Below are 57,671 nucleotides of genomic sequence, written 5' to 3' on the forward strand. Positions count from 1 at the left end.
GAATCATCCTGCGGTTGTATTTGTGCATGGTGCGGGTTATCTGCAGAATGTTCATTATTGGTGGAGCCAGTATTCCAGGGAATATATGTTCCATAACCTGCTTGCAGATAATGGGTATACAGTAATTGATATCGATTATACAGCAAGTTCCGGATATGGCAGAAACCATCGTACAGGGATTTACCGTCATATGGGTGGTAAAGATTTAACGGATCAGGTAGATGGCGTAAAAATGCTGGTAGAGAAGTACCAGGTAAATCCGCAGCATGTAGGTATTTATGGCGGTTCTTATGGTGGGTTTATTACTTTAATGGCTTTATTCAATGAGCCTGGTGTTTTCGCTTCTGGTGCAGCACTGCGTTCGGTAACGGACTGGGCACATTACAACCATGGTTATACTTCTAATATCCTGAACGAGCCAGCTAATGATTCACTGGCTTACAGGCGCAGTTCTCCAATCTATTTTGCCGAAGGTCTGAAAGGGGATTTACTGATGTGCCATGGGATGGTGGATGAGAATGTGCAGTTTCAGGATATAGTCCGTTTGAGTCAGCGCCTGATTGAATTAGGCAAAAACAAATGGGATCTGGCTGTTTATCCTGTTGAAGACCATGGATTTGTACAGCCTTCGAGCTGGACGGATGAATACAAAAGAATCTTTAAGCTGTTTGAAAGGACGTTAAAGAATTAAAATAGAGCGGGCTGATTCTTTGGTTTATGCGTATAGCTTTTGTCTATGGGGTCATCAATATTAAGTATCTGTTATCTTTCAAATAGGGTTGATAAAGAGGCAATATTGATGTATTTTTGCACAACGAAAAAAAGAACATTATGATTAATATAGGTGAACAATTTCCAGCTTACTCAAAACCAGCTGTAGTTAGTATAGAAAAAGGAAAAGAGTTTGAAACATTAACTTCTGAAACTTTAGTAAATGAGAACAACCAATGGACTTGTATGTTCTGGTGGCCAAAAGATTTTACTTTTGTTTGTCCAACTGAAATCGCTGAATTCAATGCTAATTTCGGTGAATTCCGTGACCGTGACACGACTTTAATCGGCGCTTCTACAGATTCAGAAAACGTGCATTTAGCATGGAGACATAACCATGATGATTTACGTGGTTTAAAATTCCCAATGCTTGCTGATACTTCTAAATCATTAGCTGAAGCGCTTGATATTTTAGAGCCAACAGAAAAAATCGCTTACCGTGCAACTTTCATCATTGACCCACAAGGAATTATCCGTTGGGCTAGTGCAAATGACTTAAGTGTTGGACGTAACGTAAAAGAAGTATTAAGAGTACTTGACGCTTTACAAACTGACGAACTTTGTCCTTGTAACTGGGAAAAAGGTGAAGCAACTTTAACAGTTTAAATTATCACGTCCTGTTTATTTTTAAACAGGGTTTAATTCATAGAAACCCCTGTAAATGCATTTTTCAGGGGTTTCTTATATCCATAGCAGCTGCTTTTTATAAGAAGGCAGCTTTAAAAATCATAAAAAAATGAGTGAAAGTACTGAAACCATAGAAGAATTATTAGCCATTGTAGGTTTAAACGAAGGCTATAGAAACGAGAGTATCCATTTACTTGAAAAAGGTAATTCAAGATATGTACGTGACTTAAAATTAAATTTCAGCAGTACCCTGACTTCAGCACATATTACTGAAAAAGAATGTGCTTTACTGGGCTTAAGTATTGCAATCAATAACAACAACAAAGTATTAACTGATTTCTTTGAAAAACAGGCGCAGCAAAAAGAAGCTACGGCAGAAGAAATCGCTGAAGCAGCTGGTTGTGCTTCTTTACTGGCTTTAAACAATGTACTTTATCGTTTCCGTCACTTTACGGCAAAAGAGAAGTATACCCGCATGCCTGCACGCGTAAGAATGCAATTGATGGGCAACCCGGTAACTGGTAAAGAGTTTTTTGAATTAATGAGTTTGGCTGTTTCAGCTGTAAATGGTTGTGAAATGTGTGTAAATGCACACGAAGAATCTATTCTGGCTTTAGGAGCTACTGAAGAACGTGTATTTGATGCGATCCGTATTGCCTCAATCGTTACTTCTGCTGGTAAGGTCATTTACTAGATTTAACTGATTTATTGAAAAGGAGGTGTCTGAATGGACTGCCCCAGAAAGTGTCTGACTTTTTTGGGCAGTCCATTCAAACACCTCCTTTTGTTATATATGGCTGTTTTGAAAATATTTAAGTATTTATTTGGATTTACTGAACACTGTTCATTACATTTGCTCTCTATAATTTAAGGATATGGGTATATCAGAGAGAAAAGAGCGGGAGCGGGAAGAGATGAAAACGATGATCACCACTGCGGCCATGAAAATGTTCCTGGAGGATGGTTATGCGAAAACTTCTATCCGTAATATCGCTGACGCTATTGAATATAGTCCCGGCACTATTTACTTATATTATAAAGATAAAGATGAGTTACTTTTTGAAGTTCAGGGGCAAGCTTATCTGAAGTTATTAGAAGCATTCAAGCAAAATGTAACCAGTACCAATCCACTGGAAAAACTGGAGCAGCTAGGTAAAACCTATGTTTCTTTTGGTTTGGCGAACCCAGAATTGTATGACTTGATGTTTATTATCAGAGCGCCAACGAATGTAGATGAAACAACTCATGGACACAATGGTGATGCTACTTTTAATTACTTAATCAGTTTGATTGAGGAATGTATTCAGGCAGATCTGTTAATTTTTAAAAATGCAAATCAGGCGGCACTGCAAATCTGGTCTATGGCGCATGGTCTGGTTTCTTTAAATCTTCGTTGCCGTTTAAAAGTGATGATTCCTGAAGAATCCTCAATTCCTGAAATTTTACATATAGCGATAGAAGAATATTTATTTTCCATAAGGGCTTAGGCCTTTTTTTTGACCCATTACTAAACACTGTTTATTATGTATACATCATTTATTAAAGCGTCTGTTCTGCTCACTGGATGGCTGCTTATTTTAGGAAAACCAGCCATAGCGCAGCAACAGAGCCGGCAGCTGGATGACTATATTTCGTTAGCTTTTGGACAGAACCAGGGTCTGAAGCAACAAAACTTCGACTTGGAAAAATCTTTGTTTGCTTTGAAAGAAGCGAAAGCAATGTACTTGCCTACGGTGAGTATGTTAGGAAGCTACACCAAATCCGCGGGCGGCAGGACGATAGATGTACCGGTTGGCGATCTGGTCAATCCTATTTACAGTGCGCTTAATCAATTGACTTCTTCGTCTAAATATCCGCAGATAGCGAATCAATCGTTTTTATTGAACCCGGATAATTTTTATGATGTTAAGCTCAGAACATCACTTCCGCTGATCAATGCTGAAATCCGTTATAATAAACTGATTAAACAACAATTGATCAGCAGCCAGCAAGCTGCGGTGAATGTTTACAAAAGAGCGCTGGTCAAAGACATTAAAACTGCTTATTACCACTATTTTCAAGCCTTACAAGGAGTAGAAGCTTACCGAAGTGCGTTATTGCTTATCGATGAAAACATCCGTGTAAATACGAGTTTACTGAAAAATGGGGTTAGAAATGGGACTGCTTTATTAAGAGCACAGACTGAGCAGGAAAAAACCAATGCTGCGTTAATCAATGCGCAGCGTAACGTAGACAATGCCAGTGCTTATTTTAATTTCTTATTAAACCGGCCTTTAAAAGAGGCAATTCTGATAGACAGTGTTGGCATTGCCAATGTGTTAGTTGGGCCGGATACCACAACAGGTATTAGCGGACGGGAAGAATTAAAGCAATTAAGTAGCTTGAAGGAGGTCAACAATCTGGATTATAAATTACAGCGGTCCAACTTGATCCCTAAGCTGAGCACGTTTGTAGATCTTGGATCGCAGGGAATGGATTTTAAAGTCAACGATAAAACAAGATATTATCTATGGGGTGTCAATTTGCAATGGGACCTCTTTACAGGAGGTAAAAATAAATTCCGTGCGGCACAAGCACAGTCAAATATTAAGGCAAATACAGCGAAAATTGATGAAACGGAACAGTCGTTTAAATTGCAGCTTGCCCAGGCTCATAACAATTACAGGGCAGCAAAAGCCGCGTGTACGAGTGCAGTTGCGGGTTTGTCTTTCGCTGGAAAATATTACAGAGATCAGCTCAAAGCATACCGTGCGGGGCAGTTATTATACCTTGAACTGATCGACGCACAGGATCAGCTAACCAGTGCAAAACTGAGAATGGCCGATACACAGGCCGACTTACAAATCACGCTTGCCGAACTGGAGCGTGACCAGGCAACTTATCCATTGAATAATTAATATTAAAATATAAACAAAATGAAAGCTATTCATTATGCTGCGCTATTGCTGGGAGTACCGATATTTTACGCTTGCAATACCTCAACGCCAGTTGCCAGCACGGCAATGGGAAACGATACGATCCCGGTTCAGGTTATGAAACTTAACCTGGAAAGCAGTAATGCTGCAATCCCGGTATCCGGACAATTTACAACGAACAATGAAGTTATGCTCTCCTTTAAGACGGGCGGAATTATAAACAGCCTGCTGGTTAAAGAGGGGGATGCGGTTAAAAAAGGGCAATTGCTCGCAACTTTGAACCTCACAGAGATCAATGCACAAGTGCAGCAAGCTCAACTGGGCTATGAAAAGGCCAAACGTGATTATCAGCGGACAAAAAACTTGTATACTGATAGCGTAGCTACTTTAGAGCAATTGCAAAATAGTAAAACTGCGCTGCTGGTTTCTCAGCAGCAACTCAATCAGGTTGATTTTAACAGGAAATATTCAGAGATACATGCGCCAGAAAATGGCTTTATTTTAAAAAAGATGGCTGATGTAGGCCAGCAGATTTCTTCTGGTACTGCTGTATTACAAACCAACGGGGCACAATCCGGGAAATGGGAGTTAAAAGTAGGGATCAGCGACAGGGAATGGGCGATTTTAAAATTAAATGATCCGGCGAAAATAGAGACCACTGCTATGCCGGGACAGGTTCTGGACGGAGTAGTGAGCCGTAAGTCTGAAGGGGTCGATGCAGCTACCGGAACGTTTACAGCTTATATTAAGTTAACGGGACAGACGCCAAAAGCTATTGCTGCCGGCATGTTTGGAAAAGCAACGCTAAGTCCTTCAAAACACGTGGAGCATAAAGGAAACTGGCAAATACCATACGAGGCATTGTTAGATGGTGACGGAAGCAGCGGTTATGTATTTGTTACCAATGATAACAAAACTGCACATAGAGTAAAAGTGACGGTTGCGGGAATTGAAAAAAACACGGTAACTATCAGTGAGGGGTTGGAGAATGCTGGGGCATTAATTATTTCCGGATCAGCGTATTTGACAGATAACAGCAAGATCAGTATTCATTCACCATTAAAAACAGCGAAATGAAAATATCAGATTACGCTGTAAAAAACAGCCAGTTTACACTGGTAATTTTCCTGATGATCATTGTATTGGGGATTTCCACCATGTTCAGTATGCCCAGATCGGAGGATCCGGAGATGCATGCACCAGCTTTTTCTGTAATAATTGTTTATCCGGGAACCAGCCCAAGGGATATCGAAGACCGGGTGGTTACCCCTTTGGAAAAGACGATTTCGGGATTGGATGATATCAAAAGGATCAGGACGAGTATCTCTAATGGAGTAGCTGTTTTAAGGGTAGAATATAAATATAGCAGCAGTGTTGAAGGCAAATATCAGGAAATTGTAAGAGAGGTTAACAGCAGAAGAAGTGAATTGCCGGCTGATATTTATAGCATAGAAGTACAGAAACAGCAACCTTCAGATGTGAATGTATTGCAGGTTGCACTGGTTTCAGAGAATGCGCCGCGCAGCAGGATGCAATATTATGCGGAAAAGCTTCAGGATGAACTGGAAAAAGTAGCTGCATTGAAGAAAGTATCTATTTTTGGCTTGCCAAGACAGCAGGTTCGGATAGAGCTTGATCTGGAAAAAATGGCACAGATGAACCTTCCGGTTAGTGCTGTAAAAAATAGCCTTCAGAGTGAAATGGCAAGTATCCCGGGCGGAAGTATTGATGCTGCTCACCAGACTTTTAACATTGTAACTAACGAATACAGAACCCTAGATGCCGTTCAGCATACGATTGTTTATGCCGCGGGAGGGAAAAATATAGTCTTAAAGAATATTGCCCGTGTTTATTATGGATATGAAGAAGATAAGCACATTACGCGCTTAAACGGGCACCGGAGTTTATTTATAACTGCGGCTCAGAAAGAGGGTGAGAATATTAGTAAAACACAACAGACCTATCAGCCGGTACTGGCAAATTTTAAAAAGACATTGCCTGCTAATATTGATTTAGTACAGAATTTTGACCAGGCAGATAATGTAAATAGAAGATTGACAGGTTTGGGACATGACTTTATAATTGCGATTTTACTGGTTGCAGTTACTTTACTGCCATTGGGGATGCGTCCGGCAATTATTGTGATGATTTCAATACCGCTTTCGCTGGCTATCGGAATTGTTTTATTACAGTTGTTTGGTTTCAACCTGAATCAACTGAGTATAGTCGGTTTAGTGGTTGCATTGGGGCTGCTGGTCGATGATAGTATTGTTGTTGTAGAGAATATCGAAAGGTGGATGCTGGAAGGGCATAGCCGTTTGGATGCTACCTTGAAAGCAACTAAACAGATTGGAATGGCAGTAGTAGGTTGTACCATTACGCTGATTATTGCTTTTATGCCGCTGGTATTTCTGCCAGAAGGTTCTGGCGATTTTATCAGGTCGTTACCACTGGCAGTTATTTTTTCGGTACTGGCATCAATGTTGGTTTCTTTAACAATTATCCCTTTCTTATCCAGCAGGTTATTGAAAACTCACGTTGGGAATCCAGAAGGAAATATGTTAATGCGTGGACTGAAAAGGTTGATTCATGGCAGTTATGCTCGTTTATTGGATAAAGCGTTGCAAAGACCATTGTTAACTATTTCGATCGCGTTTGTACTTTTCGCAACTTCTGTATTTCTTTTCAAAGTAATTGGATTTAGTTTGTTCCCTGCGTCAGAAAAGCCACAATTCCTGGTGAATATCACTACGCCAAATCAATCTAATTTGTCTTATACTGATGGGGTCGCCAAGGCTATTGAAAAGGAATTGAAGAAAGAGTCTGAAGTAAAATATTACTCTTCTAATGTAGGGAAGGGGAATCCAAGGATCTATTATAATATTATACCGGAAAATGACCGCAGCGACTTTGCGCAGTTGTTTGTCCAACTGGATGAGGATACATCTCCTGATGCAAAATTAAAGCTCATCCAGAAGCTACAGAAGCGTTGGGCACATTATCCGGGTGCAAAGGTCGAAGTTAAGAATTTTGAGCAGGGGCCGCCTGTAATTGCGCCGGTTGAGATTCGTCTTTTCGGAGATAATCTGGATACGCTGCGCTTACTTTCTATCAAAGTAGAAAAACTATTGAAGGAATCGCCGGGTACGATGTATGTGAGAAATCCAGTGAGCTTACTCAAAAGTGATATCCGTGTAATTGTGAATAAGGAAAAAGCACAAATATCAGGGGTTTCTACTCTAAATATTGATCAAACGGCAAGATTGGCAGTCACTGGGTTAAATATGGGAACCTTTTATAACAATGATAACAAAAACGGCTACGGTGTACTGCTGACGCGTATCAAAGAAGGAAGGCCAGGCATGGACGCTTTCCGGAATTTATATGTTGACAATGCAAAAGGGAATGCTTTACCGATGAACCAAGTGGCAGATTTGAAGCTGGAAGCCTCACAGGCAGTGATTAATCACCAGGAAAAGAAGCGGGTCGTTTCTGTACAGGCCAATGTCAGGGATGGTTTTTTGGTTAACCGGGTTATTGATGACGTTATCCTTAAAATGGATAAGGTTCATTTGCCAGCTGGCTATAGTTATGAAATGGGTGGTGAAGTCGAGTCCAGGAACAACTCGTTTGGTGGGTTTTTAAACATCATTCTGGTTACCGTATTCTTATTTATAGCGGTGTTGATCCTTTTATTCAAAACATTTAAAAGTACGCTGATTGTTTTGTCTGTTATTCCTTTGGGGGTGGTAGGAGCTGCGGTAGCCTTATGGATAACAGGAAATTCACTTTCTTTCGTAGCTATTATAGGTTTGATTGCGCTGGCAGGGATAGAGGTGAAAAACACGATTCTGCTGGTAGATTTTACCAATCAGCTCAGAAAGCAAGGGAAAGGTTTACAAGAAGCGATCCGGGAAGCTGGTGAAGTCAGGTTTTTACCTATCGTATTGACTTCACTGACCGCAATTGGTGGTCTGATACCTATTGCAATTTCAACTAATCCGTTGATCGCACCTTTAGCCATTGTATTAATAGGTGGATTGATTAGTTCGACTTTATTATCGCGGATTGTTACGCCGATTATTTATGAACTGATTCCTCCGGTCATAGCGGTTGAAGAACAGCAGGAGGTTGAAGGGCAAAAACCTGAGAATTAACGTAAATCCTGTAAAAGTTTAATGGTCATAAAAAAAGGAAGCGTCCCAAATATGGAACGCTTCCTTTTAATTATAACTGTTATTTAGGCAGAGTTTCTACCTGCATTTACAATTCCGTAAACGGTTCTGATGGCCAGTTTTTCATAAGATTGAAGTTGTTCATCATCCAGCTGATGCTGTAAGTTCTCTAAAGCAAAATGCTGAATCAATACTAAAGGAAGAACAATCTTCTCTCTGACTGCGATTGATCTTTTCTCTACCGGATAGTTTTCCATCAGGGTAGTGTGCCCTGCTAATTTTAAAAGCATTTCTTTAGAGCGTTCATACTCATCACGGAGCATTTTCCAGAAATCACCGAATTCAGGATCTTTGGCAAAATGTGCAGTGATGGAAAAGTCTGTTTTGCTCATAGACATCATTCCGTTGTCTATAATCGTCTTAAAATAACCAGATTCCTGGTAGGTTTTGCGGATCTTATCCCAATTTCCTGAGGCTTCCTGATTTTTTAAAGCAGTACCAATTCCATAAAACCCTGGGATATTCTGTTTCAGTTGTCCCCAGGCAGTTACAAAACTGATTGCCCTAAGGTCTTCTAAACGCAGTTTTTCACCTGAACTTCTTTTGACTGGTCTGCTGCTGATTGTAATTTTAGACAATAAACTCAGCGGAGAGAAGCGCTCCAGGTAATTTAAAAATAATGGATGTTTACGTAAAGCTACAAATGCATCAAAACTATCCTTCGCCATCACATCTAAAATATCCTTATGTGGTGAATCCAGTAGAATATTGTGTTTTTCTTTCAGGCCGGATGAGATCCCTGCATTGATTAATTGTTCAATATTAAACTCTGCACTATCAATAGAACCGTATTGTGAACTGATCGTTTGTCCCTGGATAGTCAATTGTATATTTTTATTGGCAATCTCTTTTCCCATGGAAGCGTAAAAGCGGTGAGTTTTACCTCCACCTCTTGATGGAGGGCCACCACGACCGTCGAAAAACGCCAATTGTATGTTATGCGCTACCGAAGTTGCAGTCAGGGCTACCTTGGCATTAAAAATAGACCAGTTAGCCATCAGATAACCACCATCCTTTGTGCTGTCTGAGAAGCCAAGCATAATATCTTGTTTGTTCCCTCTGCTTTCCAGGTGTTTTCTATAAAATGGATGTGTATATAAGCGTTCCATAATCTGTGAAGCACCTTCCAGGTCACTTACTGTTTCAAACAGCGGTACAAAATCTATGGTCAGTTCTTTTTCATCCCAACCGTTCCATAGAAACAATTCCATGAGTTGAAGGATATCGCTGGCCTGCTGGCAATTGCTGATAATATAACGGTGACAGGCAAGTTCTCCATTTTGCTGCTGAATCTGTCTGATCCCGGCAATGGTTTGCAAGGTATCAGTAGTCAGCGAATCGGCATCACCGGAATAATTTACTTTTGCAGTTTTGAAAGAAAGCAACTGTATTTTTTCTTCTTCTCCCAGTTCATCGAAGTTTTCAGGGAAAAGGGAGATAATAGGTTTGAATTGTCTGCAATAAGCATGAACATTACGAAGCACTCTACTATCCTGTCTGATGTCCAGAGAGGCAAAATGGCTGCCGAAAAGCTCAACTTTGCGCAATAGGTCGTCTACAAGGTCCGCAAATAAACCGTCATGGAATTCAATCAGCGTATCTTTAATCTGATTCAGGTTTTCAATCAGGAATTCTGAAATATTTGCAGGCTCAATATTCGTATCAAAAGCGTTTTTATAAAGCACATCCTGCACTTTATAAACTGTTTCTTCCACTCCTCTGAAAGTAATTCTTCGTTTCAGTTTTCTGAAGTCTCTGTAATAACAGCGGAATAAAATCTGACGCAGCATCTTTGAAACCTGTATGGTATCCTGTGCGTGCACATTCGGGTTACCATCACGGTCTCCACCTGGCCAGAAACCAAGTTCTATTGCTTTTTTTGAAGGGATATTAAATTCCTCCAGGCTACTGTCTATTTCTGACTGTATATTGGCTGCGGCAAAGTAAAAAACGTTTTCCAGATACCAGGTTAAGCTTAAGGCTTCGTCAACCGGTGTTGGAGATTTCTTGTTGAAAAACGGAGTTTTACCTAGTTGCTGCAGTAATTGGTTAATAGTGACAATGTCATTGATCTTAATTGCTGTAGTCAGGTCGTTGATAATAGAAAGTACACTGCCGGGATAGAATTGTGTCGGATGCGCGGTAAGTACAAGGCGCAACGAGAAATCTTCGATCAGTTTGGCTATTTTTTCATGAAGCTCTGCGTTGAATTCACTTTTTTTCAACATAGACCGGAGGGAACTGTGGTCTTCGGTTGTATTTAATTTTGTAAAGGAAGCATCCTCAACAGCATCAAATAATACAACCTGACGTTCGATATATTGAATAAAACGGAACAGTAAATCTATAATATCCTTAGGGTCTGTTGTTTGGGTATATCGCTCAAAAAAGCTCTTAATGATTTCTGCAGGAGTCTTGAGATTCTTGACACCATCTTCACAGTGTTTAATAAAAAGGGGCAGTAATGTGCCAGTATCCTTGATTTTATAAAATGGGAGGGTTAGAAACAGGCTGTTGTAAAGTTCGAATCTGGAGACAACTTCGTTGTTAAAAATGGATTCTCTTGGCCCTGTAACTCTTAGTTTCTGCGTCATAACAAAAGGGTTCTTTTTGGGAGCTTAAGCTACAAAATAATGACGGGAAGATCTATAGAATAATGTTAATAAATTTTGTTTGCTTTTTAATGACAAATACTATAAATTGCTTTCATTAAGGTTTTTTAACTCTTTTAAAAGTATAAGCATTCGTTGTGTGTAGCGACATTGTATTTTTTTGTAAAATGAAACAGGCTGTCTTTTCCGGACAGCCTGTTTTTATTTTAGTGAACGTCAACAGGGATATCTACGTTTTTCTTAAATTTCTGTAAATAAAGCAGTGGTATAGAACACAATAGAACCAGTCCTACTAACCAGTAAGCATCACTGTAAGTCAGTAATAATGATTGTTTGGTTACTGTACCATCAATTGCTTTGATGGCCATTACTTTAGCATCCAGCATACTGTAGCCTTTAGACATAAAATTATGAATAAAAGCATTCATTCTGTCTGTAAATGCAGGATTATACTCGTTAACATTAGCCAGCAGTGTGCTTCTGTGGAATCCCTGGCGGGTGTGGATCAAAGTTGTTAAAGCTGCGATCCCAAATGATCCGCCCAGTTGTCTCATCATGTTGTTCAATCCCGAACCCTGACCAATTTCTGCACCTTTAAGATCCTGAATAGCCAGAGTCGTTAACGGAACAAACAATAGTGCCATTCCAATACCTCTGATGACCAGTGGGAGGAAGAAGTCATTCGTTCCCGAAGAAAGCGTTGATTTGCTTAGCATATTACAGAAAACAAAGAACAAGAACATCCCGATTGTAGCCATAAACTGAGCAGGGATTCCTTTTTTAAGGAATATACCAATAAAGGGCATCATCATGATAGTACAAATTCCGCCTGGGAATAACAATTCTCCGGTTTGTAATGCGGAGAAACCTAATAGATTTTGACAGAAAACAGGGAACACGAATACAGATCCGTATAACCCGAAACCCAAAATAAATGAGGTCACCATACCAATAGAGAAACTTCGGTGACGCATAATCTTGAAGTTTACAATAGGATGGTCGGTAGACATCTCCCTCCAGATAAACAGCAATAAACCAATTGCTGATGCTACCGATAACGCAATAATATAAGGTGTTGCGAACCAGTCTTCACTTTCTCCTTTTTCCAGTACAGTTTGTAAACTACCTACTGCAATTGCCAGTAATGCGATACCCCACCAATCGACAGGTAGTCCCTTTCCATCCTTCGGAGTGGCCTTTATATAGGTTATTGTACAGTACGCGGCGAGAATTCCGACGGGAATATTCACGTAAAAGATCCACGGCCATGAACTGATGTCCAGAATATAACCCCCGATAGTCGGGCCCACAGTCGGGCCTACTACGGCACCTAATCCAAAGAGTGCGGTGGCTATACCTATATCTTCACGCGGCCACGTTTCAATCAGAATAGACTGTGCAGTAGAGATCAATCCTCCTCCGGCAATCCCCTGAAGGATACGGAATAAAATAAGTTCTTCCAGTGTGGTTGCATTACCGCATAAAAATGATGCTATCGTAAAGACAATGATGGAAGTCAGAAAATAATTTTTACGCCCGAAACGACTGCCCAGCCAACCCGACATGGGCAGGACAATTACATTCGCAACGGCATATCCGGTTGATAACCAGGCGACATCCTCAAGAGTCGCGCCCAGGTTACCCTGAATTTGTGGTAAAGCCACGTTTACAATAGTGGTATCAATCAGCTCCAATAGCGAAGCTGTGATCACTGTAAACGTGATTATCCATTTTTTAAAACCATACTCGGCCATTTTTTTAGTCTTTTGTAGTTACAGAAACTTTAACACTCATACCTGGACGTAATTTTTCCAGCATTTCTTTTGAGGCCTTAAGTTTAATTTTAACAGGTACGCGCTGAACAACTTTTACAAAGTTACCTGTTGCATTGTCTGGAGGAAGCAATGAACCTTTAGCCCCTGTTACAGGAGAGAAGTTATAAACTTCGCCTGGTATTTTCTGATCAGGGAAAGCATCAACTTCAACTTCCACTTTCAAACCAGCACGGATTTCTTCCAATTGTGTCTCTTTAAAGTTGGCAGTTACATACAGGCTGTTTTCATTCACGATAGAGAATAAAGACTGTCCTGCCTGAATTAACTGACCTTTTTGAATACTTTTCTTAGAAACAATCCCTGTTGCAGGCGCTTTAATCTCTGTATAAGACAACTGTAATTTAGCAAAGTCAACGTCCGATTGACGTTGAGATACCCCATTACTGCTTACTGCAAGCTGAGATTTTGTAGTACCGATTTGTTTAAGGGCAACTGTATATTGATCTTTTGCAGCGTTATAAGTAGCCTGTGCAACGTCTCTTGTTGCTTTAGCCTGGTCAAATTGCTGTTGAGTAATTGATCCGTCTTTAATCAGGTTCGCATAACGGTCAAAATCTTTTTGTGCCTGCCATAATTTTACTTTAGCAGATTCGATATTAGCTTTAGCAGTTCCTGTATTTGCTGAAGTAGCGATAATTTCAGCTTGTGAAACACCAACACCAGCATCAGCACCTTTCTGACCGGCCATTGCTTGTTCCAGTTTCACTTTGTAGTCTCTGTCGTCTAAGGATACCAATACCTGGCCTTCAGTAACTTTAGTGTTTTCTTCAAATTTGATCTCGTTTACATACCCACCAACACGTGCAACTACCGGGCTGATATCGCCATCAATCTGGGCATCATCAGTATCTACGTGTTTACTGTAGTACATATATTCTTTCACGCCAAATACGGCGCCTATAACGATTAGCACAGCTAATATTATAGGGACAACTTTACTTTTCTTTTTCGGTTCAATTGTCGCTTCTGTTGTTGATTCTGTAGTCATTACTAGATGGATTATAATATTATTGAGAAATTTTTCCTGTTGATTTTAATAAAGTATAGTAGGCCAGGCCTGCATCAGCTTTTGCAAGCTCTAAATTGATCTTTGCCTGGTATAAAAGGGTTTCAGCATCAATTCTGTCTATTGCAGAGGCTACATTATTTTTATATTTCGATTCCAGTAACCTGTCATTTTCAGTTGCCTGATCGATCGAGGTTTCCAGTACTTTGATTTTGTTTTTAGCCACCTGATAAGTCTGGTAGTTTCTGTTGATTTCCGTTTTTACGTTATCAGATTGAATATCTTTCTGAATACCGATGCTTTTCTGCTGAACTCTTGCTTCTGTTACCTTATGCTTATTAGTCCAAAGTGTACCGATGTTCCACGAAAGGGTAGCACTAGCGGTCATTGGCATGATATAATTATTTGATTTTGGTAACAGACTTCCGTTAGGATTGATGTAGTAAACATCCGCGCCGATACCAAAAGTTGGAGTTGCATTTGCTTTGACTGATTTGATATCAATCTCTGCAACTTTATTTTGTAAGTCCAGTTGTCTTAATTCCTGACGGTAAGCTAATGCCTGATCGATATAAGCGTTTAGTGGAGCAGCGTCTTTCTGACCGGTTGAAGGGTCTGTGATATCAATCTGGGTATCTTCTGGTAAGCCTAAAAGGATGTCCAGGTTGTAATTGATGATCTTACGGTTGCTTTCAATGTCCAGATCGGTCAAAGTAATATTTGCCTGTTGCAGCTGGAATCTCAATACATCGTTTTTAGTCACAATCCCTTGCTCAAAAAAGCGTTGTGATTGTTTCAGCTGACTTGCAACAGAGGCTAAATTTTGTGCCACAACTTTTTTGCTTTGAGCTACCTTATATAAGGAGTAATAAGTATCGATCACTGCATAGGTTACTTCTTCCTGGTTTTTATCTGCATCCAGGCGGGCAACATCAGCCAGTAATTTAGTACTCTCTCTCGCATATCTCATCTTACCACCGCCATAAACCAGTTGTTGTACTGAGGCTGTACCGATAAATGCATCAGCGCGTTTAGGAAGGAATATCGGGCTGCCACCGTCTAAAACCAATTGATTGGCAGGGATTTCTGCATGATTGTACATGACACTTGCTTTGGCTGTAGGAAGAGCATTGTCTTTCGTGACTTCCAGTTTTGCCATTGCTTCTTCAATTTTATTCTGAGAAAGCTTTAGGTTCTTGCTGTTTTCTATCCCTAACTGAATCGCCTCCTGCAGCGTCAGTTTTTTCACGTTCTGTGCATAGAGCATGCCTGGCAGCAGGAGAGCGAAGCAACTCATTTTAATGGTTTGGTGTATCATTTCTGGGGTGTTAAATAGGTGGTGACCAAATCTTGCAGATGTGCGATTAAGCGGTCGGTTAAAATTTCTTTGTCTTTTGGGATGTTAATGTCCAGTGTGGAACCCTGTGTGATTTTATTTGGCATAGTGGCTACACTGGTGATGGTACCCATAATTGATGCCATGAGCATCCGGGTATCTACTTGTCTGAATGATCCGTCAGCCACCCCATTGTTAATGATGTTTTCAATGACCTGCATATTTCCTGTCATCGCGTCTCTTAATTTAAGGCACATTTCGGGACGTTGTGCTAAGGAGATTTCTCTGTACATCATTTTATGAAAGGGGATATCTGAAAGGATTCTATGGGCATATCCTTCAATTACTTTCATTAGTTTCTGCAGCGGGAGGATGGTATCTTCGTCAATACTCAATAACTGGGCTTTGAACCCTTTAATTCTGTCATTGATTACTTCAATAAAGACACCTTCTTTCGAGCCGAAGTAATAATTGATCATGGACATATTTGCCCCTGATTCTTTTGCAATCTGGCGGGTCGAAGTTCCTTCATATCCCAACTCAGAAAACAATTTTTGAGCAGCTATTAATATACTTGTTCTTTTGTCTGGCTTTTCCATTTCTGATTTGATGGGACAAAATTAATCAATCGATTGATTGAATTAGTATAAGAATAGTGATCCTAATCATAATTTACATATTGCTGACAATATAAACGGTCCTTCTTTTTTGATAAAGCGCTGAATTCTTTCTTATTTGAAATAAATCAATACCTTTGGGTCATCAATATTTTAATGATGATTAAAGAAGAAAATAACAAAAGTTTTGATTGGGTTTATTCAGTTTTAGGCCTGGTATGTGGTATTGCTACTGCAGCAGTAATTTCAGGTAGTTTCCTTTGGTCACTATTTGGTGGCGTATTAGGATTGATTATGGGAGCAGTTTTCCTTGGATCAATTGTAAAAGGACGTAAATACTAGTTCACAAACACCTCTCAAGCCAGTTTACAAGTTTATCAACTAAATTTAAAAAATGAAGAAGCTCAATCTGTTAATTGTAATGGCATTATTTGCTTTTACAGTAAATGCGCAAGAAGTTAAGTTCCCGGGGTTAGATACCAGCCCGGCAGATATTGCTTACTTCCCTTTAAATACAACTAAGGTTAAAAAAGGAGAAGATGCTGCTCCGTTGATCAAAGTTATTTATTCAAGACCCGCTGTGAAAGGCCGTGAAATCTTTGGTAAACAGGAGGCTTTTGGAAAAGTATGGAGATTAGGTGCTAACGAAAGTACAGAAATCAGATTTTTCAAACCCGTAGTGATTGGTGGAAAACAAATCCCTGCAGGCGCTTATAGTTTATTTGCTATTCCTGAAAAAGACAAATGGGTAGTAATTATCAATAAACAAACTGATCGCTGGGGTGCATATACTTATGATGAAACGAAAGATGTAGTTAGAGTAACGGTACCAGTTAAGCCTTTAACCACTGTTGTTGAAGCTTTAGCGATTACTTTTACACCAAATGCATCAGGAGCGAATTTGATTATCGGATGGGACAAGACTTCAGTTGAAGTACCAGTAACGATTAAATAAATATTTATTTTCCTCAACTGAGGATATAAAAAAGAGGAAAGTCCAGCGGGCTTTCCTCTTTTTTATTTAATGCGCACTTCCTGCAAAGAATTTCAGGCCAAGGATAGAGCCGATTAAAGTGGCAATAAAAAAGATTCTCCAGAAGTTTGCTGGTTCATCAAAGTATAAAATACCCACGATAACTGTTCCGACAGCTCCGATACCCGTCCATACGGCATAAGCAGTACCCATTGGCAAGGTTTGAGTGGCTTTATTTAAAAAGAAAAAACTTAAAGTGATACAAGCAAAAAATGCTATACTCCATTTAAGGTTAGAGAAGTTATTGGAAAGCTTAAGGCTGGTCGTAAATCCAACCTCGAATAAACCTGCAATAATCAAAATGATCCAGTTCATAATTTAATAATTTGATACAAAAGTACGACCAGCAGCTGGCGTGGCTTTTTACAAATGTTAAAAAATGAACCTATTTGATCTCTGCTCTGATTCTGCTCAGGGTAACTTGTGTGACCCCAAGATAAGAAGCAATATGACCTAAGGGAATTCGCTGAATCAGGAGCGGATCTGTTTGCAATAGATCAATATAGCGTTCTTTAGCAGGCTTAAACAAGCGGCCAATATAACTTTCCTCGGTTTTAATCAAGATAAGCTCTGCCAGTTTTCTGCCCCAGTTGGCCAGTTCCGTATGTGTATTATATAAAGCTTCCAAAGCTTCAGTCTTCAATTCGTAGAGCCGGCAGTTTTCCAGCAGCTCTATACTTTCATAACCAGGTGTATTGTTAATATAGCTATGGTAGGAAAGAATAATATCACCCTCCATGCCAAACCAGAACGTAATCCGGTTGTCTTTGCCATCCACATAAGCACGTGCCACTCCGTTCTCTATGAAATATAAAGCGCGTTCTACCTTTCCGGCCCTGATAATCAGGTGGCCTTTGGGCAGTCCTACTTCCTTCAATTCTTTCAGCAACAGGTTCAAATGCACTTCCTTTAACGGATAAATGCTTTTTATGGAATTCAGGGTATTTTGCAAAACTGTTAATTATCTAGTTTTAGGAATAATAGCAACTGTCAAACGGCTGATACAATTCATTTTTCCCCTGTCATCATAAATCCTGATATCCCAGATATGGGTTTTCGCCCCCTTATGGATCACAGTACAAATTCCGGTAACTTTTCCACTTTTAACGGGACGTAAATGATTGGCGTTGATCTCAAGCCCTACCGCCTGATACAATTCAGGATCTATACACATGAAAGAAGCAATACTGCCCAGAGTCTCTGCAAGTACTACGGAAGCCCCGCCATGCAATATTCCTGCAGGCTGATGCGTACGTTCATCTACAGGCATAGTTGCAGTTACCGAATTCTCACCAATTGCTGTAAATTGGATGTCTAAAAGTCCTCCTAAATGGTTCTTAGGCCTTTCATTAAGCTGATGAGGAGTAAATTCGGTAAACCAGATCATAAATATCTTTCGTTAATGATTTGTGTATGGTGCATTAAATGTCCGGCGATCACATAAAGTAAAGCGCGAACAGAGATTTGTCTTTCGGAAGCTGTTCCACTGCGTTTCAGCTCCTGTTCGTTTAATGATTTGAACAGATACAAGTTCGCTTTTCTCAGCAAACTGAATTCTTCTGCAAAGCTGCTCAGGTCGCGGTCAGAAAAGTGTGCATGCGCAACATAATCATCTTCCTCAAAACCCGGTAAAGCAGTTTGCTCCAGGCGGGAAAAACAGGTTAAGCGGTATACTAAGATTCTTTCGGTATCGATAATATGTCCGGCCATCTCTTTCAGCGTCCATTTACCTGCTGCATAAGCATAATCAGCCTTAGCGGTCAATGTGTTTAAGAAATCTGGAAACTCATCAGCCTGACGTTCTAAGAGTTCAATAATATCGCTATTAACTTTTTCAATGTAAGTCAATGCCCATGCCGGGTATTCGTTTGGTTGAGGTCGGTTCATATTTAATACTGCTTTTTAGGATAATGCGAAATGTGGTTCCTTTGCCTAATTCAGAGTCTTTGACGAAGATCTGACCACTATGATAATTTTCTACAATTCTTTTGGTTAAGGATAGTCCCAATCCCCAGCCTCTTTTCCTTGTGGTATAACCAGGTTGGAAAACGGCATCAAATTTAGATCTCGGAATACCTTTTCCTGTATCTGAAATGTCTATGAATACTTCTTCTTTGGCCAGATGTTCAATAATGTTGACCGTAATGTGCCCTTCATTCTCAATGGCATTGGCTGCATTTTTAAGCAGATTTTCCGTCACCCAGTCAAACAGGGGGATGTTGAGCATAGCACGTACCTGATCGTCGCCGGTAATGGTGAAAATTACTTTATCAGAAGTCCTTAACTGGAAATACTGGATGAAATTACTAATCACAGAATAAACAACATGATCTTCCAGAACAGGTTTCGAGCCAATCTTGGAAAAACGGTCTGTAATCACTTCCAGTCTTTTGAGGTCATTCTCCATTTCAGCAATCAATGGGTCATCTTCGGCATTAAAGCGGGATTTCATGAGCTCTATCCAGGCCATTAATGAAGAAATAGGAGTTCCCAGCTGATGCGCTGTTTCCTTTGCCATCCCCACCCATACCTGATCTTGCTCAGAACGTCTGGCAGAACTGAAAGCCACATAAGCAGTCAGCAAGAACAGGCCGATTACGCCGAGCTGGATAAAAGGGAAATAGCGCAGTTGCGTTAAAATAAAAGAGTCTTTATGATAAATATGCCATATTTTACCATCCAGACCAATAATTGGCGTCCCTGGATGTTGCAATTTCATTTGCCTGAGCTCTCTTTCAAAGTAGGCGGGGTCGTACGTTTTCTTGTACTGTTTTTCTACGCCATAATTTGTCTTTGCAGAGTCCAGGCCCTGGTAAGAATTGATCAGGCCATCCCCATCGGTCATAATTACCGGGAGCTTCGTGTTTTTGGTAATCGTTTCAATCAGATCAGTAAAGCGGTCATCGTCATACATGACTAAAGACTGTTCAGTTACTTTGACATAGAGTTGAAACTGAACTTGTTCTTCGCGCTCCATCTTTTTAACGAAAAAGTCGCTGTAGAACACTGATGCGGCTCCGATTACAATCGCAAAAATAAGGAGGAAGAACTTCCAGCGGCGTTTTTTTTCGTAGGGATTCATAGAATATTCAGGCAAATTACAAAATAGCATTCAAAAAGACATCAATAGAACGGTAAGCGCTTAAAAAATATATCTTTGTGATTCATAATATGGAAAAGAAAGTTAGAGTAAGATTTGCGCCCAGTCCGACAGGGGGCCTTCATTTAGGCGGTGTACGCACGGCTTTATTTAATTATTTATTCGCCAAAAAACACAAGGGTACATTTGTATTGCGTGTTGAGGATACAGATCAGACCCGTTTTGTAGCAGGAGCAGAGGAATATATTGCTTCATGCCTGGCCTGGTGTGGCATTCATCCTGATGAAAGTCCGCAGGTTGGTGGTGAATTTGCTCCTTACCGTCAGAGTGAACGTAAACCCACTTACAAGCAGTATGCTGATCAGCTGATTGCTGATGGATTTGCTTATTATGCTTTTGATACTCCTGAAGAATTAGATGCTAAACGTAAAGAGATTCCTAATTTTCTATACGGCCTGTCTTCCAGAATGAGTATGAGAAATTCATTAACCCTTTCTGAGCAGGAGGTTGATATCCTTTTGAAAAATAATACGCCACATGTTGTCCGCATTAAAATGCCGGCAGATGAACAGGTGTCTTTTATAGATATGATCCGAGGACTGGTTACGTTTGAAACCAATCTTGTAGATGATAAAGTGCTTTTAAAAGCTGATGGAATGCCTACGTATCACCTTGCTGTAGTCGCAGATGACAAAGCAATGGAAATCAGTCATATTTTTAGGGGCGAAGAGTGGTTACCTTCAGCACCAGTTCACATTTTATTATGGAAATACCTGGGCTGGGAAGATGAAATGCCTAACTGGGCACATTTACCGCTCATCTTAAAACCAGATGGAAACGGTAAACTAAGTAAACGTGATGGTGACCGTTTAGGTTTCCCTGTGTATGCTCAGAACTGGACAGATCCTAAAACCGGAGATACGACCAAAGGTTTCAAAGAGCTTGGCTTTATGCCTGAAGCTTTTGTAAACTTACTGGCAATGTTGGGCTGGAATGATGGAACTGATCAGGAGCTTTTCACTATGGCCGAACTTATTGAAAAGTTCTCTGTAGAAAGAATCAGTAAAGCAGGAGCTAAATTTGATTTTGAGAAAGCTAAATGGTATAATCATGAATGGATCAAGCAGACTGATGCTGCTGGTTTGCTGGACATAGTTAAACAGGAGTTTGCTGCCAAAGAAATCATTTTGACGGATGATAATTTTGCTTTGAAAGTGATTGGACTGATCAAAGACAGGTGTAATTTGTTAACTGATTTTGTTGCGCAAAGTGAGTATTTCTTTAACGCACCAGCTTCGTATGATCTGCCTGCGGTGCAAAGTAAATGGACAGCTGAAAAAGCAACCTTCTTTACGGCGTATATTCTGATGCTTGAAGATGGATTAACTGCTTTAGAACTTGAAGATAAATTTAAAGTTTTGGCTGCGGAGCATAGCTTGAAGCCAGGAGAATTAATGTTGCCTTTCCGGATTATGCTGGTTGGTGGAAAATTTGGTCCTGGTGTTTTTGATATTGCAGTAACTTTGGGCGCTGAAAATACTAAGAGCCGTATTATAGCAGCGTTAACAGCTTTTGAATAGGTTCTGGAATTATTTAAATTCAGCACAACAATTTGAACTTAATATTTGTTATAACTGATTAACGCTTAAAAAATATGAAATGGTTCGGTAAGGGTAGTGATAATGTAGAAGACGCTAGAGGCTCCTCTGGAGGAAAAACGTTGTTAGGCGGTGGTATTGGCCTGATTGTCGTACTTGTGGGAATGTTTTTTGGTACTGACCTTACCGGCCTGGTTTCTCAACTGCCTTTGGGCGAAACCCAGCAGGTTGAAGTTAAACAAGGGTCAAATACTGATCCTGAGCTGAAATTTGTGAGTGGAGTACTGGAATCTACGGAGCTGGTTTGGGACGAAGAGTTTAGTAAAATGGGTAAAACTTATGCGCATCCTAAGCTCAGGGTTTTTACTGGGAGCACAGAATCTGCCTGTGGTCGTGCAGGGGCTTCAGTAGGGCCTTTTTATTGTCCCGGAGATCATAAAGTATATATTGACCTTGGTTTCTATACGGAATTAAAGGACCGCTTTGGTGCTGCAGGTGATTTCGCACAGGCTTATGTAGTCGCACACGAAGTGGGCCATCATGTACAGAATTTATTGGGTATATCGGAGAAAGTGGAACGCGCACGTGGTTCCTTATCAAAAACGGAGTACAATAAACTTTCTGTAAAGCTGGAATTACAAGCTGACTTTTTTGCTGGTCTTTGGGCTAACCATGCACAAAAACTTAAGAATTTTGAATTAGATCCAGGAGATCTGGAGGAAGCATTGACTGCTGCAAATGCAATCGGCGACGATAAATTGCAACAACAATCCAGCGGACAGGTTGTGCCTGATGCTTTTACACATGGTACTTCAGCTCAGAGAATGTACTGGTTTAAAAAAGGATTTGAGACCGGGGATATTAACCAGGGAGATACCTTTACTAGTAATCAGCTTTAAAATTATTATTTATTCATCATAATGATCCTAATTGTAGACGATACACCAGAGAATCTTATCTCGTTAAAAAAAGTTCTCGAAAGACACAATTTTGAAGTAGATACAGCTTCCTCGGGAGAAGAAGCTTTGAAAAAAGTCCTTAAAACGGCTTATGTATTAATCATATTAGATGTTCAGATGCCTGGAATGGATGGCTTTGAAGTTGCAGAAGCTATTGCAGGATACAGTAAGGCCAAAGAAACAGCCATTATCTTTTTATCAGCTGCAAATACTGAACTCAGCTTTATCACGAAAGGTTATTCTTCGGGCGGATTGGACTATATCACTAAACCCGTCGATATCAATATCCTGCTTTTAAAAGTAAAAACCTTTTATAGAATCTATGAGCAAAGCCGGAAACTCATAGAAATTCAGAAAACGCTGCTTGAAGAAATAGAATTCCGAAAAAGAGCAGAAAGAAAAAAAGACGAATTTATCAGTATTGCCAGTCATGAGTTAAAAACACCTTTGACCAGTGTGAAGGGATACGTACAATTATTGGAAAGAAGTGTAGATAAAGGTGATATCCCAACGGTAAAAAAACACTTGAAAAAGGCGCAGTTACAATTGGATAAGCTGAGCGACCTGATTGCTGATTTACTTGATATTTCTAAAATTGAAAGTGGCAAACTGAAGTTTAATAAACAATACTTCAATCTGAATACGCTGCTGGATAACATTCTGGAAGTCATCCACCAGTCTAATCCTGAATTTACCATTATAAAAAAGGGGCATGTTCCTGCTGAAATCTTTGCGGATGAAATGCGGATTGAACAGGTCGTGGTGAATTTCCTGACCAATGCCATTAAATATGCTCCGGGAACAACCGAAGTTCATATTAATGTGACCGTTGCAGATGACAGGGTTACGGTAGCGGTGAGAGATTTCGGAATTGGTATTGAGCCAGAACAGCAAAAGAATGTCTTTGATAAATTTTACCGGGTAGAGGAAACATCTATCCATTTCCAGGGCTTAGGGATTGGTTTATATATTTCTGCAGAAATTATCGGTAGACATGGCGGCACAGTAGGTGTAAATAGTATTTTAGGAGAGGGATCTGAATTTTACTTCAATATTCCTTTAATTTCAACCACAGAGACAGCTTAAAAATATTCCCTTTTTATGATCAAAAAAACATTAAAAAAAAACCTGCGCTTTGGACTGGGGTTATCTTTATTATTGCTTTTTATCAGTTCGTTTGCTTCCTATATAAGTATTAGTAACCTGATTAAAAATTCAGATCTGGTTTCTCATAGCAATGCTGTAATCAGGCATACGGATAGTGTTTTATCCGTTTTAAAAGACGCGGAGACCGGACAACGGGGATTTCTGCTCACAGGAGATGAAGTTTTTCTTGAACCTTATAACGGAGCTAAAGCTGGAGCGGTTCTTTTACTGGATACTCTACAGCGTCAAACTACTGATAATGATGCACAACAGGCTAATATCGGTAAATTAAGAGAAATTATTGAAGGCCGTTTGGGTATCCTTGATAAAACTATAGCCATTAAAAGGAAGGGTGGGGCTGTAAGCATTGGTGACCTGCTTACCGGCAAATCTTATATGGATAAAGCCAGGGATGTAATTAAAACTATGCAGGGTGAAGAACAGAGTTTACTGGCCAGGCGTACTGCAAGTCAGAGTAAACTGGCTGATTTTACGCCAATCTTAATCATTTTGGCAGCAATACTGGCTATTTTAATTACCATCTTCTTTTACCGCAGAGTTTCGACAGATTTCGATGCAAGAATAAGATTACAAGAAGAGCTGGAAGCAACGAATAAAGAAGTTGATCGCCGGATTCAGGCGATTCAGGGAATAGCTGCTCAGATTTCCAGTGGAAATTATCAGATCAGACTGGATGAAGCCTCGGAAGATGGTTTAGGAAGATTGGCAGTCTCTCTGAACTCAATGGCAGAATCTTTACAATACTCTTTCTCTTTACTGGCCGACAAAGAATGGTTGCAATCTGGTATTGCAAACCTGAACGATAAAATGGTTGGCGAGAAAAACGTAGAAACGCTGGCTAACGATATTTTAGATAATATTATTCAGCATACCAGTGCACAAGTAGCAGCATTTTATCTTTTAGAAAATGACCGGGAGCTGCATTTGGCTGGAAGTTATGCCTTGCTGGCAGATCGGCAGAAAAGAACGCTGAAAGACGGGGAAGGACTGGTTGGTCAGGTATTAAGATCTGGTAAACAGATTTTGCTGAATGATATTCCTGATGGAGAGCTGACCATTAGTTATGCAGCTGGAAATACAAAACCTAAAAATATTGTTGCAGTACCTATAATCAGGGATAATATTATTGTGGGTGTAATGGAATTTGGCTCTTTGAATACTTTCAGCCAATTGCAGCTTGATTTTTTCAATAACATCGCGACTAATATTGGGGTAGCTGTTCATGTGGCACAAAACCGTAAAAAATTACAAGAATTCCTGGAAGAAACGCAGGCACAGGCAGAAGAATTACAAGCGCAGCACAGTGAACTGGAAGGCCTGAATGCTGAATTAGAAGCACAAACTCAAAAAATACAAACTTCAGAAGAAGAACTTCGGGTACAACAGGAAGAGCTTTTACAAAGTAACCAGGAACTGGAAGAAAGGACGACTTTGCTGGAAGAGAAAAATCAGATGATCCATGAACATAATGTGGAGATTCAGCAAAAATCTGAGCAGCTGGAACAAAGCACAAAGTATAAGTCAGAGTTCCTTGCAAATATGTCTCATGAATTAAGGACACCGCTGAATTCAATTTTGCTGTTGTCTAAATTAATGTCTGATAATGAAGAACTGGATCCGGAATATATTGAATATGCTGAGGTTATTCAGAGTTCGGGGCAAGGCTTACTAGGTTTGATTGACGAAATCCTGGATCTCTCTAAAATCGAAGCAGGGAAGATGAAATTGGAACTGGCAGATATCAGCTTAAATGAAGTGGCTTCAGATATGCGTTCTTTATTTAACCCGATAGCGAAAAACAAGAACCTGGAGTTTAAGATCGAGCAGGAGAGTGCACTACCAATGCTTCATACCGATAAAATGCGTCTGGAACAGATTTTAAAGAATCTATTGTCCAATGCGATTAAGTTTACGGCCAAGGGAAGTGTAATCTTGAATATTCATAGCGATCAGGCAAATAATGCAATGATCTTTAAGGTAACGGATACGGGAATTGGTATTCCTGCAGCTAAACAAGGACTAGTTTTTGAAGCCTTTCAACAGGCCGATGGATCTACCAGGAGGAAATTTGGTGGAACAGGACTTGGACTTTCAATCAGCAGAGAACTGGCTAAGTTATTAGGTGGTGAAATTGAATTGACAAGTGCAGAAAATACGGGTAGTACGTTCACCCTGATTTTACCTATAGACGGTATTGCAGCCGAACTCGAAGAAGAAATTCATGCAATTTACGATTACAGTGACGTTGAGGTTGTTGAAACAACAGGAACAGTATTACCTGAACGCTATACAGTAGACCATATTCCGCAGGAAATTGAAGATGACCGTGCAACTATTGTCAAAGGTGATAAGGTTATCCTGATTATTGAAGATGATACTTCTTTTGCTAAAGCATTGTTAACCTTTACCCGCAAAAGAAATTATAAAGGGATCGTTGCTGTAAGAGGTGATATTGGTATAGAACTGGCTAATCACTTTAATCCCTTAGCGATCTTGCTGGATATACAGCTACCCGTAAAAGATGGATGGCAGGTAATGGAAGAATTGAAAGCAAATCCGAAAACAAGACCTATTCCTGTACATATTATGTCTTCTCTGGAAGTTAAAAAGGAAAGTTTGTTAAAAGGAGCTGTTGACTTTATCAACAAACCTGTCGCATTGGAGCATATGCAGCAGATTTTCCAAAAGCTGGAACATGCTTTAAGCCGTCATCCTAAAAAGGTATTGATTGTAGAAGAAAATCAGCAGCACGCAAAAGCACTAAGCTACTTTTTAAGTAACCATGCCATACAAACTGAGGTCGTGAATAACGTTGCAGAAAGTGTTGACGCATTGCAGCGCAAAGAAGTGGACTGCGTAATCCTGGATATGGGTATTCCTGATAAAAATGCCTACCTGACTTTAGAAACGATTAAAAAAAGCGAAGGATTAGAAAATCTTCCTATTATTATTTTTACGGGGAAAAACCTGTCTCAGGGCGAAGAACGGAGAATTAAGCAGTATGCAGATTCTATTGTGGTGAAAACGGCGCACTCTTATCAGCGTATTCTGGATGAAGCAGGTCTTTTTCTGCATTTGGTAGAAGAGAAATCTATAGAAAGCAGGAACAAGAAATCAACTGAAACTCTGGGGGGGTTGTATGAAGTACTGCACAATAAGACAGTATTGATTGCTGATGACGATGTCAGGAACATCTTTTCCCTCACTAAAGCATTGGAACAGCATAAGATGAAAGTATTAGCAGCAACTGATGGAAAAGAGGCGCTACAGTTACTTAAAGAGAATCCATCGATAGATCTTGTGCTTATGGATATGATGATGCCAGAAATGGACGGATATGAAAGTACCAAAGAAATCCGTAAAATAAGCGCGTTTAAACATTTACCTATTTTAGCTGTTACAGCGAAAGCAATGATGGGAGATAGAGAGAAATGTATCGCTGCAGGTGCATCTGACTATATTTCCAAGCCAGTCGATGTAGACCAGCTGATTTCGTTACTGCGTGTATGGCTTTATGATAAAAACTAAAAAAATCTCCGTCTTTTAAGATATGGAAAAGAACAGAAAAGTATTAATAATAGATGACGATAACAGGAATATCTTTGCGTTAAAAGCAGTGTTAAAATCTAAAGGTTATCAGTGCATTTCGGCCATTGGTGGTGAAGAGGGTTTACAATTGCTGGAAGAACAAAAAGATATTGCAGTAGTACTAATGGACATGATGATGCCTGGAATGGACGGTTATGAAGCGATGGCTATCATGAGTAAAGATCCTGAATTAAAAGAAATCCCTGTCATTGCTGTTACAGCGCAGGCCATGCTTGGAGATAAAGAGCGCTGCCTGAACGCAGGTGCGGTTGGTTATGTATCCAAACCGATTAATGTAGACAGCCTAACCGATTTATTAGTTAAATATATTTAAATGAGCCAGGAATTATCTGTAATTACTGACGAGCAAGTTGAAATCTTGCTGGCAGATTTGCTGGAACATTACGGATATGATTTTACAGGTTATTCCAAAGCGTCTATTAAAAGGAGAATACTCAGGTTGTATTCTCTGGATAAGCAGGTAAGTTTTGCAGAGTTCCGGTACACTATAAATAATGATACTGCTTATTTTAAAAGGTTTGTAGAACAGATCACAGTTAATGTGACCGAGATGTTCAGAGACCCGGGATTTTTCAAGACCTTAAGGGATGTGGTACTTCCTAAGCTTGGAACTTATCCCTTTATAAGAATTTGGCTGGCTGGTTGTTCAACCGGTGAAGAAGCCTATTCTATTTCTATTATTCTGAAAGAGCTGAATTTATTGCACAAATCATTAATTTACGCAACGGATTTAAATCCTGTGGTGCTTGAAAAGGCTGCGCAGGGGATGTTTGCGATGAGTCAAATGAAACAATATTCAGAGAATTATATTTTATCGGGTGGTGCAAAAGATTTTTCGAGTTACTATACTGCGAATTATTCTCTGGCAAAGTTCAGCGAGGATCTGAAAAGCAGGTTGATCTTTTCTACACACAATCTGGTTTCCGATCACTCTTTTAATGAATTTCAGCTAATTCTATGTCGTAATGTCCTGATTTATTTTGACAGGGATTTACAACATAAAGTTTTGAATCTTTTTGACGAAAGTCTGGAGGGGCTTGGTTATCTTGCTTTAGGAAGTAAGGAAACATTGGATTTTTCCCCGCTCTCAAAAAATTACAAGCGGGTTCCCGCAGAAAAAATCTGGAGGAAAGTAGGTTAATGAAAGCCTGTGAAGCATTAATTATAGGAGGCTCAGCCGGAAGCCTGGATGTACTGCTGAAAGTACTGCCAGGACTCAGCGCTGCACTTAGTTTTCCTATCATTATTGTAGTGCACAGAAAACATGGAGCAGATTCACTGCTACCAGAATTACTTTCAGGAAGAACCAGCCTGATTGTGAAAGAAATTGATGAAAAAGAACCTATCCTGGCGGGCACAATTTATGTTGCGCCGTCCGATTATCATACATTGATCGAAAAAGACAAAAGTTTTTCACTCGATTATTCAGAAAAAATAAATTATTCCCGTCCGGCAATAGACGCTACTTTTCAAACGGCTGCTGAAGTTTACAGAACTAAATTAGTGTGTTTATTGCTCTCAGGATCTAATTCTGACGGCGTAAACGGGTTAATCAGTGTAAAAGCCTGGGGTGGAATTACTGCAATTCAGGACCCCGCTACAGCCCAGGTTTCCTACATGCCGCAGCAAGCTGCAATTCATGCTAAAATAGATTACACTTTACGCATTGAAGATATGACAGAATTCATAAATTTGTTGTCCTAATCTATACTCTTAAATGGCCGAACAAAAAAAAGTATTCATTTTTGACGATAATACCGACATACTTGAATTATGTACCTTTATTCTGGAAGACGCAGGTTATGAAATCAAAACCTCTTCTACTTCGAATAATATCATAGAACAGGTTATGGCCTATATTCCGGATATTATCTTTATGGATAACTGGTTACCTGACGTGGGTGGTATTGATGCCACCAGAGCGTTAAAAAGTGATGAAAAACTAAAGAATATTCCGGTTATCTATTTTTCTGCCAACAATGATGTAATGTCTCTGGCAGATCAGGCAGGTGCAGACGGTTATCTTTCAAAACCTTTTGATATTCAGGAATTGGAGAATATCATTTTGAAACACCTTCCTGCCTAAACTCCCACATAAAAAAGGCCATCATACTTTTGAGCATGATGGCCTTTTTTATGTGGGATAAACTTATTTTACGCCTAATACGTCAACTCCCTGTTCAAATATAATATCAACTGGAATCCCTTTTTTGCTTAACCTGTCTAAGTCTGCTTGTAATTCAGGACTGATCACTGCATAGGTTTTCTGTACTTTCTCTACTGCAGCCTTGTCACCATTCCCCTGCAGCGTAAGGATTACGTTGCTCAGGTCATTCATCGCAGTCTGGAATTTCGTGAAGTCTACTTTATAAGTTCCGTTTGCTGTTCTTACAAATGCACCTTTCTCCTTAAAGAAATTGAAGCACTGCATATTTGCTTTACCGTGTGCACTTGAAGCACCAAATCTTACTGAACGCAGCAAGCCAGCCATAAACGTGGTATAGTAGGCTTTAATATCACCCGTTAATTCACCTTTTTTCAACAGGCCAGTAACCATATAAAGGCCCAGAATATCTGCTTTTCCTTCTTCCAGCCATCCAGATTGCTCTTTAAGTGCTTCTTTTACGAAACCTTTACCAGTAACTGTATTTTTGATACCCAGGCCATGTGCTACTTCATGAAACATGACATTGGCAAAGAATGAATCAAAATTGATGTATTGCTGCTGATCTTTATCAATCAGTTCTGCTGCAATCGGAACCAGGATCTTATCGAATTTAGCTTTCATTGCATTCTTCAATTGTGACCTGCGTGTACCCTTTTTCTGTTGAATTACTTCATCATTCGGTAAATTAACTGCGATTGTTTTAGAGCCTGAATTACAATCGCCAGCATAATAAACTACATCATAAGCGTTTAATTCGGAATCTGTACCCGGTTTTTCTTTTTTATATTTCTCAGCTACCGGAAGTCCTTTTTGTAATTCTGGCAGCATACTTACATATTTTGCCAAACGCTTGCTCCATACCTTATCTTTCACTAAAACATAGGCTTCATAAGAAGTACGTGCATTGAACATTTTATCTTCGTAATTCTCAATAGGGCCGATAATGATATCCAGGATATTGGTTTTCATATCTAACCATGCATAATCACTCGCATTAAAATTATCATTCATCAATGCATCTGCTCTAAGGTTCAGGTATTTTTTAAAACCTGCATCTTCTGTCATTAATGCAGCTTGTTTTAATAAACTGGAAGCTCTTTGAAGTTCTGAGGCATAGATTACATGGTAAGGAACACTGACCAGTTTTCCTGTCGAATCCTTTTGAATTACCGAATATGCGTTGAATTTATCTTTTAAGGTAGATTTTTCCAGGTCTGCTTTAGTCATCCCGGCAGGATAAAAGGAAGCACCTTCTGGTTTGGCCCCAATGCCGGCAATAAATGGTTTATCACCATTCAGTCTGTCCCATGGGCCATAATTTATTTTAATAAACTCTTTGGTTTTTTCATCTTTCAGGCTTGCAAGCAGGCTGTCACGCTGCGGATAAGCCTGTTTCCAGAACAATTCATCCATGATCTGGGCTGCCTGAATCAGCAGCGGAAGTATTTTTCGCTCATTCGCACTCAGTACATTCAGATTAGTCGTTAATTTAACCGTTTCATAAATATCCAGTCTGTTGTGTACATATTCCTGTAAACTGTCTTTGACTGCACTTGGTTTCTCTGTTGTTGTCGTTGTAGCTGTCTTGGTTCCCGATGTGTTAGTACAGGATCCTATGCCTGCAATGATCGAGCATCCTGCTAAAAATAAGGCTGCTTTGGTAGTTTTGTTCATGGTAATTTTTTATAACGCAACTAAATTAGGAAAAATAATAAGCCGGGCATAAACATTAGTGTATTCTAACGCATTTATGTAAATATTAGTAATTTCACCGTTTATAATTACCTATGATGAGACAAATCCCTTTAAGTAAAAATATTTTACTGTTATGTATCCCCCTGTTTTTCCTTGCGGCCTGTTCAACGAACAAATACGCAGCGACCAATAAAATCTATAAGACCCAGGCCAAAGGGTTTGGTGATATCCTGACAGCTATGCCTCCGGTGAATCAGAATATTGAGACGCTTCCAGCTGATCAGCAGTCCTTTGTAGGATCTGTAAACTTTGGTATCCGTAAGCCTAATTTTATTATTATCCACCATACAGCGATGACCTCTACGGAGGGAACAATCAGGGCTTTTATCAAGAAGGAGACGCAAACCAGTGCGCATTATATTGTAGGAAGAGATGGCAAAGTCGTGCAAATGGTGAATGATTACCTCCGTGCAAACCATGCTGGTGTTGCTAAATGGGGAAATGAATACGATCTGAACTCTTGTTCTTTGGGCATTGAATTGGATAACAATGGAAATGAACCTTATTCTGAGGCACAAATGAACAGCCTGATTGCATTGTTAACCTCACTGAAGAAGAAATACAATATACCAACTTCAAATATCATAGGGCACTCTGATATTGCACCAAAGCGTAAGATTGATCCTAATAAGTTTCCATGGAAACAGCTTGCCGACAGAGGTTTTGGTTTATGGTATGATGCTGTTCTGCAAATTCCCCCTGTAGAATTTGATCCGGCTATCGCGCTGCGTATTATTGGTTATGATGTAAGTAATCTGCCAGCGGCAATTGTTGCCTTTAAACGTCACTTTGTACAGGTAGATATCACTCCGGTATTAACTGATGGTGATAAAATGATCTTATATAATCTTTATCAAAAATACTAACGGTCTTTTTGGATATAAAAACCCCTGCCCTTAGACTAACCCCAAATTGTCTAACTTTTTCGGGCATATCTAAGGGCAGGGGTTTTTTGAATTTTATTTTTTCGCTTTCGCCCAGGCGTCTTTCAAACCAACAGTTTGATTGAAAACCAGGTGATCTGCTGTTGAATCTTTATCCAGGCAATAGTATCCTTTACGGATAAACTGATATCTTGATTCCAGATCAGCACCAGCAAGATAAGGCTCTATATAAGCTTCCTTAATAACTTTTACGCTATCAGGGTGCAGGTAGTCTTTGAAATCACCTTCTTCGCTGTCAGGAGATTCTACCGAGAATAAACGGTCATAAACTCTGATTTCAGCAGTTTTAGCATGTTTTGTACTTACCCAGTGAATAGTCCCTTTCACATGGATTTCGCTGGTATCCTCACCGCTTTTAGACTCAGGAATATAAGTACAGTGAATTTCAGTAACGTTTCCATCTGCATCTTTTTTGAAGTCTTCACATTTCACAATGTAAGCGTTCTTTAATCTTACCATTGCTCCAGGAGCTAATCTGAACCATTTTTTTGCAGGTTCTTCCATAAAGTCTTCTCTTTCGATCCAAAGTTCATTGCTGAAAGGAATCTCTCTTAAACCGCCTTTATCTTCAGCTTCAGGGTTATTCTCCCCAATCAGGATTTCTTCTTTACCTTCAGGGTAGTTTGTAATCACTAATTTAATAGGATCAAGAACTGCCATTACACGGTTTGCTGTTTTATTTAAATGTTCACGAACACAGAATTCCAATAAGCTCAGTTCAATCAGGTTTTCTCTTTTCGCAATTCCGATTCTTTCGCAGAATTCGCGGATACTTTCTGGTGTATAACCTCTTCTTCTAAGGCCGCTGATCGTAGGCATGCGTGGGTCATCCCACCCAGTCACTACACCTTCATTCACCAATTGTAATAGCTTACGTTTACTCATTACTGTATAAGTAAGGTTTAAACGTGCAAACTCGTACTGGTGTGAAGGGAAAATGCCCAGTTGTGCAATAAACCAGTCATACAACTCCCGGTGAGAAACATATTCAAGTGTACAGATAGAATGTGTAATCTCCTCAATACTGTCACTCTGACCATGTGCAAAGTCGTACATTGGATAAATACACCATTTGTTGCCTGTACGGTGATGCGCTGCATGCTTGATACGGTAAATAATCGGATCACGCATCAGCATATTAGGACTTGACATATCGATTTTAGCCCGCAGGATACAAGCTCCGTCTTCCAGTTCACCAGCTTTCATGCTGCTGAACAAAGCCAGATTTTCTTCAACACTGCGGCTGCGGTATGGGCTGTCAGTACCAGGTTCTGTTGGCGTGCCTTTAAGGGCAGCAATTTCTTCTGCATTACCATGATCTACATAAGCAAGACCATTTTCTATCAGCTTAACGGCAAAATCATATAGCGTATCAAAATAATCTGAAGTATATAATTCATGTTTCCATTCAAAACCTAACCACCTGATGTCTGCCTGCTGGCTGTCTACGTATTCGGTTTTTTCGGTCACAGGATTTGTATCATCAAATCTCAGGTTGGTATAACCACCATATTTCTGGGTTAATCCGAAATTCAGGCAGATTGCCTTAGCATGACCAATATGTAAATACCCATTAGGTTCAGGTGGAAAACGTGTAACTAAAGTTTTGTACTTTCCACTATTTAAATCGTTTTCAATGATCTCTTCAATAAAGTTCAATGATCTTTCCTCACTCATAAAAACTGTAAATTTATATTCAAAGTTAATATAAAAGAGCTAATTTACTTACATTTACGATGGATTATCGGTATAATTTATGAGCAAAACATTAAATAGGCCTATTCGTATTTTAGTAGCCAAAGTTGGCTTGGATGGTCATGACCGCGGAGCAAAAGTGATCGCAACATCTTTACGTGATGCAGGTATGGAAGTGATTTATACAGGTTTACGGCAGACACCTGAGATGGTGGTCAATACCGCGCTGCAAGAAGACGTAGACGCGATCGGTGTTTCCATCCTATCGGGTGCACATATGACCGTTTTCCCTAAAATTGTGGAGTTTATGAAACAAAAGAAGCTAACCAATGTATTATTAACGGGTGGCGGGATAATCCCTGAATCAGATATGGAAAAGCTCAAAGAGATTGGAGTGGGAGAATTATTTGCACCTGGAACAACAATGGTGACTATCGTCGATTATATCCGTGACTGGGCTAACGAAAACAGAAACTTTTAAATATGAGCTATCAGAATATACTATCAGAGGTTAAAGCAAATATACTTTACATAACAATTAACCGTGAATCTAAGTTAAATGCCCTGAACAAGCAAACGTTGGCTGAGCTGGCAGATGTAATCTCTTTTGCAGCAAAAACAGAAGAAGTAAGAGGCGTACTTTTAACAGGTGCTGGTGAAAAAGCATTTGTTGCGGGAGCAGATATCTCAGAATTTTCAGCTTATAGTACCGAACAAGGTGAAGATTTGGCCAGAAGCGGGCAAGTGAATGTTTTTGATGCCATAGAAAACAGTACGAAGCCTTTTGTAGCTGCAATTAATGGATTTGCTTTAGGCGGAGGATTGGAACTGGCTATGGCTTGCCATATCCGTGTTGCTGCCGATACTGCTAAAATGGGCTTACCAGAAGTTACTTTAGGCTTGATTCCTGGTTATGGTGGAACACAAAGATTAACCAGATTAGTCGGAAAAGGCAGAGCAGCAGAGTTGATTACTACAGCCGATATGATTACTGCTGAAAGAGCAGAGAAAATTGGGTTGATCAATCACGTAGTACCTCAAACAGAGTTGATTGGCAAGGCCGAAGAGATCCTTAACAAAATTAAACAGCGTGCACCCCTTGCTATTGCAGCAGCAATAAGAGCTGTGAATGCCGCTGTAAATGAGGGCGTAAACGGTTTTGAAGTCGAAATTGATGAGTTCGGTAAATGTTTTGGTACACAAGACTTTAAAGAGGGCACAGGTGCTTTTCTGGAAAAAAGGCGTGCAGATTTCAAAGGTCGCTAACTAACTCGTTTTAAATGGTTTAAATTTTGATGAAAGGTAATGTTAAGCCATTTTCGGGGATAAGTATGCGATTAAGGGGAATATAAATATATAAGTGTAGAAAATATTTCCCATATAAAATATTTCTTTATATTTATCATCGAATAAGTTTAGAATTTGTTGCCAGATATGAAAAGGATACTAATAGTAGATGATGAAATTAATATAGGTTTATTACTGTCAAAATTCTTAACCAGAAATGGGTTTAGTGTGAATACTGCGACCAGTGGCGTTTCTGCACAAGACTATCTGAGTAAAGATCAGTATGATCTTGTATTATGTGACTACAGGCTGGAAGATACCGATGGAAAGGAAATGCTCATTAAAATTAAAGAGAATTATCCGCAAACCGGTGTGATTATTATTACTGGCTATTCAGATATCAAACTTGCTGTTGAACTGATTAAATTAGGGGCTTACGACTACATTACCAAGCCTTTATATCCGGATGAAATCTTAAACACTATAAATAAAGCTATCGATACACAGATAGCATTAAATGATACTACTGCCGAAGGTGTGAGATCTGAGGTGCAAAAAGCAAAGACTTCAAAGCCTGTTTATAACCAGGTAGAGAACTTTGTCGCGGGGCAGAGCCAGGCTTCAAAAGAGCTGTTAAAACAAATTCAATTAGTTGCACCAACATCTTATAGTGTAATTCTTACCGGTGAAAGTGGTACAGGAAAAGAGTCTGTAGCAAAGGCTATTCACTTGAACAGTCCAAGAAGAGATAACCCTTTTGTGGCAATGGATTGTGGTTCATTAACAAAAGAATTGGCAGGAAGCGAGTTCTTTGGACACGAAAAGGGATCTTTCACTGGGGCATTAAATACAAAAATAGGCCATTTCGAGATGGCGAATGGGGGTACACTTTTTCTGGATGAAGTAGGAAACTTATCTTATGATTTACAGGCTGCCTTACTGAGAACGGTTCAGGAAAGAAAAATTAAGCGTATTGGTAGCACAAAAGAGATTGATCTTGATGTCCGCATTATTGTAGCTACAAATGAAAACCTGGCTACAGCGATTCAAAGAGGACGTTTTAGAGAAGATTTATACCATCGTTTTAACGAATTCGCAATCAACCTTCCGCCATTGAGTATGAGGGGGAAAGATATTATGATCTTTGCAAAGACCTTCCTTGACTTCGCTAATGAAGAACTGGGCAGAAATGTACTGGGCTTTTCTAAGGATGTGGAAGAGTGTTTCCTAAGCTATAACTGGCCGGGAAATGTAAGAGAGCTGAAGAATGTGGTGCGAAGAGCAACCTTACTGACAGAATCTGATGAAATTCAGCTTAAAGCATTACCACTGGAGATTTCTACAGATGCCAAGGTAACGGCCATCGAAAATACGATTCACAGAAATCATGAAAAGTCAAGGGACTTGAAAAATGCAGCTTCAGAAGCAGAATATGAGGCGATCCTGAAGGTGCTTCGTGAGGTGAATTTTAATAAGACAAAGGCCGCAAAGATTTTAAATATAGACAGGAAAACCCTTTATAATAAAATGAAGGCAATCAACCTGGATACCTAGTCAACTCCTATCTTCGTGTTAACTTAATGAAGGACGGTGTTGTACATTGTTTCCTTCGGTTCATCTTTTGTACCCGGCCGGGAAATTTCTATTCTGTTAAATTCTCAGAAAGATTAAAACAATTCCGGGGCTGAAGAGTTATAACAAATAATATCACCTTATTATCAATTACATCGCTACAAAATCAATTATTAAAACATAAAAATTAAAGTCATGAACGATAACTCAAAAGTATTAATTGGATTATTAACGGGTTTGGCTGCAGGTGCAGCATTAGGATTGCTGTTTGCGCCTGAAAAAGGAAGTGAGACTCGCGACCGTTTAAATCAGTCACTAAAAGACCTTGGTGATGCAATAAAAGAGAGAGCAGCAGATGAGATTGATCATTTGACTGGCTTGAAAGATAAAGTAGTAAGTTCTGTAAAAAGTAAATTGCATGAAGCTGAAGAAGAATTTGTAGATGACGCGGAACACGCTTAAACAATATTCTTATTAATGAGTTATTATAAGTAGTTCTGCAGGTTTATGATCAGAACAAGCTAAAGTTTAATTACCAATGGAGGAGAAGAAAGAAAAGAATATTGAGGAGCTATTTTCAGAGGCTAAAACCTATGTAGATACCCGGATAGAATACGCACGGCTGGTGTTGATTAAAAGGTCTGCCAAAGTATTTGCTGACCTGATTACTAACGCTATTGTGGGTATTTGCTTTGTATTGGCCTTTATTTTAGGGACGGTTACACTTGCGCTGTTCTTATCTACACTTTTTGCCAGTTATACGGCTGGTTTTGGTTGCGTTGCACTGCTTTATCTGTTTTTAGCGATTATAGTGTATGTAACTAAAGAAAAATTCATTGAGAAGGCTATTGTCAACTTCACGATCAGAAAATTTTTTAAAAAACTACAGGAGGACGAAGAAGATGAGCAAAAAGTATGAAATTAATAACCTGCAGGATCTGAACGTCAGACTGATTAGTCTTAAAGTTGATTATAAGATGCAGGAGGAGATAATTAAGGATGATGTTAAGATTTATCTTAAACAGTTTACTTTTGGTAGCCTGATTAAGAAATATGCAACGCCATCTGCATTTTTAAAGGTTGATGATAAGCTGAATATCAGTAGCAAACTGATGTCTATGGCATTGCCTATCCTCATGAATAGTACACTGTTTAAAGGCTCAGGTTTTATTACAAAGGCATTGGTAGGATTAGCGACAAGTAAGGTCGGTAAAACGCTGGATGCGGAACATATTTCTGCGATATTTAATACGGTGAAGGGTTTGTTCACTGGTAAAAAGAAAAAGGAAAAAGCACCGGGGTTCGTGGATTACGGGATTCCTCCGGATAGTGAGGCCTATTAAATAAACCATACAGCCGGTTTCGCTTGGTCTTATACTGGTTTTTACTTTATAAAAAGATTTAACGGTAGTGTTTACACAAAGGAATTATCAAGCTTATAAGGGGAAGCAGGCTTTTGAGATCCTGGCTAATATATTGTGCCGGGCTTGCAGGGGAAAGGATAAATATAAAGGCCTAAACGACAAAGCCCTCCGGTTTTCAATGGAAGGCTTTGTCGTTTAGGAAACAGGAAATTGTGAAGAGATACTGAAGTCTCCCTTATAAATTGGTTTTTATTTTTAATTCTTTCAACTGTTTCTCATCGATCGTCGAAGGACTATCAATCATCACATCTCTCCCTGAATTATTTTTAGGGAAAGCGATCACATCACGGATACTGTCTAAACCAGCGAATATGGAACAAAGTCTGTCGAAACCGAAAGCAATACCACCATGTGGAGGCGCTCCGAATTCAAAAGCATCCATCAGGAAGCCGAACTGTTTTTGAGCTTCTTCAGCCGTAAAGCCTAAATGTTTGAACATTAAAGCTTGTAAAGTACGGTCATGGATACGAATAGATCCACCACCGATTTCAGTACCGTTAACGACCATATCATAAGCATTTGCCCTTACTTCGCCAGGATTGGTATCCAGCATAGCGATATCTTCTGGTTTAGGAGACGTAAAAGGGTGGTGCATTGCATGATAACGTTCAGACTCCTCATCCCACTCTAAAAGAGGGAAATCAAGTACCCACAAAGCACTGAATACGTTTTTATCACGTAAACCTAGTCTGGAACCGATTTCAAGACGTAATTCACTTAATTGTTTACGTACTTTATCTTTAGTTCCCGCCATTAACAACATCAAGTCACCTGGTTTCGTCTGAAGCGCCTCAGCCCATCCTTTTAAATCTTCTTCGCTATAGAACTTATCAACAGAAGATTTGATTGAACCATCTTCTCCGTGTCTTGCGTAAATCAGGCCGGTAGCACCAATCTGAGGACGTTTAATGAAGTCAGTTAACTCATCCAGCTGTTTACGTGTATAATGCGCGCAGCCCGTTGCATTGATCCCGATCACTAATTCTGCATTGTCAAATACAGGAAAGTTTTTCCCTTTAACTATTTCATTTAATTCAACAAAACGCATTTCGAAACGTGTATCAGGTTTATCAGAACCATACCAGCGCATAGCATCTGAATATTGCATTCTTGGAACCTCTGGTAATTCGAAGTTTTTAACCTCCTTAAACAAAGTACGAATCAATCCTTCGAAGGTATTCAGAATATCTTCCTGCTCAATAAAGGACATCTCACAATCAATCTGAGTAAATTCAGGTTGTCTGTCAGCACGTAAATCTTCATCTCTGAAACATTTTACGATCTGGAAATATCTGTCAAAGCCAGAAACCATCAGCAATTGCTTAAAGGTTTGTGGAGATTGTGGTAAAGCATAGAATTCACCAGCATTCATCCGGCTTGGTACTACAAAGTCCCTTGCACCTTCAGGTGTTGATTTAATCAATACAGGAGTTTCTACCTCGATAAAATCTAAAGCATCCAGATATTTTCTGACAGACTGAGCCATTCTATGACGCAGCACCATATTGTTTCTTACCGGATTTCTTCTCAGATCCAGGTAACGATATTTCATACGTAAATCATCGCCACCATCGGTTTCATCATCAATTAAGAATGGTGGAATCTTTGAAGCATTTAATATTTCAAGATCAGTGATTTTTATTTCCACTTCTCCCGTTGGCATCTTAAGGTTTTTATTGGAACGCTCAACAACAAGTCCACTGGCTTTGATCACAAATTCGCGACCTAAACTGCGGGCTTTTTCACAGAGCTGAGTGTTATCATCCATATTAAAAACCAATTGGGTGATACCGTAACGATCACGGATATCAATAAAAGTCATTCCTCCCAAGTCTCTGGATTTCTGTACCCAACCGCACAGAATTACGCTTTCGCCTAGATTCTCAATCGTCAGGGCTCCGCAAGTTGTTGTTCTTAACATTTTTTCATCGGATTAAGCCGCAAAAATATTCATTTTGAGCCACATATTACAAAGGGTTATTGATTTAACGAAGTATATTCAAAAGTTTTTTCATTAAGATGCAACGTTTGATAAATCATGATGTCATTTATAACGAATACGAAGAACATTGGAAGCAGTATACATAGACAAGAATATAAACCTGGTTAACGCTTGCCGGAAAGGTAGCCGGGGCGCACAATTTGAATTATACAAATTGTATGAAAGAGCTATGTACAGCGCTGCGCTGCGGATAGTGAACCATGAAGCTGAAGCTGAAGATGTTGTACAGGAAGCATTTTTGGATGCTTTTTTGCGGATTGGTGATTTCAGGGGTGATACCACTTTTGGCCTCTGGCTAAAACAGATCATCGTGAATAAGTCTATTAACTGTCTGCGCAAAAGAAGAATGGAGTTTACAAATCTAGATGGGGTAGAGGTTGCGGCAGAGGAATCAGCAGATCAGGAAGACCTGCAATGGAGAGTAGAAGAGGTGAAAGCTGCAGTGAAAGGACTGGCGGATGGGTATAGAGTGGTACTTACGTTATATTTATTTGAGGGATATGATCATGAGGAGATTTCCCATATCCTGAAGATATCGGAAGTTACTTCCCGGTCACAATTAATGAGAGCAAAAGCCAAATTGAGAAATATATTAGAAAAGAAAGGAGCAAGAGATGAGTACTAAATTAGAAGATTTTATCAGAGACAATAAGAGGGAGTTCGATACCGACAGGCCTTCTGGTGGACTGTGGGATAAAATTGAAGCAGAACTGGATAAACAAGAAAAGCAGAAAAAAAAACTTAAAAGGACTTTTAGCCTTCAGTTATGGTCTGGGATTGCTGCATCACTGCTTGTGGTACTGGGCATCACGTTCCTGTATGTGATCCCTGGAAAAAGAGGAAAGATCAGCGTGGAAGATGTAAACCCTGCCTATGCACAGAAACAGGTTAAATTTGTAAGTATAATTGAACAGAAACAAGATAGTTTACTGGCTTATGCCAAAACAAACCCTGAACTCTACCGCAAATTTAAAGCAGATTTTGAGGTGCTGAATAAAACGTACGAAGGATTAAACAAAGAAATGGCCGGCAGCCCGAACCAGCAGATGGTCGTAAAAGCAATGGTCAGGAACCTGGAGATCCAGATTCAGCTGTTAAATCAGCAATTGTCAATTATTAATGAAGTCAGTCAATATAAAAAGGAGAATAGTATATGAAAAATCTGATCCTTGCAGGTGCGCTGCTATGTTCATTTAGTATGACCAATGCACAGACCAAAACAGACGCGAAGGTTAGCAACGAGCCTTTGTATGCAGCAAACTCAGGCAGTTCGTCTCATTCTAATCGCTCATCTCCTGAAGTTCAGCAAAATACAGACACGCAAAATGGAGATGATCCAATGCGCTCAAAGAATTTCAGCAAGAGCTTTTCTTTAAACTCGTCAGATAAAATAAATCTTCACAATCAATATGGAGGGATGGTGATTAAAGTCTGGGATAAGAAAGAAATTAAAATTGATGTGTCGGTCAAAGCATTTAGCAATGAAGATAGAGAGGCACAAAGATTAATTGACCAGGTTAATATTTCTGCTGATAAGGACGGAGATATGGTAACTTGTAAAACAAGCATAGGTAATGGAAGCAGGTGGTCGGGACGTGGCCGCAGAAGAGAAGTAAAGGTGAATTATGTCGTTTATATGCCCGCTACAAACTCCTTGACATTAACACAGGAATTTGGTAATGTCAGTCTGGATGATTTTGCCGGCCCGCTTTATGCAAAAGTTCAGTATGGAGATTTTATGGCCGGAAAGCTATCCAACGCAAATAATTATGTTTCTGTTCAGTATGGCAAAACCACGATTACGGATATTAATAAAGCAGTTGTTAAACAGCAATATGGTTCAGGGCTGACTATAGGAGCTGCCGGAACACTGGATCTGAATGCGCAATATGTAACTGTTCGTATCAATACGATTAGAGGGGATGCGATCATCAAACAGCAATACGGTTCTGGAATCAGTATTACCAATGTCAATAACCTTGATCTTGATATACAATATGCAAATGTCAGAGTTGATAATATCAAAGGGAATGCAATCATCAGGCAGCAATACAATAATATTAAGATTGGAACTGTGGGTAAACTTGATCTTAAGTCACAGTACGCTAATGTAGAAGTTGGCGCTTTAAGGGGCGATGGTTATTTTAAGATGAGCTATAATAATTTTGACATCGTTGAAGTAGGCGCAGGATGCAGGAACTTAACAATTGATGCAGATTATGTAGATACAAAATTAAAATTCGCTGAGGGTTTCAATGGTGATTTTAATGTACAAACCAGTTATAGCGGATTTAAATCCGGGGATCGGGTAGCTGTACGTCAGGCAGCGTCACAGGATGATGATAATTCGAAAAATTATACCGGCAAAATCGGAAGTGGGGGCAGATCATCAGTCAGGATAAAATCGGACTATGGATCAGTTACTTTCAGATAAAAAAATAAACTAATTGTTGTGAAGCTTGTTGATTAATTCAACAAGCTTTTTTTAGCTTTACAGCAAAACGTTTAATATATGGAATTCTTTAGTACACCCGAAGCCTGGATCTCACTGTTAACCCTGACTATTTTAGAAATCGTGCTGGGAATTGACAATATTGTGTTCATTTCCATCCTTTCGGGGAAATTGCCTGCACATCAGCAAAAAAAAGGCAGACAATTAGGACTGGGGCTGGCTATGATTACCCGTGTATTATTACTTTTATCATTAAGCTGGGTAATGAGCCTGACAGCTACTTTATTTAACGTTGGTGAATGGATTAGCCTGGACAATAAAGAATGGTTGGAGAAACTGGCTATTTCAGGACGCGATCTGATTCTGATCCTGGGAGGAATGTTCTTAATCTATAAAAGTACCCATGAAATTCACCTGAAATTAGAAGGAGAAGAGGAGGAGGAAGGAAAAGTTAAAGTACATTCTTTTGCTGGTGTAATTGCCCAGATCCTTGTTTTGGATATAGTTTTCTCTTTAGATTCTGTAATTACGGCGATCGGTATGGCAGACCATGTTGAAATTATGATTGCTGCGGTAATTATAGCGGTAATTATTATGATGGTTTCTGCCAATGCAATCAGTGACTTTGTGAATAATCACCCTACGGTGAAAATGCTGGCACTTTCCTTCCTGTTGTTAATCGGCGTTTCGTTATTGGCAGAAGGTCTTGACCAGCATATCCCTAAAGGATATATATATTTCGCAATGGCATTCTCTGTACTGGTAGAGATGCTGAACCTGAGAATGAAGAAGAAATCTACGAAACCTGTGGAGCTTAGAAATACCGCAAAAGAAGAAAAATAAAGTATTTTTGCAACTCGTTAACCAAGCTAAAAATTACAGCGTATATGATTTATTTCCCAGAAGCTTCTCTGTCAGAGCTTTCTATACATAGAATTGGCAATAAAGCACAAGATGAGTTTTATGTATTATCTGAAGCCTCAATGCAAATTCAGGATGAGCACTTGAAGAACGTGCTGCTCCAGTATTTTTTAAGTCCTTATGAAAAAACGAATGAGATTTTTCGTTTCTTTCACCCGAACGATGACTTAAACCTGAATGAAGTTTATCATTTCGTTGAACAGGTATTTGAAAATGGAGCGCATTTCCATAAGAATAGCGAGCAACTGGCAAAATATCTGTACGATACCTCTAATCATCCTAAAATTAAGGCAGGTGAGCTATATGTGGCTTATTTTGAGAATGTACAGATAGAGGGTGAGCTGCATGATGCGATTGGTATTTTCAAATCAGAAACCAAAGAGACTTATCTGAAAGTTTCTCCTGAGCAAGCAGGTTTTGCATTGAGTTACGAAGAAGATGCGATCAATATTAATAAACTGGATAAGGGCTGCATTATTTTTAATACGGAGAAAGAAGAAGGTTATAAGGTTGCGGTTATCGATCAGACCAATAAGAGCAATGAGGCGGTTTACTGGAAAGATGAGTTTTTGAAGCTTAAAGTCCGCAATGATAATTACAATCAAACCAAGAATGTATTAGGTGTATATAAAAGCTTTGTAACTGAAAAACTTGATCAGGAATACGATGTTACCAAAGCAGACAAGATAGACCTGCTGAACCGTTCTATGAAGTATTTCAAAGAGAAAGAAAGTTTTGATATAGACGAGTTTTCTAACGAAGTTATCGGGAATAAAGAAGGGATCGAATCTTTCAAAAACTATAAAAAGAGCTATGAGGATGAGTTTGAAACTCCTATAGCTGATAGTTTTGATATCTCAGGAGCTGCAGTTAAAAAACAGGCTAAAGCATTTAAAAGCGTACTGAAACTGGATAAAAACTTCCATATCTATATTCATGGCAATAAAGAACTCATCGAAAAGGGTTTCGACGATGATAAATCCATGAACTACTACAAAGTTTATTTTAAAGAAGAAGAATAAGATTTACAAGATATATTCATCATTGATGGGCTTGACTGGCGCGGGAATCTTTTCTGCGCCGATCATTTCCAGCAAGTTAATCTCTATAGTTCTTGTAATCTGGTTTAGTGGTACTGAAGATGAGTTATTCTCGAAAGGATCGATCAGGCTCATTCCGTTGATCTGCGTAGATACAAAGACAAAACCGACCAGCCAGCCAATAAAAATAGCCCATACGCCTGCTTCATGACTAATCACCAGGGTCAGCGAAACCACGAATAACCAGATAAAGACTTTGGTGAAATAATTATAAGTGGTCGGGAAAACAGTATTTTTAATCCGTTCAGCTCTTCCCATGTGATCGGAGAAATTAACCAGGAGCTTGTTCAGCTCCATAAAACGAAAGCCATCAATCATTCCATCTTTACTCAATTTTTGCAGATCTCTGGATTGCAAGGTTAAAATGGCATTGTGTACGTTACTGTGGAGATTGATTTCTTTCAGATCGGCCTCATCCAGGTATTGCTGATAATTTTCATCAACCGCATCTCTCAACTTAGCTTTCAGCGCATAAAGGAAACCAATATGGCGGCGGACCATTCTATCTGTTAATGCTTTAAATTCCTGGTTGCTGATCTCATTTTGGGAGATATAGGTGATTACACTTCTGGCCCATGATCTGGAATCATTGACTAAAGCGCCCCATATTTTACGGGCTTCCCACCATCGGTCGTAGGCCTGGTTATTATTAAATCCAATAAAAAAAGCTATCGCGGTACCTAAAACGGTAGGAATGATAGCTGGGACCACAAAATTATGTTTAATCAGGAACGCTCTGGTTAGATACGCCCCTGTGCAGGAAAAGATCATGATAAGGTCTATTTGCCAGGTATTCCTCAGAATACGGCTTAACCGGATATTTTTTACTATTAGCATTCGGGAAATTTGCGTTTTGTCTAATCTACAAACAAAACGCAAATTTGTTTGCTACCCCTATGAATAAAATACTTTTATTTTTATTACAATACCCTCAATAATAAACCTTTAAGATATTCTCCTTCTGGAAACGAAATTCTTACCGGGTGGTCTTCTGGTTGATGGAATTGTTTGATAATTTGTACTTCTCTGCCAGCGTCTAATGCTGCCCATGCAATAATCTGTTTGAAAGTTTCCAGATCAACCGCGCCCGAACAAGAATAAGTAGCCAGTATACCACCTTTTTTAAGCAATAGCATCCCTAATCTATTTAAGTCTTTATAAGCGCGCGCAGCTCTGTCTAAAGCAGATCTTGAAGGTGCATATTTGGGTGGGTCAAGTACGATCACGTCAAATAGTTTCCCATCTTCTTTAAAAACGCGGAGTTGTTTATTTACGTCAGACTGTACGCTGGTTTGCTGATGCTCCATAAAGCCGTTTAAACCAAGGTTATGTTTTAAGGTTTCCATAGCCAGCGCTGAACTGTCTACACTAGTTACATGTTTAGCGCCATGTTTTAAGCTATTCAGCGTGAACCCTCCACTGTAACAGAAGCAATCCAGTACTTCTTTATCTTTGGTATAAGCTGCAAGAATTTCACGGTTGTCACGCTGATCGCAGTAAAAACCAGATTTCTGTCCGTCAGCAATATTGATATGATAGCGAACGCCATTTTCTTTGACTTCGATAAACTCTGGTGGGGTTTCTCCCCAAAGTAAGCCTTGTGAAACTTCCAGGTTTTCGTGTGTGCGTGCATTGGCATCACTTTTATCAAAGATCCCGATTGGATTTAATGCTGCAATTAAAAGCTCAATCAGCTCTGCTTTAACATTTTCCATTCCTGCACTTAGAATTTGCAAAGAAAGGTAGTCAGCATATTTATCAACGATCAATCCGGGCAGGTAATCGGCCTCACTAAATACTAAACGACAGGTGTTTGTTTGTTGATCGCTCAATAAGTGCGTGCGCGAAGCAATCGCGTTTTTCAATCTCACTTCATACCAGGCCTTGTCAATAATGTTGTCTTCTTCCCATTCCAATAAACGCACTGCTACGCGTGATTGGCCGTTATAATAGCCATAAGCTAAAAAGGACTGGTCGGCAGCAAGAACCTTAACAACCTCTCCATTCAATGGACTACCTTTAACTTTATCTATAGCTCCTGAAAATACCCAGGGGTGTTTTTGGTGGACGGCTTTTTCTTTGCCTTTTTTAAGTACAACATCAATCATGTTACAAAGGTAACAAAAAGCAATAGTGAACATAGGGCATTATAAGCTGAAGATTCGTAATTTTATCGGTGTACAAATACGAGAGCTAATATGGAAACTATTGACTGGAATGATTTTGAGAAGGTCGAATTAAGAGCAGGCACAATTTTAGAAGTCCTGGATTTCCCTGAAGCCCGAAAACCGGCTTATAAAGTAAAGGTGGATTTTGGCGAATACGGGCAGAAAATGAGCAGTGCGCAGATCACCGCCCACTATACTAAAGAAGAACTTGTTGGTAAACAAATTGTTGGCGTGGTGAACTTTCCTAAAAAACAAATTGGCAAGTTTATGTCTGAGTTTCTGGTTACTGGATTTGCGGATGAGGATGGAAGTATTGTATTGACAACGTTGCTGGGAAAAGTACCCAATGGCAGTAAATTGTGTTAAAATAAATGAGTTATTATAATTTTTCTGAAGAAAAGGATCTGCCACAAGAAGATGAGCACTATATGCGTCTTGCTTTGCAGGAAGCGCAATTAGCTTTTGATCAGGAAGAAATTCCGATCGGGGCTATAGTTGTTTGTAAGGGCAGGATCGTTGGACGCGGACATAACCTTACTGAGCAGCTAAATGATGTTACTGCGCATGCCGAGATGCAGGCGTTTACGGCAGCAAGTTTAACATTGGGTGGCAAGTATTTGAAGGATTGTACGCTTTATGTAACTGTAGAGCCTTGTGTGATGTGTGCTGGTGCTGCTTACTGGACGCAGATCAGCAGGATTGTTTACGGGGCTTCGGAAGAGAAGCGTGGATTTACGAGTAAAAATGCTAATTTGCTGCATCCAAAAACGATTACACAAAAAGGGGTGCTGGCACTGGAATGTGCGCAGTTGATGAAGCGTTTCTTTGAGAACAAACGAGGGTAAATGACAAAATACTGAACAATACTTAACCTCGAATGTTATCTTTGTGGACCATTAATTTTTAAACTTAAATATACAATAATATGGCTTTTGAATTACCTGCGTTACCTTACGCAACAGATGCATTAGAACCGCATATCGATAAAACTACCATGGAAATTCACCATGATAAACATCACCAGGCTTACGTTACTAATTTAAATAAAGCTTTAGAAGGTAAACCTGAAGCTTCTCAAAGTTTGGAAGAAATCGTTAAAAACATCTCTAAGTTTCCTGCAGCAGTAAGAAACAATGGTGGTGGTCACTTTAACCACTCTTTGTTCTGGGAAGTTATGGGACACAATAAAGGTGGTGAGCCAACAGGTGAATTAGCTGAAGCGATCAAAGCTGCTTTCGGTTCTTTCGCTGATTTCAAAACTAAATTCGCTGAAGCTGGTGCTACACGTTTTGGTTCTGGATGGGCTTGGTTAAGCGTTGGTGCTGACCGTAAATTAGTTGTTTCTTCTACACCTAACCAGGATAATCCATTAATGGATGTTGCTGAAGTTAAAGGTACTCCAATCTTAGGAATGGATGTTTGGGAACATGCTTATTACTTAAAATATCAAAACAAACGTCCTGATTATATCGCTGCATTCTGGAATGTAGTAAATTGGGATGCAGTTGCTGAACGTTTCAAAAAAGCGTAAGCTTTAAAGAAACCTAAATAAAAAGGGCATGACTGAGGTTATGCCCTTTTTTAATTTAAATTCCTACAATATCTTTTTTCTTCTTTTGCTTCATTGCCTTTGGAATGACGGCCAGAATCTCTTCTTTAAGCGCATTCAGCATCCTTTTCTTGATGTAATTCTTATGGGTTACCAAACTAATCTCACGAACAGGTTCAGGAGATTTAAATGTCCTTACTTTACTCAGTTGTTTAGGGGTTAGTTCCGCTAAAGCCAGTTCAGGCAATAAAGTAGCACCATTGTTCATGTCTACCATACGGATCAGCGTTTCCACACTTCCGGTATTATAAGTTAAACCCTGTAAGCGGTTATCTTTGGTAGACCTGCAAATATTCAGCACTTGGGAACGCATACAGTGGCCTTCGTTCAACAACCAGATGTTTTCATCTTCCAGATCATTCGCATCAATATTTTTCTTTTTGAAGAGCTTACTGTTTTTACTAATGTAGGTCACGAAATTCTCGTAGTACATTGGGATTTCTGTGATTGAGTTATCACCAAGTGGGGTCGCTAGTATCCCACAATCCAGTACGCCGGTTTTAAGATGATGAATAATATCTTCGGTGGTATATTCCCAGATCAATAGCTTTAAGTCGGGATATTTTTCCATCATGGAGGCAATGACCTGTGGTAACAGATAAGGGGCTACAGTAGGAATGATGCCTACTTTAAGTTCGCCAACAATATCCTGTTGCTGACTGCTGATGATTTCTTTGACTTTTTGGCTTTCCTGAAGAATCAGGCGTGCCTGCTCAATAATTTGAGAGCCAATTTCTGTAGGAATAACAGGTTGTTTACTTCTGTCAAATATTTTAACATTCAACATTTCTTCCAGCTTTTGTACCTGCATACTCAGCGTTGGCTGGGTTACAAAGCACTTTTCAGCTGCGCCAACAAAGCTTCTGTAAGTATCTACAGCTACAATATATTCTAGTTGAACTAAGGTCATATAGCTAAAGTTTATTTTCTTTTACAAATGTATAAACTTTAGTTATATGACGGTCAGCTAAAATTGACTAAATATGTTTGGCCAGAAAATCCTGATAAGCGAGGTGGATTCCTTCTTCCAGTTCAACCTGATGCTTCCATCCAAGGCTATGTAATTTCGAGACATCCATTAATTTGCGGGGAGTACCATCGGGTTTAGTGCTGTCAAAAGTAAGTGCGCCTTCAAAGCCAGTTACTTTTTTGACCAGCAGTGCCAGGTCTTTGATCGTTAAATCCTCTCCGGTACCTATATTGATCAGGTGAGGCTCATTATAATTTTGCATCAGGAAATAACAAGCATTGGCCAGGTCATCAGCAAATAAGAATTCGCGCATCGGTGAGCCAGATCCCCAGACTACGACTTCTGGTGTCCCGTTAACTTTTGCCTCATGAAACTTGCGGATTAAAGCAGGGAGCACATGGGAGTTCTGAGGATGGTAATTGTCATTATAACCGTATAAATTAGTTGGCATGACTGAAATGAAATTGCAATTATACTGAGCACGGTAAGCATCGCATAATTTGATACCCGCAATTTTGGCGATTGCATAAGGTTCATTAGTCTCTTCCAGCAAACCTGTTAAAAGATATTCCTCTTTTAAGGGCTGCGGAGCTAATTTCGGATAGATACAGCTTGAACCCAGGAACATCAATTTTTTGACCCCTGTTTCATAAGCCTGATGAATCACATTATTCTGGATTGATAAGTTCTCATAGAGAAAATCGGCTCTGTAAGTGTTGTTCGCGATAATTCCGCCTACTTTTGCAGCAGCAAGGAATACATAGTCTGGTTTTTCCTTTGCAAAAAAGTCTGTTACGGCCTGCTGGTTACGCAGGTCTAATTCTGAAGAAGTCCGGGTAACCAGGTTTGTATAACCTTCACTCAGCAATTTACGGTGAATAGCTGACCCTACCATCCCACGATGGCCTGCGATATAAATTTTTGCGCTCTTTTCCAATTTGTTCTGAAGTAATGTTCCTGCAAAAATACGAATTACAGTTGAGCATAACCATGCATCTAAAATTAAACAGGCGCTGAAAAGATTAAATTGTATTTTTGCAAAAAAAATAATAATAGTGGGTAAAGATAAGTTAAGGAAATTTGCTGAAATTGATACCTTCCCGAATGTCTATCAGATGGAGGAAGGAATGGCGCTTCAGGGCAAATGGGCAGTGCAGCATTTTAAAAACGACAATCCGGTAGTATTGGAACTGGCTTGTGGTAAAGGAGAATATTCAGTGAATATGGCTAAGTTTTTCCCGGAGAAGAATTTTATAGGCATAGATTTAAAAGGGAACCGTATCTGGAGAGGTGCAAGAACCGGAGTAGATGAAAACATCAATAACCTGGCGTTTTTAAGAATACAGATTGAGGACATTGCCGCCTATTTTGGTGAAAATGAAGTGGACGAAATCTGGATTACTTTTCCCGATCCGCAGCCACAGGACAGCAGGGAAAAGAAAAGGCTAACTTTTCCGGGGTTTCTGAACAAGTATAAGGGCTTTTTAAAACCAGGCGGTAAGATTAATTTAAAGACCGATAATGACGGCTTGTATGCTTATACAGTTGAAAAAGTTGAAGAACTGAACCTGCCTTGTTATAAAAAGACTGATCATTTGTATACTTCAGAATTCTATGATGAAGTATTAAAGATCAAAACACATTATGAAAGAATCTATTTAAAACAAGATAAAAACATAAATTACATTCAATTTTCTCTGGACTAATGGAGCAATCATTTTATGAGCAGGTTTATGAAGTAGTGAGGTTAATCCCAAAAGGGAGAGTGACCTCTTACGGCGCAATTGCTAAAGCACTGGGAGCTGGAAAATCTTCCCGTTTAGTAGGCTATGCGATGAACCATGCCCATGATGCATTACCTCCTGTACCTGCTCACAGGGTGGTAAACCATAAAGGTTTGCTTACTGGAAAATTTCATTTTTCCACGCCGGAACTGATGCAGGAATTATTAGAGAATGAAGGACTGGTCATAGAACAGGATAAGATAAAGGACTTTAAAACCCATTTTTGGGATCCTGCATTAGAACTGTAACCAGTTAAGGACAATACAAATGCTATAACCAGCTATTTAAATATGATATGGGTAAACTAGTAGAAGAATTTAATGACTACCGTTCAAAGATGAACGATAGAATCATGGAAACTGCCAACACAAACATTAAGCGTTTCTTTGCACTGGATACCACAACCTACGCTGCCGGAGCACTGGATGTGAAAAGTAAAGAAATGATGGGTTTAGTGGCTTCCATGGTTTTGCGCTGTGATGACTGTATCAAGTATCATTTAGAAAAATGCTTTGATGCAGGTGTGAATGATGCAGAAATTAATGAAGTATTTATGATCGCTAATTTGGTTGGCGGTTCTATTGTTATCCCGCATTATCGCCGGGCGGTAGAGTATTGGGATGAATTAAGCATGTAATCAGCACATGAGCACAGAAGTGAAAAGATGTGGCTGGTGTGGAACAGACCCTTTGTATATAAAATATCATGATGAAGAATGGGGTAAGCCTGTTTACGATGATCAGGTTTTATTTGAATTCCTGATCCTGGAAGGAGCGCAGGCTGGTTTAAGCTGGATTACAATTCTGCGCAGACGCGAAGGCTATCGTGCGGCATTTGCTGACTTCGATGTACAAAAGGTTGCGGCTTTTACACAGGCCGATGCAGAGCGGTTAATGAATGATACTGGAATCATCAGAAATAAGCTTAAAGTCAATTCTGCCATTAAAAATGCACAGCTATTTATAACAATACAAAAAGAGTTTGGTTCTTTCTCCAACTATATCCTGGGATTTTTGCCAGACCATAAACCTGTTGTCAATCATTTCAAATCTCTGGGAGAGGTTCCGGCAAGAACAGAAATATCTGACGCGATTAGCAGTGATATGAAAAAACGGGGTTTCAAGTTTTTCGGAACAACGATTTGTTATGCGCATATGCAGGCTACAGGAATGGTTAACGATCATATTGAGGGCTGTATTGCACGCTAAATGCTGGGGCTCGTTGATGATTTAACAAATTACCTGAAGCGTCCCTACCTGGTCAGAATCCCTGAAAAGGTGGATAAGCCTTTTAATTTATTACTGAAACTGGCTTTCATCTGTATTGTAATGGGCATTGGCTGCGGGATGTTTACAGGAATGTTAATTGGGCTGAAACTGATCCCTGATCCTGGGCCATCTGTAATGGACCATAAAAAAATGTCAAAGATTTTGCTCTTTATAATGGCTGTAGTTTGGGCACCATTATCCGAAGAACTTCTTTTCAGGGCGCAGTTAAGACGTTTTACGGCCAGTATTGCTTTTATTGCCTTGAGTTGTGGAGCATTTTTAAGTGCGCTCATTCAAACAGATTGGGCCTATCTGGTCAGCCCTATTATTTTTATCATTTTATATTTTGTTTACCGTTACAACCTGGCCCGGAGTATCACTTTAAAGTTTGAATTCTGGAAGCGGATTTTCCCATGGCATTTTCACCTGACCGCGATTTGTTTTTCGCTGGTACACCTCAGTAATTATGAAAAGGGGATCGGCTTATTACCTTTAGGGATATTGTATACTTTACCTCAGTTAGCTGTTGGGCTTGTTTTGGGTTATACCCGGATGAATTACGGCCTTAAATATTCCTTTGCACTTCATGCAATGTATAATTTCTTTCCTGTACTTTTATTTCTGTCCAAATACTAAAAATAATCGCAAATTAGGTTAGCTCATGTTCAGATGTTAACTTTGGGCAGATAACCTGTAGCGTAGCTGACAGCGTTCAATATTGATAAAAATATAAATATATACTAATGAAGAAACTTTTCCTGCTTGACGGTATGGCGTTGATCTACAGAGCGCATTTTGCATTAAGTAAAAGCCCTAGATTTACCTCTACCGGTATCAACACCTCCGCAGTAATGGGCTTTGCCAATACTTTAATGGAAGTCCTTAAAAAGGAAAAACCAAGTCATATTGCAGTAGTTTTTGATACAGATGCACCTACAGAAAGACATACTGATTTTGTTGCTTACAAGGCACATCGCGAAAGCATGCCAGAAGATTTATCTGCAGCTTTACCTTATATCTTTAAATTGATTGAAGGCTTTAACATCCCTGTGATTACAAAGGATGGTTTTGAAGCAGATGATATTATAGGAACATTGGCTAAAGAAGCCGAAAAAGCAGGATTTACAGTTTTCTGTATGACGCCTGATAAAGATTTTGCACAGTTGGTTTCTGATCATATATTTATTTACAAACCAGCCAGAATGGGCAATGACATGGAGATCATCGGTGTTCCTGAAGTCCTTGCGAAATGGGAAATAGAAAATGTATTACAGGTCATTGATATTCTTGGTTTATGGGGAGATGCTGTCGATAATATTCCTGGAATACCGGGAATAGGGGAGAAAACTGCAAAACTGCTGATTAAACAATATGGTTCTATGGAGAACATTATTGCCAATGCAGAACAGTTGAAGGGTAAACAGCGTGAAAACGTAATTGCATTTGCTGATCAGGGGATGATCTCTAAAAAATTAGCGACTATTATTCTGAATGTTCCTGTTGAGTTTGATGAACAATCTTTATTGTTAGAAGAACCAAGCCGGGAATTATTAGAGCCTCTTTTTGCGGAATTAGAGTTCCGTACTTTAGGTAAAAGAGTATTCGGAGACGGTTTCAGTATCGGGGACGCGAAAGCAAACGTATCACAGCAAACTGATTTATTCGGTAATTCGGTAGATGAACCAGTTAGTAAAACCAAAACCTTTGAACAATTACCTAATTTATTTGAGCAGCCTCCGGTAGGAAAAACGATTGCAGATACTAAACCTGATTATCAGCTGGTAGATACCGCAGAGAAAAGAAAAGTATTAATTGATTTACTGCTTCAGCAGGAAAGTGTCTCATTTGATACGGAAACGACCGGCATAGATGCGAACAGAGCAGAACTTGTTGGGCTTTCTTTCTGTATTGAGGTTGGAAAGGCATGGTATATTCCTGTTTCGGCAGATCAGGCAGAAGCGCAAGCAGTTGTTGATGAATTCAGACCGGTATTGGAAAATGAGAAAATAGGGAAGACCGGCCAGAACATTAAATATGATATTTTAGTGCTTAAATGGTATGGCGTAGATATCAAAGGAAAATTATTTGATACCATGCTGGCACATTACCTGATAGATCCTGATACACGTCACAATATGGATGTGCTTTCAGAAAACTACCTGGGTTACACACCAATCTCTATTACTACGCTGATTGGCCCGAAAGGAAAAAACCAGGGAACGATGAGAGATGTGCCTGTAGAAAGTGTAGTAGATTACGCAGCAGAAGATGCTGACGTTACTTTACAGCTTGCCCACGTTTTCAAGCCAATATTGAAAGATCTGAATGCAGAAGAACTAATCACCAATATCGAAAACCCACTGGTTTATGTCCTTGCGGATATGGAAAAAGAAGGGGTTAGAATTGATATGGAAACTTTGATCAGCTATTCTAAAGAGCTGGAAGTTGATATCCGCAGGTTTGAGCAAAGTGTTTATGATAAAGCGGGTGTAGTATTCAACCTGGCTTCTCCAAAACAATTGGGAGAAGTTCTTTTTGATAAACTGAAGCTGGATCCTAAAGCAAAAAAGACAAAAACAGGTCAATATCAAACCGGAGAAGATGTTTTATCCGCGCTGGCGCATAAAAGTGATATTGTAAAAGATATTCTTGATTTCCGTCAGCTGCAAAAGTTAAAATCGACTTATGTGGACGCACTTCCTTTATTGGTTAACCCCAAAACAGGCCGTGTACATACCAGTTATAACCAAGCTGTGGCGGCTACAGGAAGATTAAGTTCAAATAACCCTAATCTTCAGAACATTCCTATCCGTACAGAGCGTGGCAGGGAAGTCCGTAAGGCATTTATTGCAAGAGATACAGATCATGTACTGCTTTCGGCAGATTATTCGCAGATAGAGCTTCGTATCATTGCTGATATCAGTAAAGAAGAAAACATGCTGGATGCTTTTAGCAAAGGAATTGATATTCACACGGCAACAGCGGCCAAGGTTTACGGAATTACTATTGAGGAAGTTGATTCTACGCAGCGCCGGAACGCGAAAGCAGTAAATTTCGGTATTATTTACGGACAGTCGGCTTTTGGTTTGTCTCAGAATCTGGGTATACCGAGAAAAGAAGCTGCGGAGATGATCGAGCAGTACTTTGCACAGTATCCTGGTATCAAAAGATATATGACGGATACCATGAACTTTGCGCGTGAAAATGGCTTTGTGGAAACGATGATGGGTAGAAGAAGATATTTAAGAGATATCAATTCGGCTAATCAGACTGTTCGTGGTTTTGCAGAACGAAATGCAATTAATGCACCAATACAGGGATCAGCCGCTGATATGATCAAGATTGCAATGATTCATATTCATCAGGATATTAAAGATCAGAAGCTACAGTCTAAAATGACCATGCAAGTGCATGATGAGCTGGTGTTTGATGTGTTGAAATCTGAAGTTGATGCGATGAAGAAAATTATCACGCACCGGATGAAGACTGCCATCAAAACAACTGTACCTATCGAAATCGAAATCGGAGAAGGAAATACCTGGCTGGAAGCACACTAAGAAGGATTTTTTACTATAAAAAACCCGGCATCCTGTTTCTCAAAACAGGGTGCCGGGTTTTTCTTTGGTAGGTATTGACGCTGCGGTCAATAACCTGTCTTAAAGTTGAATTGTTTCCCCTATTTCCGGTAACAATAACACTTTGCCTTCTCTCTCAAATTTCTCAACTGCATCCTTCGTATCAATCTCAATGGCAGGGAATGTGTTATAATGAACACCGATCACCTTGCTGCAATTAATGTACTTAGTTGCAATTAAAGCGTCATCCACATCCATCGTGTAGTTACCACCAATTGGCAGGATCGCATAATCTAAACTATACAATTCAGCAAGAATCTTCATGTCAAGATTCAGCGAAGTATCACCTGCATAATAGATCGTTTTTCCTCCGGTTTCCAGTACGAATCCTGCAGGATTTCCGCCATAGCTACCATCAGGCATTGAACTTGAATGTGTTGCCCAAACCATGCGTACTTTTCCGAAGTCAAATTTCGCAGAGCCATAGTTCATTTGGTGGATATTAGTCAGGCCTTGTTTTTCTGCCCATGCAGCAACTTCAGGCATGGCAATAATTACCGCACCAGTTTGTTTCCCTAAAAGAGCAAGATCGGCCACATGGTCACCATGTCCATGACTTACCAGGATATAATCTGCCTCTATCTTTGAAATATCTACAGCTGAGGCAAGTGCATTATGTGTAATAAATGGATCAAATAGAAACTTCTTTCCATCAGCTTCTAAAAGGAAGCAGGATTGTCCGTAATAAGTGTATTTCATCTTTATTTGTATTTAATATTATTGACCGAACATTCCGCCTAAACCACCAAGCATATCCTGGGTAGCCGCTTGCATTTCGGTCGCATTAACAGTTTCAGCTTGTTGCAGCACTTTATTGATGGCCGTTAATAGTAGTTCTTCAATTTCTTCTTTGTCAGCTTGTTTAAAGAATTCTTCATCGATTTCTATCGCTGTGATTGTTTTATTTGCTGTTGAAGTAACTTTAATTGCACCACTTTCAACTTCTGCATGAACGTAAACAGTGTCTAAACGTTTTTTTATTTCTTCAGCCATTTGCTGAGCAGCCATTAATTTATCGAACATAATTATCTTGTTTTATGAAAGAACAAAATTAAGACAAATTGGTTTAGAAACAGCTTAAAAATAGAGCAAGGCATAACTATTGCTTTAAGGAGATTATATGGCACAACCTATTGGGATACTTTCGAAAATCAAGATTTCAGAAGAGAATTTGCATCTGGCTACTAAAGAGAGTCCCATTGAGCTTTTTTATGGTTATTTATAATTTTAATCCTTTAGAACAACCAAAGATTGAAAGGATAAATACTATAGATGAATTTATAGTGCAAGCAGGCAAGCTGCTTGCTGAAATGGAATTAAGGGGTTAACTCTTTTTTCTTGGTTTAGCACGTACATATTGATCAGGCCATTTGATTTCATCATCCAATTCAAAAGCAGCATGTAGTGGGAAATAAGCATCTCTTAAGAGTTCTCTCGCTAAAAGAATCAGGTCAGCTTTTCCTTCCTGCAGGATTTCTTCTGCCTGTTTTGCTTCGGT

The 57,671-nt window shown here is 39.5% G+C and carries 58 protein-coding genes (2 of these 58 running past the window's edge); 38 read left to right on the forward strand and 20 right to left on the reverse strand.

The annotated features are described in order from the left end of the window. The 7 genes from AY601_RS20945 to AY601_RS20975 all read left to right on the forward strand — a co-directional run. Positions 1-691 carry the 3' end of a S9 family peptidase gene (locus AY601_RS20945; protein WP_068404769.1) on the forward strand. 1,661 nt of this gene lie to the left of the window's left edge, so 691 of the gene's 2,352 nt are visible here — the last part of the coding sequence; its start codon lies off the left edge, out of view; the stop codon is at positions 689-691. A 140-nt stretch (positions 692-831) separates the two neighbouring features. Next, positions 832-1,377, forward strand: a complete 546-nt coding sequence (locus AY601_RS20950; RefSeq protein WP_068404771.1) for a peroxiredoxin — start codon at positions 832-834, stop codon at positions 1,375-1,377. A gap of 130 nt (positions 1,378-1,507) precedes the next feature. Then, positions 1,508-2,092, forward strand: coding sequence for a carboxymuconolactone decarboxylase family protein (locus AY601_RS20955; protein WP_068404773.1), 585 nt, complete (start codon positions 1,508-1,510; stop codon positions 2,090-2,092). 181 nt (positions 2,093-2,273) lie between these two features. Next, complete coding sequence (locus AY601_RS20960) at positions 2,274-2,885, forward strand: TetR/AcrR family transcriptional regulator (protein ID WP_068404775.1); 612 nt, start codon at positions 2,274-2,276, stop codon at positions 2,883-2,885. A gap of 36 nt (positions 2,886-2,921) precedes the next feature. Next, the gene (locus AY601_RS20965; protein WP_068404777.1) at positions 2,922-4,295 is read left to right on the forward strand and encodes a TolC family protein; all 1,374 of its coding nucleotides are present in this window, start codon (positions 2,922-2,924) and stop codon (positions 4,293-4,295) included. Between the two features lie 18 nt (positions 4,296-4,313). Further along, positions 4,314-5,390: an efflux RND transporter periplasmic adaptor subunit gene (locus AY601_RS20970; protein WP_068404779.1), complete on the forward strand. Its 1,077-nt coding sequence runs from the start codon at positions 4,314-4,316 to the stop codon at positions 5,388-5,390. After that, positions 5,387-8,470 carry an efflux RND transporter permease subunit gene (locus AY601_RS20975; protein ID WP_068404781.1) on the forward strand — a complete coding sequence of 1,028 codons (3,084 nt, stop codon included), beginning with the start codon at positions 5,387-5,389 and terminating at the stop codon, positions 8,468-8,470. Before AY601_RS20970 ends, AY601_RS20975 begins: the two co-directional genes overlap by 4 nt. An 83-nt stretch (positions 8,471-8,553) precedes the next feature. On the opposite strand, the gene AY601_RS20980 is transcribed toward AY601_RS20975, so the two are convergent. From AY601_RS20980 to AY601_RS21000, 5 genes are all read right to left on the reverse strand, one after another. Further along, on the reverse strand, positions 8,554-11,142 hold the full coding sequence (locus AY601_RS20980) for a phosphoenolpyruvate carboxylase (RefSeq protein ID WP_068404783.1): 2,589 nt from the start codon (positions 11,140-11,142) through the stop codon (positions 8,554-8,556). A 224-nt stretch (positions 11,143-11,366) separates the two neighbouring features. After that, positions 11,367-12,914 carry a DHA2 family efflux MFS transporter permease subunit gene (locus tag AY601_RS20985; protein ID WP_068404785.1) on the reverse strand — a complete coding sequence of 516 codons (1,548 nt, stop codon included), beginning with the start codon at positions 12,912-12,914 and terminating at the stop codon, positions 11,367-11,369. A 4-nt stretch (positions 12,915-12,918) separates the two neighbouring features. After that, a complete protein-coding gene (locus tag AY601_RS20990; protein ID WP_068404787.1) occupies positions 12,919-13,983 on the reverse strand; it encodes an HlyD family secretion protein in 1,065 nt (354 codons plus the stop codon). Positions 13,984-14,002: 19 nt separating this feature from the next. Further along, positions 14,003-15,319: a TolC family protein gene (locus AY601_RS20995; RefSeq protein WP_068404789.1), complete on the reverse strand. Its 1,317-nt coding sequence runs from the start codon at positions 15,317-15,319 to the stop codon at positions 14,003-14,005. After that, complete coding sequence (locus AY601_RS21000; RefSeq protein WP_068404791.1) at positions 15,316-15,936, reverse strand: TetR/AcrR family transcriptional regulator; 621 nt, start codon at positions 15,934-15,936, stop codon at positions 15,316-15,318. Before AY601_RS21000 ends, AY601_RS20995 begins: the two co-directional genes overlap by 4 nt. A 174-nt stretch (positions 15,937-16,110) precedes the next feature. Between AY601_RS21000 and AY601_RS21005 the strand changes: the two genes are divergently transcribed. Together AY601_RS21005 and AY601_RS21010 are read left to right on the forward strand one after the other, a co-directional pair. Next, positions 16,111-16,296 (forward strand): hypothetical protein, encoded by a 186-nt coding sequence (locus AY601_RS21005; protein WP_232324642.1) that lies wholly within the window; start codon positions 16,111-16,113, stop codon positions 16,294-16,296. Positions 16,297-16,348: 52 nt separating this feature from the next. Continuing rightward, complete coding sequence (locus AY601_RS21010; RefSeq protein WP_068404794.1) at positions 16,349-16,909, forward strand: DUF2911 domain-containing protein; 561 nt, start codon at positions 16,349-16,351, stop codon at positions 16,907-16,909. 66 nt (positions 16,910-16,975) lie between these two features. On the opposite strand, the gene AY601_RS21015 is transcribed toward AY601_RS21010, so the two are convergent. From AY601_RS21015 to AY601_RS21035, 5 genes are all read right to left on the reverse strand, one after another. Then, entirely contained in the window at positions 16,976-17,302 is a 327-nt protein-coding gene (locus tag AY601_RS21015) for a DMT family transporter (protein ID WP_068404797.1), read from the reverse strand. Positions 17,303-17,372: 70 nt separating this feature from the next. Then, positions 17,373-17,939, reverse strand: a complete 567-nt coding sequence (locus AY601_RS21020) for a Crp/Fnr family transcriptional regulator (RefSeq protein ID WP_084359371.1) — start codon at positions 17,937-17,939, stop codon at positions 17,373-17,375. 9 nt (positions 17,940-17,948) lie between these two features. Next, on the reverse strand, positions 17,949-18,374 hold the full coding sequence (locus AY601_RS21025; protein ID WP_068404799.1) for a hotdog fold thioesterase: 426 nt from the start codon (positions 18,372-18,374) through the stop codon (positions 17,949-17,951). Next, a complete protein-coding gene (locus AY601_RS21030; RefSeq protein ID WP_068404801.1) occupies positions 18,371-18,874 on the reverse strand; it encodes a DinB family protein in 504 nt (167 codons plus the stop codon). Before AY601_RS21030 ends, AY601_RS21025 begins: the two co-directional genes overlap by 4 nt. Then, the gene (locus AY601_RS21035; protein WP_068404803.1) at positions 18,822-20,069 is read right to left on the reverse strand and encodes a sensor histidine kinase; all 1,248 of its coding nucleotides are present in this window, start codon (positions 20,067-20,069) and stop codon (positions 18,822-18,824) included. Before AY601_RS21035 ends, AY601_RS21030 begins: the two co-directional genes overlap by 53 nt. Positions 20,070-20,158: 89 nt before the next feature. Between AY601_RS21035 and gltX the strand changes: the two genes are divergently transcribed. The 8 genes from gltX to AY601_RS21075 all read left to right on the forward strand — a co-directional run bounded on the left by gltX (position 20,159) and on the right by AY601_RS21075 (position 29,506). After that, positions 20,159-21,667 carry a glutamate--tRNA ligase gene (gene gltX, locus AY601_RS21040; protein WP_068404805.1) on the forward strand — a complete coding sequence of 503 codons (1,509 nt, stop codon included), beginning with the start codon at positions 20,159-20,161 and terminating at the stop codon, positions 21,665-21,667. Between the two features lie 74 nt (positions 21,668-21,741). Then, positions 21,742-22,584, forward strand: coding sequence for a neutral zinc metallopeptidase (locus AY601_RS21045; RefSeq protein ID WP_068404807.1), 843 nt, complete (start codon positions 21,742-21,744; stop codon positions 22,582-22,584). 21 nt (positions 22,585-22,605) lie between these two features. Further along, the gene (locus AY601_RS21050) at positions 22,606-23,730 is read left to right on the forward strand and encodes a hybrid sensor histidine kinase/response regulator (RefSeq protein ID WP_068404809.1); all 1,125 of its coding nucleotides are present in this window, start codon (positions 22,606-22,608) and stop codon (positions 23,728-23,730) included. A 15-nt stretch (positions 23,731-23,745) separates the two neighbouring features. Next, the gene (locus AY601_RS21055) at positions 23,746-27,339 is read left to right on the forward strand and encodes a response regulator (RefSeq protein WP_068404811.1); all 3,594 of its coding nucleotides are present in this window, start codon (positions 23,746-23,748) and stop codon (positions 27,337-27,339) included. A gap of 22 nt (positions 27,340-27,361) precedes the next feature. Further along, the gene (locus AY601_RS21060) at positions 27,362-27,733 is read left to right on the forward strand and encodes a response regulator (RefSeq protein ID WP_068404814.1); all 372 of its coding nucleotides are present in this window, start codon (positions 27,362-27,364) and stop codon (positions 27,731-27,733) included. Then, positions 27,734-28,561 (forward strand): CheR family methyltransferase, encoded by an 828-nt coding sequence (locus AY601_RS21065; RefSeq protein ID WP_068404816.1) that lies wholly within the window; start codon positions 27,734-27,736, stop codon positions 28,559-28,561. Next, a complete protein-coding gene (locus tag AY601_RS21070; protein ID WP_084359373.1) occupies positions 28,561-29,124 on the forward strand; it encodes a chemotaxis protein CheB in 564 nt (187 codons plus the stop codon). The genes AY601_RS21065 and AY601_RS21070 overlap by 1 nt, the downstream gene beginning before the upstream one ends. A gap of 13 nt (positions 29,125-29,137) precedes the next feature. Then, positions 29,138-29,506, forward strand: a complete 369-nt coding sequence (locus tag AY601_RS21075; RefSeq protein ID WP_068404820.1) for a response regulator — start codon at positions 29,138-29,140, stop codon at positions 29,504-29,506. Positions 29,507-29,569: 63 nt separating this feature from the next. On the opposite strand, the gene AY601_RS21080 is transcribed toward AY601_RS21075, so the two are convergent. Then, on the reverse strand, positions 29,570-31,261 hold the full coding sequence (locus AY601_RS21080) for a dipeptidyl-peptidase 3 family protein (RefSeq protein ID WP_068404822.1): 1,692 nt from the start codon (positions 31,259-31,261) through the stop codon (positions 29,570-29,572). A gap of 116 nt (positions 31,262-31,377) precedes the next feature. On the opposite strand from AY601_RS21080, the gene AY601_RS21085 reads away from it, so the two are divergent. Continuing rightward, the gene (locus tag AY601_RS21085; RefSeq protein WP_068404824.1) at positions 31,378-32,208 is read left to right on the forward strand and encodes an N-acetylmuramoyl-L-alanine amidase; all 831 of its coding nucleotides are present in this window, start codon (positions 31,378-31,380) and stop codon (positions 32,206-32,208) included. A gap of 93 nt (positions 32,209-32,301) precedes the next feature. On the opposite strand, the gene AY601_RS21090 is transcribed toward AY601_RS21085, so the two are convergent. After that, the gene (locus AY601_RS21090; protein WP_068404826.1) at positions 32,302-33,963 is read right to left on the reverse strand and encodes a glutamine--tRNA ligase/YqeY domain fusion protein; all 1,662 of its coding nucleotides are present in this window, start codon (positions 33,961-33,963) and stop codon (positions 32,302-32,304) included. Between the two features lie 79 nt (positions 33,964-34,042). Here AY601_RS21090 and AY601_RS21095 point away from each other — a divergent pair, with 79 nt between their 5' ends. The 6 genes from AY601_RS21095 (at position 34,043) to AY601_RS21120 (ending at position 38,183) form a co-directional block, all read left to right on the forward strand. After that, positions 34,043-34,462: a cobalamin B12-binding domain-containing protein gene (locus tag AY601_RS21095; RefSeq protein WP_068404829.1), complete on the forward strand. Its 420-nt coding sequence runs from the start codon at positions 34,043-34,045 to the stop codon at positions 34,460-34,462. A 2-nt stretch (positions 34,463-34,464) separates the two neighbouring features. Beyond that, positions 34,465-35,247, forward strand: coding sequence for an enoyl-CoA hydratase/isomerase family protein (locus AY601_RS21100; protein ID WP_068404831.1), 783 nt, complete (start codon positions 34,465-34,467; stop codon positions 35,245-35,247). Between the two features lie 168 nt (positions 35,248-35,415). Beyond that, positions 35,416-36,822, forward strand: a complete 1,407-nt coding sequence (locus AY601_RS21105; protein WP_068404834.1) for a sigma-54-dependent transcriptional regulator — start codon at positions 35,416-35,418, stop codon at positions 36,820-36,822. Positions 36,823-37,035: 213 nt separating this feature from the next. Continuing rightward, positions 37,036-37,302 (forward strand): YtxH domain-containing protein, encoded by a 267-nt coding sequence (locus AY601_RS21110; protein ID WP_068404836.1) that lies wholly within the window; start codon positions 37,036-37,038, stop codon positions 37,300-37,302. A 76-nt stretch (positions 37,303-37,378) separates the two neighbouring features. Continuing rightward, entirely contained in the window at positions 37,379-37,759 is a 381-nt protein-coding gene (locus AY601_RS21115; protein ID WP_068404838.1) for a phage holin family protein, read from the forward strand. Next, on the forward strand, positions 37,743-38,183 hold the full coding sequence (locus AY601_RS21120) for a hypothetical protein (RefSeq protein WP_068404841.1): 441 nt from the start codon (positions 37,743-37,745) through the stop codon (positions 38,181-38,183). Before AY601_RS21115 ends, AY601_RS21120 begins: the two co-directional genes overlap by 17 nt. Before the next feature lie 256 nt (positions 38,184-38,439). Here AY601_RS21120 and aspS read toward each other — a convergent pair whose 3' ends face one another. Then, the gene (aspS, locus tag AY601_RS21125; RefSeq protein ID WP_068404844.1) at positions 38,440-40,185 is read right to left on the reverse strand and encodes an aspartate--tRNA ligase; all 1,746 of its coding nucleotides are present in this window, start codon (positions 40,183-40,185) and stop codon (positions 38,440-38,442) included. Between the two features lie 148 nt (positions 40,186-40,333). Between aspS and AY601_RS21130 the strand changes: the two genes are divergently transcribed. The 5 genes from AY601_RS21130 to AY601_RS21150 all read left to right on the forward strand — a co-directional run bounded on the left by AY601_RS21130 (position 40,334) and on the right by AY601_RS21150 (position 44,661). Further along, a complete protein-coding gene (locus tag AY601_RS21130; RefSeq protein ID WP_068404846.1) occupies positions 40,334-40,891 on the forward strand; it encodes an RNA polymerase sigma factor in 558 nt (185 codons plus the stop codon). Then, positions 40,881-41,423 (forward strand): hypothetical protein, encoded by a 543-nt coding sequence (locus AY601_RS21135; protein ID WP_068404848.1) that lies wholly within the window; start codon positions 40,881-40,883, stop codon positions 41,421-41,423. Before AY601_RS21130 ends, AY601_RS21135 begins: the two co-directional genes overlap by 11 nt. After that, positions 41,420-42,700, forward strand: a complete 1,281-nt coding sequence (locus AY601_RS21140; protein ID WP_068404851.1) for a hypothetical protein — start codon at positions 41,420-41,422, stop codon at positions 42,698-42,700. The genes AY601_RS21135 and AY601_RS21140 overlap by 4 nt, the downstream gene beginning before the upstream one ends. Before the next feature lie 78 nt (positions 42,701-42,778). Further along, positions 42,779-43,561, forward strand: a complete 783-nt coding sequence (locus AY601_RS21145) for a TerC family protein (RefSeq protein WP_068404853.1) — start codon at positions 42,779-42,781, stop codon at positions 43,559-43,561. Positions 43,562-43,605: 44 nt separating this feature from the next. Continuing rightward, the gene (locus AY601_RS21150) at positions 43,606-44,661 is read left to right on the forward strand and encodes a nucleoid-associated protein (protein WP_068404856.1); all 1,056 of its coding nucleotides are present in this window, start codon (positions 43,606-43,608) and stop codon (positions 44,659-44,661) included. A 3-nt stretch (positions 44,662-44,664) separates the two neighbouring features. Here AY601_RS21150 and AY601_RS21155 read toward each other — a convergent pair whose 3' ends face one another. Both AY601_RS21155 and AY601_RS21160 read right to left on the reverse strand, forming a co-directional pair. Beyond that, complete coding sequence (locus AY601_RS21155; RefSeq protein ID WP_068404858.1) at positions 44,665-45,576, reverse strand: bestrophin family protein; 912 nt, start codon at positions 45,574-45,576, stop codon at positions 44,665-44,667. An 83-nt stretch (positions 45,577-45,659) separates the two neighbouring features. After that, complete coding sequence (locus AY601_RS21160) at positions 45,660-46,847, reverse strand: class I SAM-dependent rRNA methyltransferase (RefSeq protein ID WP_068404860.1); 1,188 nt, start codon at positions 46,845-46,847, stop codon at positions 45,660-45,662. Positions 46,848-46,937: 90 nt separating this feature from the next. Between AY601_RS21160 and AY601_RS21165 the strand changes: the two genes are divergently transcribed. The 3 genes from AY601_RS21165 to AY601_RS21175 all read left to right on the forward strand — a co-directional run bounded on the left by AY601_RS21165 (position 46,938) and on the right by AY601_RS21175 (position 48,438). Beyond that, entirely contained in the window at positions 46,938-47,273 is a 336-nt protein-coding gene (locus AY601_RS21165; RefSeq protein WP_068404862.1) for a tRNA-binding protein, read from the forward strand. 5 nt (positions 47,274-47,278) lie between these two features. After that, positions 47,279-47,752 carry a nucleoside deaminase gene (locus tag AY601_RS21170; protein ID WP_068404865.1) on the forward strand — a complete coding sequence of 158 codons (474 nt, stop codon included), beginning with the start codon at positions 47,279-47,281 and terminating at the stop codon, positions 47,750-47,752. Positions 47,753-47,832: 80 nt separating this feature from the next. Then, positions 47,833-48,438, forward strand: a complete 606-nt coding sequence (locus AY601_RS21175) for a superoxide dismutase (RefSeq protein WP_068404867.1) — start codon at positions 47,833-47,835, stop codon at positions 48,436-48,438. Positions 48,439-48,493: 55 nt separating this feature from the next. On the opposite strand, the gene AY601_RS21180 is transcribed toward AY601_RS21175, so the two are convergent. After that, entirely contained in the window at positions 48,494-49,426 is a 933-nt protein-coding gene (locus tag AY601_RS21180) for a hydrogen peroxide-inducible genes activator (RefSeq protein WP_068404869.1), read from the reverse strand. Positions 49,427-49,493: 67 nt separating this feature from the next. Further along, the gene (gene fcl / locus AY601_RS21185) at positions 49,494-50,423 is read right to left on the reverse strand and encodes a GDP-L-fucose synthase (protein WP_068404871.1); all 930 of its coding nucleotides are present in this window, start codon (positions 50,421-50,423) and stop codon (positions 49,494-49,496) included. A 118-nt stretch (positions 50,424-50,541) separates the two neighbouring features. Between fcl and trmB the strand changes: the two genes are divergently transcribed. The 6 genes from trmB (at position 50,542) to polA (ending at position 56,095) form a co-directional block, all read left to right on the forward strand. After that, positions 50,542-51,192, forward strand: a complete 651-nt coding sequence (gene trmB, locus AY601_RS21190) for a tRNA (guanosine(46)-N7)-methyltransferase TrmB (protein ID WP_068404872.1) — start codon at positions 50,542-50,544, stop codon at positions 51,190-51,192. After that, the gene (locus AY601_RS21195; RefSeq protein WP_068404874.1) at positions 51,192-51,518 is read left to right on the forward strand and encodes an MGMT family protein; all 327 of its coding nucleotides are present in this window, start codon (positions 51,192-51,194) and stop codon (positions 51,516-51,518) included. The genes trmB and AY601_RS21195 overlap by 1 nt, the downstream gene beginning before the upstream one ends. A 47-nt stretch (positions 51,519-51,565) precedes the next feature. Further along, on the forward strand, positions 51,566-51,907 hold the full coding sequence (locus AY601_RS21200) for a carboxymuconolactone decarboxylase family protein (protein ID WP_041882030.1): 342 nt from the start codon (positions 51,566-51,568) through the stop codon (positions 51,905-51,907). Positions 51,908-51,914: 7 nt separating this feature from the next. Continuing rightward, the gene (locus tag AY601_RS21205) at positions 51,915-52,478 is read left to right on the forward strand and encodes a DNA-3-methyladenine glycosylase I (protein WP_068404876.1); all 564 of its coding nucleotides are present in this window, start codon (positions 51,915-51,917) and stop codon (positions 52,476-52,478) included. Further along, entirely contained in the window at positions 52,479-53,174 is a 696-nt protein-coding gene (locus tag AY601_RS21210) for a type II CAAX prenyl endopeptidase Rce1 family protein (RefSeq protein WP_068404879.1), read from the forward strand. It begins immediately after the preceding gene. Between the two features lie 107 nt (positions 53,175-53,281). Beyond that, positions 53,282-56,095, forward strand: a complete 2,814-nt coding sequence (gene polA / locus AY601_RS21215; RefSeq protein ID WP_068404882.1) for a DNA polymerase I — start codon at positions 53,282-53,284, stop codon at positions 56,093-56,095. Between the two features lie 99 nt (positions 56,096-56,194). Here the strand turns inward: polA and AY601_RS21220 are convergent, their stop codons facing one another. The 3 genes from AY601_RS21220 to namA all read right to left on the reverse strand — a co-directional run. Further along, on the reverse strand, positions 56,195-56,872 hold the full coding sequence (locus AY601_RS21220) for a metal-dependent hydrolase (RefSeq protein ID WP_068404884.1): 678 nt from the start codon (positions 56,870-56,872) through the stop codon (positions 56,195-56,197). 18 nt (positions 56,873-56,890) lie between these two features. Next, on the reverse strand, positions 56,891-57,196 hold the full coding sequence (locus AY601_RS21225; RefSeq protein ID WP_068404886.1) for a YbaB/EbfC family nucleoid-associated protein: 306 nt from the start codon (positions 57,194-57,196) through the stop codon (positions 56,891-56,893). 301 nt (positions 57,197-57,497) lie between these two features. Beyond that, on the reverse strand, positions 57,498-57,671 hold the final stretch of the coding sequence (gene namA / locus AY601_RS21230; RefSeq protein WP_068404888.1) for an NADPH dehydrogenase NamA. 903 nt of this gene lie beyond the right edge of the window; the window shows 174 of its 1,077 coding nt (coding positions 904-1,077); the start codon falls outside the window, past its right edge; its stop codon occupies positions 57,498-57,500.

The sequence above is a fragment of the Pedobacter cryoconitis genome (genome assembly GCF_001590605.1).
Taxonomy (GTDB): domain Bacteria; phylum Bacteroidota; class Bacteroidia; order Sphingobacteriales; family Sphingobacteriaceae; genus Pedobacter; species Pedobacter cryoconitis_A.

What these genes read in the sequence shown, in the direction of transcription:
- AY601_RS21070 (WP_084359373.1), top strand. Translation starts at nt 28,561, where the DNA reads ATGAAAGCCTGTGAAGCATTAATTATAGGAGGCTCAGCCGGAAGCCTG.
- AY601_RS21165 (WP_068404862.1), top strand. Translation starts at nt 46,938, where the DNA reads ATGGAAACTATTGACTGGAATGATTTTGAGAAGGTCGAATTAAGAGCA.
- AY601_RS20955 (WP_068404773.1), top strand. Translation starts at nt 1,508, where the DNA reads ATGAGTGAAAGTACTGAAACCATAGAAGAATTATTAGCCATTGTAGGT.
- AY601_RS20975 (WP_068404781.1), top strand. Translation starts at nt 5,387, where the DNA reads ATGAAAATATCAGATTACGCTGTAAAAAACAGCCAGTTTACACTGGTA.
- AY601_RS21115 (WP_068404838.1), top strand. Translation starts at nt 37,379, where the DNA reads ATGGAGGAGAAGAAAGAAAAGAATATTGAGGAGCTATTTTCAGAGGCT.
- AY601_RS21155 (WP_068404858.1), bottom strand. Translation starts at nt 45,576, where the DNA reads ATGCTAATAGTAAAAAATATCCGGTTAAGCCGTATTCTGAGGAATACC.
- AY601_RS21145 (WP_068404853.1), top strand. Translation starts at nt 42,779, where the DNA reads ATGGAATTCTTTAGTACACCCGAAGCCTGGATCTCACTGTTAACCCTG.
- AY601_RS21105 (WP_068404834.1), top strand. Translation starts at nt 35,416, where the DNA reads ATGAAAAGGATACTAATAGTAGATGATGAAATTAATATAGGTTTATTA.
- AY601_RS21035 (WP_068404803.1), bottom strand. Translation starts at nt 20,069, where the DNA reads ATGAATCCCTACGAAAAAAAACGCCGCTGGAAGTTCTTCCTCCTTATT.
- AY601_RS21010 (WP_068404794.1), top strand. Translation starts at nt 16,349, where the DNA reads ATGAAGAAGCTCAATCTGTTAATTGTAATGGCATTATTTGCTTTTACA.
- AY601_RS20985 (WP_068404785.1), bottom strand. Translation starts at nt 12,914, where the DNA reads ATGGCCGAGTATGGTTTTAAAAAATGGATAATCACGTTTACAGTGATC.
- AY601_RS21135 (WP_068404848.1), top strand. Translation starts at nt 40,881, where the DNA reads ATGAGTACTAAATTAGAAGATTTTATCAGAGACAATAAGAGGGAGTTC.
- AY601_RS21140 (WP_068404851.1), top strand. Translation starts at nt 41,420, where the DNA reads ATGAAAAATCTGATCCTTGCAGGTGCGCTGCTATGTTCATTTAGTATG.
- polA (WP_068404882.1), top strand. Translation starts at nt 53,282, where the DNA reads ATGAAGAAACTTTTCCTGCTTGACGGTATGGCGTTGATCTACAGAGCG.
- AY601_RS21085 (WP_068404824.1), top strand. Translation starts at nt 31,378, where the DNA reads ATGAGACAAATCCCTTTAAGTAAAAATATTTTACTGTTATGTATCCCC.
- AY601_RS21065 (WP_068404816.1), top strand. Translation starts at nt 27,734, where the DNA reads ATGAGCCAGGAATTATCTGTAATTACTGACGAGCAAGTTGAAATCTTG.
- AY601_RS21110 (WP_068404836.1), top strand. Translation starts at nt 37,036, where the DNA reads ATGAACGATAACTCAAAAGTATTAATTGGATTATTAACGGGTTTGGCT.
- AY601_RS21100 (WP_068404831.1), top strand. Translation starts at nt 34,465, where the DNA reads ATGAGCTATCAGAATATACTATCAGAGGTTAAAGCAAATATACTTTAC.
- AY601_RS21005 (WP_232324642.1), top strand. Translation starts at nt 16,111, where the DNA reads ATGATGATTAAAGAAGAAAATAACAAAAGTTTTGATTGGGTTTATTCA.
- AY601_RS21030 (WP_068404801.1), bottom strand. Translation starts at nt 18,874, where the DNA reads ATGAACCGACCTCAACCAAACGAATACCCGGCATGGGCATTGACTTAC.
- AY601_RS21120 (WP_068404841.1), top strand. Translation starts at nt 37,743, where the DNA reads ATGAGCAAAAAGTATGAAATTAATAACCTGCAGGATCTGAACGTCAGA.
- AY601_RS21045 (WP_068404807.1), top strand. Translation starts at nt 21,742, where the DNA reads ATGAAATGGTTCGGTAAGGGTAGTGATAATGTAGAAGACGCTAGAGGC.
- AY601_RS21200 (WP_041882030.1), top strand. Translation starts at nt 51,566, where the DNA reads ATGGGTAAACTAGTAGAAGAATTTAATGACTACCGTTCAAAGATGAAC.
- AY601_RS21180 (WP_068404869.1), bottom strand. Translation starts at nt 49,426, where the DNA reads ATGACCTTAGTTCAACTAGAATATATTGTAGCTGTAGATACTTACAGA.
- gltX (WP_068404805.1), top strand. Translation starts at nt 20,159, where the DNA reads ATGGAAAAGAAAGTTAGAGTAAGATTTGCGCCCAGTCCGACAGGGGGC.
- AY601_RS21050 (WP_068404809.1), top strand. Translation starts at nt 22,606, where the DNA reads ATGATCCTAATTGTAGACGATACACCAGAGAATCTTATCTCGTTAAAA.
- AY601_RS20965 (WP_068404777.1), top strand. Translation starts at nt 2,922, where the DNA reads ATGTATACATCATTTATTAAAGCGTCTGTTCTGCTCACTGGATGGCTG.
- AY601_RS21160 (WP_068404860.1), bottom strand. Translation starts at nt 46,847, where the DNA reads ATGATTGATGTTGTACTTAAAAAAGGCAAAGAAAAAGCCGTCCACCAA.
- aspS (WP_068404844.1), bottom strand. Translation starts at nt 40,185, where the DNA reads ATGTTAAGAACAACAACTTGCGGAGCCCTGACGATTGAGAATCTAGGC.
- AY601_RS21060 (WP_068404814.1), top strand. Translation starts at nt 27,362, where the DNA reads ATGGAAAAGAACAGAAAAGTATTAATAATAGATGACGATAACAGGAAT.
- AY601_RS21205 (WP_068404876.1), top strand. Translation starts at nt 51,915, where the DNA reads ATGAGCACAGAAGTGAAAAGATGTGGCTGGTGTGGAACAGACCCTTTG.
- AY601_RS20970 (WP_068404779.1), top strand. Translation starts at nt 4,314, where the DNA reads ATGAAAGCTATTCATTATGCTGCGCTATTGCTGGGAGTACCGATATTT.
- AY601_RS21095 (WP_068404829.1), top strand. Translation starts at nt 34,043, where the DNA reads ATGAGCAAAACATTAAATAGGCCTATTCGTATTTTAGTAGCCAAAGTT.
- AY601_RS21015 (WP_068404797.1), bottom strand. Translation starts at nt 17,302, where the DNA reads ATGAACTGGATCATTTTGATTATTGCAGGTTTATTCGAGGTTGGATTT.
- AY601_RS21000 (WP_068404791.1), bottom strand. Translation starts at nt 15,936, where the DNA reads ATGGAAAAGCCAGACAAAAGAACAAGTATATTAATAGCTGCTCAAAAA.
- AY601_RS21220 (WP_068404884.1), bottom strand. Translation starts at nt 56,872, where the DNA reads ATGAAATACACTTATTACGGACAATCCTGCTTCCTTTTAGAAGCTGAT.
- AY601_RS21175 (WP_068404867.1), top strand. Translation starts at nt 47,833, where the DNA reads ATGGCTTTTGAATTACCTGCGTTACCTTACGCAACAGATGCATTAGAA.
- AY601_RS21195 (WP_068404874.1), top strand. Translation starts at nt 51,192, where the DNA reads ATGGAGCAATCATTTTATGAGCAGGTTTATGAAGTAGTGAGGTTAATC.
- AY601_RS20950 (WP_068404771.1), top strand. Translation starts at nt 832, where the DNA reads ATGATTAATATAGGTGAACAATTTCCAGCTTACTCAAAACCAGCTGTA.
- AY601_RS21090 (WP_068404826.1), bottom strand. Translation starts at nt 33,963, where the DNA reads ATGAGTGAGGAAAGATCATTGAACTTTATTGAAGAGATCATTGAAAAC.
- AY601_RS21150 (WP_068404856.1), top strand. Translation starts at nt 43,606, where the DNA reads ATGATTTATTTCCCAGAAGCTTCTCTGTCAGAGCTTTCTATACATAGA.
- AY601_RS20980 (WP_068404783.1), bottom strand. Translation starts at nt 11,142, where the DNA reads ATGACGCAGAAACTAAGAGTTACAGGGCCAAGAGAATCCATTTTTAAC.
- AY601_RS21170 (WP_068404865.1), top strand. Translation starts at nt 47,279, where the DNA reads ATGAGTTATTATAATTTTTCTGAAGAAAAGGATCTGCCACAAGAAGAT.
- AY601_RS20960 (WP_068404775.1), top strand. Translation starts at nt 2,274, where the DNA reads ATGGGTATATCAGAGAGAAAAGAGCGGGAGCGGGAAGAGATGAAAACG.
- AY601_RS21080 (WP_068404822.1), bottom strand. Translation starts at nt 31,261, where the DNA reads ATGAACAAAACTACCAAAGCAGCCTTATTTTTAGCAGGATGCTCGATC.
- AY601_RS20990 (WP_068404787.1), bottom strand. Translation starts at nt 13,983, where the DNA reads ATGACTACAGAATCAACAACAGAAGCGACAATTGAACCGAAAAAGAAA.
- AY601_RS21210 (WP_068404879.1), top strand. Translation starts at nt 52,479, where the DNA reads ATGCTGGGGCTCGTTGATGATTTAACAAATTACCTGAAGCGTCCCTAC.
- AY601_RS20995 (WP_068404789.1), bottom strand. Translation starts at nt 15,319, where the DNA reads ATGATACACCAAACCATTAAAATGAGTTGCTTCGCTCTCCTGCTGCCA.
- AY601_RS21055 (WP_068404811.1), top strand. Translation starts at nt 23,746, where the DNA reads ATGATCAAAAAAACATTAAAAAAAAACCTGCGCTTTGGACTGGGGTTA.
- AY601_RS21075 (WP_068404820.1), top strand. Translation starts at nt 29,138, where the DNA reads ATGGCCGAACAAAAAAAAGTATTCATTTTTGACGATAATACCGACATA.
- AY601_RS21225 (WP_068404886.1), bottom strand. Translation starts at nt 57,196, where the DNA reads ATGTTCGATAAATTAATGGCTGCTCAGCAAATGGCTGAAGAAATAAAA.
- AY601_RS21025 (WP_068404799.1), bottom strand. Translation starts at nt 18,374, where the DNA reads ATGATCTGGTTTACCGAATTTACTCCTCATCAGCTTAATGAAAGGCCT.